The 57,671-nt window shown below is 71.1% G+C and carries 50 protein-coding genes (2 of these 50 running past the window's edge); 15 read left to right on the forward strand and 35 right to left on the reverse strand.

Features of this window, described 5'->3' with window-relative positions; genetic code table 11:
- The 5 genes in view from hisH to hisD are tightly spaced (each overlapping or abutting the next) and all read right to left on the reverse strand, a layout consistent with a single transcriptional unit that may run on beyond the window.
- On the reverse strand, window positions 1-331 hold the 5' portion of the coding sequence (gene hisH / locus AC068Z_RS30485; RefSeq protein ID WP_478562669.1) for an imidazole glycerol phosphate synthase subunit HisH. The gene continues 317 nt to the left of window position 1, outside the view; 331 of the gene's 648 nt are visible here — the first part of the coding sequence; the start codon lies at window positions 329-331; the stop codon falls past the left edge of the window.
- Window positions 328-492 (reverse strand): hypothetical protein, encoded by a 165-nt coding sequence (locus tag AC068Z_RS30490; RefSeq protein ID WP_478562670.1) that lies wholly within the window; start codon window positions 490-492, stop codon window positions 328-330. The genes hisH and AC068Z_RS30490 overlap by 4 nt, the downstream gene beginning before the upstream one ends.
- Window positions 489-1,082: an imidazoleglycerol-phosphate dehydratase HisB gene (gene hisB / locus AC068Z_RS30495; protein WP_037623339.1), complete on the reverse strand. Its 594-nt coding sequence runs from the start codon at window positions 1,080-1,082 to the stop codon at window positions 489-491. The genes AC068Z_RS30490 and hisB overlap by 4 nt, the downstream gene beginning before the upstream one ends.
- Window positions 1,079-2,185: a histidinol-phosphate transaminase gene (locus AC068Z_RS30500; protein ID WP_478562675.1), complete on the reverse strand. Its 1,107-nt coding sequence runs from the start codon at window positions 2,183-2,185 to the stop codon at window positions 1,079-1,081. The genes hisB and AC068Z_RS30500 overlap by 4 nt, the downstream gene beginning before the upstream one ends.
- The gene (hisD, locus tag AC068Z_RS30505) at window positions 2,182-3,507 is read right to left on the reverse strand and encodes a histidinol dehydrogenase (protein ID WP_478562678.1); all 1,326 of its coding nucleotides are present in this window, start codon (window positions 3,505-3,507) and stop codon (window positions 2,182-2,184) included. Before hisD ends, AC068Z_RS30500 begins: the two co-directional genes overlap by 4 nt.
- A gap of 171 nt (window positions 3,508-3,678) precedes the next feature.
- On the opposite strand from hisD, the gene AC068Z_RS30510 reads away from it, so the two are divergent.
- The 4 genes from AC068Z_RS30510 (at window position 3,679) to ybaK (ending at window position 7,637) form a co-directional block, all read left to right on the forward strand.
- Entirely contained in the window at window positions 3,679-5,256 is a 1,578-nt protein-coding gene (locus tag AC068Z_RS30510; protein WP_478562681.1) for an oxidoreductase, read from the forward strand.
- Window positions 5,257-5,364: 108 nt separating this feature from the next.
- The gene (locus AC068Z_RS30515) at window positions 5,365-6,378 is read left to right on the forward strand and encodes a hypothetical protein (RefSeq protein ID WP_478562684.1); all 1,014 of its coding nucleotides are present in this window, start codon (window positions 5,365-5,367) and stop codon (window positions 6,376-6,378) included.
- 11 nt (window positions 6,379-6,389) lie between these two features.
- The gene (locus tag AC068Z_RS30520) at window positions 6,390-7,130 is read left to right on the forward strand and encodes an LON peptidase substrate-binding domain-containing protein (protein ID WP_478562687.1); all 741 of its coding nucleotides are present in this window, start codon (window positions 6,390-6,392) and stop codon (window positions 7,128-7,130) included.
- A gap of 12 nt (window positions 7,131-7,142) precedes the next feature.
- The gene (gene ybaK / locus AC068Z_RS30525; protein WP_478562690.1) at window positions 7,143-7,637 is read left to right on the forward strand and encodes a Cys-tRNA(Pro) deacylase; all 495 of its coding nucleotides are present in this window, start codon (window positions 7,143-7,145) and stop codon (window positions 7,635-7,637) included.
- 255 nt (window positions 7,638-7,892) lie between these two features.
- Here ybaK and AC068Z_RS30530 read toward each other — a convergent pair whose 3' ends face one another.
- The 4 genes from AC068Z_RS30530 to AC068Z_RS30545 form a co-directional block, all read right to left on the reverse strand.
- A complete protein-coding gene (locus AC068Z_RS30530; RefSeq protein WP_478562693.1) occupies window positions 7,893-8,603 on the reverse strand; it encodes a hypothetical protein in 711 nt (236 codons plus the stop codon).
- Window positions 8,604-8,637: 34 nt separating this feature from the next.
- Entirely contained in the window at window positions 8,638-9,462 is an 825-nt protein-coding gene (locus AC068Z_RS30535) for an ABC transporter permease (RefSeq protein ID WP_478562697.1), read from the reverse strand.
- 127 nt (window positions 9,463-9,589) lie between these two features.
- Window positions 9,590-10,564: an ABC transporter ATP-binding protein gene (locus AC068Z_RS30540; RefSeq protein ID WP_478562700.1), complete on the reverse strand. Its 975-nt coding sequence runs from the start codon at window positions 10,562-10,564 to the stop codon at window positions 9,590-9,592.
- Window positions 10,565-10,670: 106 nt separating this feature from the next.
- Complete coding sequence (locus AC068Z_RS30545; RefSeq protein WP_478562703.1) at window positions 10,671-11,888, reverse strand: NYN domain-containing protein; 1,218 nt, start codon at window positions 11,886-11,888, stop codon at window positions 10,671-10,673.
- A 222-nt stretch (window positions 11,889-12,110) separates the two neighbouring features.
- On the opposite strand from AC068Z_RS30545, the gene AC068Z_RS30550 reads away from it, so the two are divergent.
- Window positions 12,111-12,275: a hypothetical protein gene (locus AC068Z_RS30550; RefSeq protein WP_478562706.1), complete on the forward strand. Its 165-nt coding sequence runs from the start codon at window positions 12,111-12,113 to the stop codon at window positions 12,273-12,275.
- 156 nt (window positions 12,276-12,431) lie between these two features.
- On the opposite strand, the gene dnaE is transcribed toward AC068Z_RS30550, so the two are convergent.
- Window positions 12,432-15,971: a DNA polymerase III subunit alpha gene (gene dnaE, locus AC068Z_RS30555; RefSeq protein ID WP_478562709.1), complete on the reverse strand. Its 3,540-nt coding sequence runs from the start codon at window positions 15,969-15,971 to the stop codon at window positions 12,432-12,434.
- Window positions 15,972-16,141: 170 nt separating this feature from the next.
- Between dnaE and AC068Z_RS30560 the strand changes: the two genes are divergently transcribed.
- The 4 genes from AC068Z_RS30560 (at window position 16,142) to AC068Z_RS30575 (ending at window position 20,923) form a co-directional block, all read left to right on the forward strand.
- A complete protein-coding gene (locus AC068Z_RS30560) occupies window positions 16,142-17,491 on the forward strand; it encodes a DUF2252 domain-containing protein (protein ID WP_478562712.1) in 1,350 nt (449 codons plus the stop codon).
- A gap of 68 nt (window positions 17,492-17,559) precedes the next feature.
- Window positions 17,560-18,255, forward strand: coding sequence for a hypothetical protein (locus AC068Z_RS30565; RefSeq protein ID WP_478562714.1), 696 nt, complete (start codon window positions 17,560-17,562; stop codon window positions 18,253-18,255).
- 67 nt (window positions 18,256-18,322) lie between these two features.
- Window positions 18,323-19,162 (forward strand): thioredoxin domain-containing protein, encoded by an 840-nt coding sequence (locus AC068Z_RS30570; protein WP_478562717.1) that lies wholly within the window; start codon window positions 18,323-18,325, stop codon window positions 19,160-19,162.
- Window positions 19,163-19,264: 102 nt separating this feature from the next.
- Window positions 19,265-20,923: an alkaline phosphatase D family protein gene (locus AC068Z_RS30575; protein WP_478562720.1), complete on the forward strand. Its 1,659-nt coding sequence runs from the start codon at window positions 19,265-19,267 to the stop codon at window positions 20,921-20,923.
- A 121-nt stretch (window positions 20,924-21,044) separates the two neighbouring features.
- Here AC068Z_RS30575 and AC068Z_RS30580 read toward each other — a convergent pair whose 3' ends face one another.
- Window positions 21,045-21,614, reverse strand: coding sequence for a dienelactone hydrolase family protein (locus AC068Z_RS30580; RefSeq protein ID WP_478562723.1), 570 nt, complete (start codon window positions 21,612-21,614; stop codon window positions 21,045-21,047).
- A 95-nt stretch (window positions 21,615-21,709) separates the two neighbouring features.
- Between AC068Z_RS30580 and AC068Z_RS30585 the strand changes: the two genes are divergently transcribed.
- Window positions 21,710-22,822, forward strand: coding sequence for a mechanosensitive ion channel family protein (locus AC068Z_RS30585; RefSeq protein ID WP_478562726.1), 1,113 nt, complete (start codon window positions 21,710-21,712; stop codon window positions 22,820-22,822).
- 5 nt (window positions 22,823-22,827) lie between these two features.
- Here AC068Z_RS30585 and AC068Z_RS30590 read toward each other — a convergent pair whose 3' ends face one another.
- The 5 genes from AC068Z_RS30590 to AC068Z_RS30610 all read right to left on the reverse strand — a co-directional run bounded on the left by AC068Z_RS30590 (window position 22,828) and on the right by AC068Z_RS30610 (window position 27,651).
- Entirely contained in the window at window positions 22,828-24,402 is a 1,575-nt protein-coding gene (locus AC068Z_RS30590) for a Na+/H+ antiporter (protein ID WP_478562995.1), read from the reverse strand.
- 86 nt (window positions 24,403-24,488) lie between these two features.
- On the reverse strand, window positions 24,489-24,959 hold the full coding sequence (locus AC068Z_RS30595; RefSeq protein WP_478562729.1) for a GNAT family N-acetyltransferase: 471 nt from the start codon (window positions 24,957-24,959) through the stop codon (window positions 24,489-24,491).
- On the reverse strand, window positions 24,956-25,900 hold the full coding sequence (locus AC068Z_RS30600; RefSeq protein ID WP_478562732.1) for an RluA family pseudouridine synthase: 945 nt from the start codon (window positions 25,898-25,900) through the stop codon (window positions 24,956-24,958). The genes AC068Z_RS30595 and AC068Z_RS30600 overlap by 4 nt, the downstream gene beginning before the upstream one ends.
- A 43-nt stretch (window positions 25,901-25,943) precedes the next feature.
- Window positions 25,944-26,543: a signal peptidase II gene (lspA, locus tag AC068Z_RS30605; protein WP_478562735.1), complete on the reverse strand. Its 600-nt coding sequence runs from the start codon at window positions 26,541-26,543 to the stop codon at window positions 25,944-25,946.
- Window positions 26,544-26,604: 61 nt separating this feature from the next.
- Window positions 26,605-27,651: a TraR/DksA family transcriptional regulator gene (locus tag AC068Z_RS30610; RefSeq protein ID WP_478562738.1), complete on the reverse strand. Its 1,047-nt coding sequence runs from the start codon at window positions 27,649-27,651 to the stop codon at window positions 26,605-26,607.
- A gap of 593 nt (window positions 27,652-28,244) precedes the next feature.
- Here AC068Z_RS30610 and ileS point away from each other — a divergent pair.
- Window positions 28,245-31,382, forward strand: a complete 3,138-nt coding sequence (ileS, locus tag AC068Z_RS30615; RefSeq protein WP_478562741.1) for an isoleucine--tRNA ligase — start codon at window positions 28,245-28,247, stop codon at window positions 31,380-31,382.
- A 153-nt stretch (window positions 31,383-31,535) separates the two neighbouring features.
- Here ileS and AC068Z_RS30620 read toward each other — a convergent pair whose 3' ends face one another.
- From AC068Z_RS30620 to rsmH, 16 genes are all read right to left on the reverse strand, one after another.
- On the reverse strand, window positions 31,536-32,702 hold the full coding sequence (locus AC068Z_RS30620; RefSeq protein ID WP_478562744.1) for a DivIVA domain-containing protein: 1,167 nt from the start codon (window positions 32,700-32,702) through the stop codon (window positions 31,536-31,538).
- Between the two features lie 56 nt (window positions 32,703-32,758).
- Window positions 32,759-33,043, reverse strand: a complete 285-nt coding sequence (locus AC068Z_RS30625; RefSeq protein ID WP_007448661.1) for a YggT family protein — start codon at window positions 33,041-33,043, stop codon at window positions 32,759-32,761.
- An 87-nt stretch (window positions 33,044-33,130) separates the two neighbouring features.
- Window positions 33,131-33,772 carry a cell division protein SepF gene (locus tag AC068Z_RS30630; RefSeq protein WP_451725500.1) on the reverse strand — a complete coding sequence of 214 codons (642 nt, stop codon included), beginning with the start codon at window positions 33,770-33,772 and terminating at the stop codon, window positions 33,131-33,133.
- A gap of 129 nt (window positions 33,773-33,901) precedes the next feature.
- A complete protein-coding gene (locus AC068Z_RS30635; RefSeq protein WP_478562747.1) occupies window positions 33,902-34,621 on the reverse strand; it encodes a YggS family pyridoxal phosphate-dependent enzyme in 720 nt (239 codons plus the stop codon).
- A gap of 6 nt (window positions 34,622-34,627) precedes the next feature.
- Window positions 34,628-35,356 carry a peptidoglycan editing factor PgeF gene (gene pgeF, locus AC068Z_RS30640; protein WP_478562750.1) on the reverse strand — a complete coding sequence of 243 codons (729 nt, stop codon included), beginning with the start codon at window positions 35,354-35,356 and terminating at the stop codon, window positions 34,628-34,630.
- A complete protein-coding gene (gene ftsZ / locus AC068Z_RS30645; RefSeq protein WP_451725496.1) occupies window positions 35,353-36,543 on the reverse strand; it encodes a cell division protein FtsZ in 1,191 nt (396 codons plus the stop codon). Before ftsZ ends, pgeF begins: the two co-directional genes overlap by 4 nt.
- Before the next feature lie 287 nt (window positions 36,544-36,830).
- The gene (locus tag AC068Z_RS30650) at window positions 36,831-37,625 is read right to left on the reverse strand and encodes a cell division protein FtsQ/DivIB (protein WP_478562753.1); all 795 of its coding nucleotides are present in this window, start codon (window positions 37,623-37,625) and stop codon (window positions 36,831-36,833) included.
- A 26-nt stretch (window positions 37,626-37,651) separates the two neighbouring features.
- Window positions 37,652-38,743 carry an undecaprenyldiphospho-muramoylpentapeptide beta-N-acetylglucosaminyltransferase gene (gene murG, locus AC068Z_RS30655; RefSeq protein WP_363158094.1) on the reverse strand — a complete coding sequence of 364 codons (1,092 nt, stop codon included), beginning with the start codon at window positions 38,741-38,743 and terminating at the stop codon, window positions 37,652-37,654.
- Window positions 38,744-38,749: 6 nt separating this feature from the next.
- Window positions 38,750-40,111: a putative lipid II flippase FtsW gene (ftsW, locus tag AC068Z_RS30660; RefSeq protein WP_478562756.1), complete on the reverse strand. Its 1,362-nt coding sequence runs from the start codon at window positions 40,109-40,111 to the stop codon at window positions 38,750-38,752.
- 203 nt (window positions 40,112-40,314) lie between these two features.
- Window positions 40,315-41,754 carry a UDP-N-acetylmuramoyl-L-alanine--D-glutamate ligase gene (murD, locus tag AC068Z_RS30665; protein WP_478562759.1) on the reverse strand — a complete coding sequence of 480 codons (1,440 nt, stop codon included), beginning with the start codon at window positions 41,752-41,754 and terminating at the stop codon, window positions 40,315-40,317.
- Entirely contained in the window at window positions 41,736-42,809 is a 1,074-nt protein-coding gene (gene mraY / locus AC068Z_RS30670; RefSeq protein WP_478562762.1) for a phospho-N-acetylmuramoyl-pentapeptide-transferase, read from the reverse strand. Before mraY ends, murD begins: the two co-directional genes overlap by 19 nt.
- Window positions 42,806-44,212, reverse strand: coding sequence for a UDP-N-acetylmuramoyl-tripeptide--D-alanyl-D-alanine ligase (locus AC068Z_RS30675; RefSeq protein WP_478562765.1), 1,407 nt, complete (start codon window positions 44,210-44,212; stop codon window positions 42,806-42,808). Before AC068Z_RS30675 ends, mraY begins: the two co-directional genes overlap by 4 nt.
- Before the next feature lie 4 nt (window positions 44,213-44,216).
- The gene (locus tag AC068Z_RS30680) at window positions 44,217-45,737 is read right to left on the reverse strand and encodes a UDP-N-acetylmuramoyl-L-alanyl-D-glutamate--2,6-diaminopimelate ligase (RefSeq protein WP_478562768.1); all 1,521 of its coding nucleotides are present in this window, start codon (window positions 45,735-45,737) and stop codon (window positions 44,217-44,219) included.
- A 163-nt stretch (window positions 45,738-45,900) separates the two neighbouring features.
- Window positions 45,901-47,856 (reverse strand): peptidoglycan D,D-transpeptidase FtsI family protein, encoded by a 1,956-nt coding sequence (locus AC068Z_RS30685; protein WP_478562771.1) that lies wholly within the window; start codon window positions 47,854-47,856, stop codon window positions 45,901-45,903.
- Between the two features lie 7 nt (window positions 47,857-47,863).
- The gene (gene ftsL, locus AC068Z_RS30690; RefSeq protein ID WP_478562774.1) at window positions 47,864-48,322 is read right to left on the reverse strand and encodes a cell division protein FtsL; all 459 of its coding nucleotides are present in this window, start codon (window positions 48,320-48,322) and stop codon (window positions 47,864-47,866) included.
- Between the two features lie 54 nt (window positions 48,323-48,376).
- The gene (rsmH, locus tag AC068Z_RS30695; protein ID WP_478562777.1) at window positions 48,377-49,333 is read right to left on the reverse strand and encodes a 16S rRNA (cytosine(1402)-N(4))-methyltransferase RsmH; all 957 of its coding nucleotides are present in this window, start codon (window positions 49,331-49,333) and stop codon (window positions 48,377-48,379) included.
- Window positions 49,334-49,751: 418 nt separating this feature from the next.
- Between rsmH and AC068Z_RS30700 the strand changes: the two genes are divergently transcribed.
- The 4 genes from AC068Z_RS30700 (at window position 49,752) to AC068Z_RS30715 (ending at window position 55,322) form a co-directional block, all read left to right on the forward strand.
- A complete protein-coding gene (locus tag AC068Z_RS30700) occupies window positions 49,752-50,300 on the forward strand; it encodes a beta-class carbonic anhydrase (RefSeq protein WP_478562780.1) in 549 nt (182 codons plus the stop codon).
- 236 nt (window positions 50,301-50,536) lie between these two features.
- A complete protein-coding gene (locus AC068Z_RS30705; RefSeq protein ID WP_478562783.1) occupies window positions 50,537-51,577 on the forward strand; it encodes an AAA family ATPase in 1,041 nt (346 codons plus the stop codon).
- Window positions 51,577-52,941 carry a DUF58 domain-containing protein gene (locus tag AC068Z_RS30710; protein WP_478562786.1) on the forward strand — a complete coding sequence of 455 codons (1,365 nt, stop codon included), beginning with the start codon at window positions 51,577-51,579 and terminating at the stop codon, window positions 52,939-52,941. Before AC068Z_RS30705 ends, AC068Z_RS30710 begins: the two co-directional genes overlap by 1 nt.
- Window positions 52,938-55,322: a transglutaminase TgpA family protein gene (locus AC068Z_RS30715; RefSeq protein ID WP_478562789.1), complete on the forward strand. Its 2,385-nt coding sequence runs from the start codon at window positions 52,938-52,940 to the stop codon at window positions 55,320-55,322. Before AC068Z_RS30710 ends, AC068Z_RS30715 begins: the two co-directional genes overlap by 4 nt.
- Before the next feature lie 169 nt (window positions 55,323-55,491).
- Here the strand turns inward: AC068Z_RS30715 and AC068Z_RS30720 are convergent, their stop codons facing one another.
- From AC068Z_RS30720 to AC068Z_RS30730, 3 genes are all read right to left on the reverse strand, one after another.
- Window positions 55,492-55,881, reverse strand: coding sequence for a DUF3040 domain-containing protein (locus tag AC068Z_RS30720; RefSeq protein ID WP_015661060.1), 390 nt, complete (start codon window positions 55,879-55,881; stop codon window positions 55,492-55,494).
- 276 nt (window positions 55,882-56,157) lie between these two features.
- The gene (locus AC068Z_RS30725; RefSeq protein ID WP_478562795.1) at window positions 56,158-56,982 is read right to left on the reverse strand and encodes a methyltransferase; all 825 of its coding nucleotides are present in this window, start codon (window positions 56,980-56,982) and stop codon (window positions 56,158-56,160) included.
- A 152-nt stretch (window positions 56,983-57,134) separates the two neighbouring features.
- Window positions 57,135-57,671, reverse strand: the 3' portion of a protein-coding gene (locus tag AC068Z_RS30730; RefSeq protein WP_478562798.1) for an SAV_6107 family HEPN domain-containing protein. It continues 27 nt past the right edge of the window; only the last 537 of its 564 coding nucleotides appear in the window; its start codon lies off the right edge, out of view; the stop codon is at window positions 57,135-57,137.

A 57,671-nucleotide genomic window follows, 5' to 3' on the forward strand; every position in this document is an offset into this window, starting at 1 on the left:
CGGGCCACTCGTCGAGGCCCTCGCTCTCCACGCCGTGCTCGATGCCCCGGGCGAAGAGGATCTGCATGCCGACGCAGATGCCCATCACCGGGCGCCCGCCGGACAGCCGGCGGTCGATGATCCAGTCGCCGCGCGCCTCGCGCAGACCGGTCATACAGGCGGCGAAGGCGCCGACGCCCGGCACCAGCAGCCCGTCGGCGTTCATGGCCTTGTCGAAGTCACGCGTTATCTCGACCTCGGCGCCGGTGCGGGCGAGGGCGCGCTCGGCGGACCGGACGTTTCCGAAGCCGTAGTCGAAGACGACGACCTTCTTGCTCGAAGCCGCGGTCAATTCCACACCTCCAGCCTCAGGACACCGGCGACCAGACACATCCCGGCGCCGATGGACAGCAGCACGATCAGGCTCTTCGGCATCTCCTGCTTGACGAAGGAGTAGACGCCGCCGAGCAGGAAGAGCCCGACGACGATCAGGATGGTGGAGAGGCCGTTCACAGCGCGCCCTTCGTGGAGGGGAGGATGCCGGCCGCGCGCGGGTCGCGCTCGGAGGCGTAGCGCAGGGCCCGGGCCAGTGCCTTGAACTGGCACTCCACGATGTGGTGCGCGTTGCGCCCGTAGGGCACGTGCACGTGCAGCGCGATCTGCGCCTGGGCCACGAAGGACTCCAGGATGTGCCGGGTCATCGTGGTGTCGTACTCGCCGATCATCGGCGCCATGTTCTCGGGCTCGGTGTGCACGAGGTAGGGGCGGCCGGACAGGTCGACGGTCACCTGGGCGAGGGACTCGTCCAGCGGGACCGTGCAGTTGCCGAAGCGGTAGATGCCCACCTTGTCGCCGAGCGCCTGCTTGAAGGCGGCGCCGAGGGCGAGGGCGGTGTCCTCGATGGTGTGGTGCGAGTCGATGTGCAGGTCGCCCTCGGTCTTGACGGTCAGGTCGAACAGACCGTGCCGGCCGAGCTGGTCGAGCATGTGGTCGTAGAAGCCGACCCCGGTCGCCACGTCGACCTTGCCGGACCCGTCGAGATCGATCTCGACGAGGACCGAGGTCTCCTTCGTCACGCGCTCCACACGTCCTACGCGGTTCATGCGTTCTGCTCCTTCTTGAGTTCACGGACCGCGTCGAGGAACGCGTCGTTCTCTTCGGGGGTCCCGGCGGAGACCCGCAGCCAGCCGGGGATGCCGTTGTCCCGGACCAGCACACCGCGGTCGAGGATCCGCTGCCAGGCGGTGTGGGAGTCCTCGAACAGGCCGAACTGCACGAAGTTCGCGTCGGACTCCACGACCTCGAACCCCAGGGCCCGCAGTTCGGCGACCAGCCGGTCGCGCTCGGTCTTGAGCTGCTCGACATAGCCGAGCAGGGTGCCGGTGTGCTCCAGGGCGGCCAGGGCGGTCGCCTGGGTGACGGCCGACAGGTGGTAGGGCAGCCGTACGAGCTGGACGGCGTCGACCACGGCGGGGTCCGCGGCGAGATAGCCGAGGCGCAGGCCCGCCGCGCCGAAGGCCTTCGACATCGTGCGGGAGACGACGAGGTTCGGCCGCCCCTTCAGCAGCGGCAGCAGCGAGTCGCCGTGGCTGAACTCGATGTACGCCTCGTCCACCACCACCATCGACGGCTTCGCCGCCTGCGCGGCCTCGTACAGCGCGAGGACCGTCTCGCGCGGGACCGCGTTGCCCGTGGGGTTGTTGGGGGTGGTGATGAAGACGACGTCGGGCCGGTGTTCGGCGATGGCCTGCCGGGCGGCATCCACGTCGAGGGTGAAGTCGTCGTTGCGGGGACCGGAGATCCAGCCCGTGCCCGTGCCGCGCGAGATGAGCCCGTGCATCGAGTACGACGGCTCGAAGCCGATCGCGGTACGGCCGGGGCCGCCGAAGGTCTGGAGCAGCTGCTGGATGACCTCGTTGGAGCCGTTGGCCGCCCAGACGTTGGCCAGGCCCACCTCGTAACCGGACGTGTCCGTCAGGTACTTGGCGAGCTGCGTGCGCAGTTCTACGGCGTCCCGGTCCGGGTAGCGGTTGAGGTTCCGGGCCGCGTCGCGCACCCGCTCGGCGATCCGTTCGACCAGCGGCTCGGGCAGGGGGTAGGGGTTCTCGTTGGTGTTCAGCCGTACCGGCACGTCCAACTGGGGCGCGCCGTAAGGGGACTTGCCGCGCAGCTCGTCCCGTACGGGGAGATCGTCGATGCCAGTCACTTGCTCTCGGGTACCTTCCAGCCGAACCGTGCCTTGATCGCCGCGCCGTGCGCCGGGAGGTCCTCCGCCTCCGCCAGCGTCACCACGTGATGCGCGACCTCGGCCAGCGCGTCCTTCGTGTAGTCGACGATGTGGATGCCGCGCAGGAAGGACTGGACGGACAGGCCCGAGGAGTGGCAGGCGCAGCCGCCGGTGGGCAGGACGTGGTTGGACCCGGCGGCGTAGTCGCCGAGCGAGACGGGCGCCCAGGGGCCGATGAAGATCGCGCCGGCGTTGCGCACGCGCTCGGCCACCGCCGCCGCGTCGGCCGTCTGGATCTCCAGGTGCTCGGCGCCGTACGCGTCGACGACCCGGAGCCCCTCTTCGACGCCGTCCACGAGCACGATCGCGGACTGCTTGCCCTTGAGCGCCGGGACGATCCGGTCCTCGATGTGCCTGGTGGCCGCGACCTGCGGCTCCAGCTCCTTCTCCACCGCGTCCGCGAGCTCCACGGAGTCGGTGACCAGGACGGCGGCGGCCAGCGGGTCGTGCTCGGCCTGGCTGATCAGGTCCGAGGCGACGTGCACCGGGTCGGCGCTCGCGTCGGCCAGGATCGCGATCTCGGTCGGGCCCGCCTCGGCGTCGATGCCGATCTTGCCGGTGAAGTAGCGCTTGGCGGCGGCGACCCAGATGTTGCCGGGCCCGGTGACCATGGGCGCGGGCGGGCAGGACTCGGTGCCGTAGGCGAACATCGCGACGGCGGTCGCGCCGCCCGCGGCGTACACCTCGTCCACGCCGAGCAGCGCGCAGGCGGCCAGGATCGTCGGGTGCGGCAGGCCGCCGAACTCGGCCTGCGCCGGGGAGGCGAGGGCGAGCGACTCGACGCCGGCCTCCTGGGCCGGGACCACGTTCATGATCACGGAGGACGGGTAGACGGCCCGCCCGCCGGGTGCGTACAGCCCGACCCGCTCGACCGGCACCCACTTCTCGGTGACCGAGCCGCCGGGCACGACCTGGGTCGTGTGGGTCGTCCGGCGCTGGGCGCGGTGGACGAGACGGGTGCGCCGGATGGACTCCTCCAGGGCGGCGCGGACGGCCGGGTCGAGCTCCTGAAGAGCCTTCTGGAGCGCTTCCGCCGGGACCCGGACCTGCTCGAGCCTGACCCCGTCGAACTTCTCGGCGAAGTCGATCAGCGCCGCGTCGCCACGATGATGCACGGCCTCGCAGATCGGACGCACCTTCTCCAGGGCGGCCTGAACGTCGAAGTCGGCTCGGGGCAGCAGGTCGCGCAGGGCGGGGCCCTCGGGGAGGGCGTCGCCGCGCAGATCGATTCGGGAGATCACGCGGTCAATTCTCTCAGACCGGGATCGAGCGCCGTTCGCGCGTATCAATGGCTGATACAGAACGCACCGAGCAGCCGGAAGATCCCCTTCACCGTTAGCTTTCCGGTCGTCACCGAGAGGGCATGAACGGTTGTACGAAACCCATGAGCAGCCGGGGAGGAAGGGAACACCGTGACCGAGGGGGCCGGCATCCGGGACGGAGACCTGCCGGACGATCTGACCGCCGCCGAGGCCGGCATGTGGCAGGCCTTCCGCAACGGCACCGTGTACGACTTGAGCAGCGGCGACACCGTCGTCGACGACCCGCACGGAGGGCACCCGTGGGGGCCCGAGCGGACCGTGCGCGCCCGCATCGTGTGCTGGCTGCTGCTGGACGGACCGCCCGCCCTGGCCGGCCGGGTGTCGTCGCTGAAGCTCGTCGGCGTCCGGATCAGCGGCAGCCTGGACCTGGCGGGCGGCACCGTGGATCCGTACGTCGAGATGCGCGGCTGCCGTTTCGACCGGGACGTGCTGCTGCCGGAGGCGCGGTTCACGACCATGCGACTGGTGGACTGCGCGGTGCCGCGGCTGGAGGCGGCCCGGGTGCACACCGAGGGCGATCTGCATCTGCCGCGCTGCCGGTTCCACAACGGCATCCGGCTCACCGACGCCCAGATCGGCACCGATCTGCTGCTCAACCAGGCGATCGTGTACCGCGACCGCAGCGGCCGTTCGATCGCCGGGGACGGCATGACGGTCGGGCAGGATCTCCAGGCCGAGCTGCTGGAGTCGCACGGCGAGCTGAGCCTGCGCAGCGCGAAGATCGGCGTCTCGCTCAGCCTGCGCGGGGCACGGCTGGCCAACCCGTACACCCGGCTGGCGCTCAACGCGCCCCAGCTGACGGTCGAGCGCTCGCTGTACCTGACCCCGGCCGGCGTCGGGAACCCGCTGCTCAGCGGCACGACCCCGGCCCGCGGCACCCGGATCCAGCGCTTCGAGTGCCAGGGCGGGGTGCGGCTGGACGACGGGCGGTTCGGGGACGCGGTCGACATGGAGCGGGCCCGGTTCACCCTCACCGACGAGCAGGAGGTGTCCCTGCGCCGGGTCCAGACACCGGAGCTGCGCTTCCTCGGGGAGCGGCCGGCGCGCGGCACGGTGGTGCTGTCGGGGGCACGGGTGGTCAACCTCATGGACCGGGCGGACGCCTGGCCGGGCCCCGGGCGGCTGCACATGGGCGGTTTCTCGTACGAGAACCTGGTCCCGCGCGGGCCCTTCCCGCTGGCCGAGCGGCTGGAGTGGGTGGCCGCGGCGACCGCCGAGTACAACCCGGAGCCGTACGAACGGCTCGCCACGGTGCTGCGGACGGGCGGTGAGGACGAGGACGCCCGCGAGGTGCTCCTCGCCAAGCAGCGCCGGCGCCGGGAGAGCCTGCCGATCGCCGCGAAGCTGTGGGGGTACGTCCAGGACTGGACGGTCGCCTACGGGTACCGGCCGGGACGGGCCGCGGTGTGGATGGCGGTGCTGTGGGCGGCGGGTTCGGTGGCGTTCGCGCGCGCCGGGCATCCGCCGCTCAAGCGGGGCGAGCATCCGGAGTGGAACCCGACGCTGTTCGCCCTGGACCTGCTGCTTCCGGTCATCGATCTGGGGCAGGTCGGCTTCTGGCAGCTCAAGGGCGGCTGGCAGTGGCTGGCGACGGCGATGATCCTGCTGGGCTGGATCCTGGCGACGACGGTGGCGGCGGGCGCGACACGGCTGCTGCGCAGGAACTGACGCCTGAGCTGGACCGGTCGCCCTTTTTACCTGTCCTTGACCCAAGGCCGTACAACTTTCCACGTTTTCCCCCAAGCCTCTGGCGCCGTCTCGACCAGCGGCTTTTCAATGGTCGACACCATGGCCCTGCTGCTGCCGTTCATCCGCGGTCCGCGGATGACAAGGACCGCGCCCCCCGTCCCCGGCCCACGCGCCGACGACGAGGTGCTGCTCGACGCGCCCGACACCCGGCTGGGCCCCGCGCTGGTCGCGGCCGCCCAGGGTGACCACGGCCCGGCCTCGGCGCTGCTCGCGGCCACCCGCGCGGCCCGCGAGTGGGAGCACCGCGACCGCTACACGGCCCGCCTCGCCGCCTTCGCCCATGCCCGGCCCGAGTGGTTCGAGTCCTGGCGCGCCGCCGCCCCGCACGACCCGGACTGCCTCGTGGTGGACGCCCAGCTGCGGGTGGACCGCGCCTGGCAGTCCCCGGCCCGGGCCGAGCTGCTGCGCGAGGTGAGCCCGCTGGTCACGGCCGCGGCGCACGGCGACGACCGGGACCCGGTGCCCTGGCGGATCGCCCTGGACCACGCGCGCGGCGCCCAGGCCGGACCGCGCTACGTGGAGGAGCTGTGGGAGGCGGCGATGCGCCGGGCCCCGCACCACTACGGCTGCCATGTGGCGGCCCTGCGCTATCTGGCCTCCTCCTGGCACGGCTCGCACGTCGAGTGCCTGGACTTCGCCGACCGCGCCGCACAGGACGCCCCGGCCGGCTCCCTGGTCCAGGCGCTGCCGCTGCGCGCGGCGTTCGCCTACCTGACGGACGGCTGCGGCCCCGAGGTGCCGAGGGCGCAGCTGGACGAGGCGGCGGACCGGGCGATCGCGCTCTCCGCGGCCCTGCCCCCGGCCGACCCGTGGTCGGCGGAGCTGCGCAACCTCCTGACGTACGTCCTGGTACGGCTGAACCGCCGCCCGGACGCCCTGGAGCAACTGCGCCTGACCGGCCCGTACGCCACCACGTTCCCCTGGGACCGCTTCTCGGACGACCCGCTGGGCCACTGTCTGCGGGTGCGGGACGAGATCCGCAGCGCGTCCGGCGGTCCGATCAACGGGCACCCCGGACGCGCACCCTCCCTGGACCATTAGGCTCTTGCGTCGTGACCACCGTCCGTCTCCCGCTCTTCCCCCTGAACTCGGTGCTCTTCCCGGGTCTGGTGCTCCCGCTGAACATCTTCGAGGAGCGCTATCGCGCCATGATGCGCGACCTGTTGAAGACCCCCGACGAGGAACCGCGCCGCTTCGCCGTCGTGGCGATCCGCGACGGCCACGAGGTGGCACCGAGCGCGCCCGGCATGCCTGATCCGACGGCGCTGCCGCAGCGCGGGCCCACGGCCGGCTTCGGGCCGGAGCCGCTGAAGTCCTTCCACTCGACGGGCTGCGTGGCCGACGCGGCGACGATCCGGGAGCGGGCGGACGGCACGTTCGAGGTGCTGGCGACGGGCACGACGCGGGTACGGCTGCTGTCGGTGGACGCGACGGGCCCGTTCCTGACGGCGGAGCTGGAGGAGCTGCCGGAGGACCAGGGCGACGAGGCGGGCGCGCTGGCGGAGGGCGTGCTGCGGGCGTTCCGCCAGTACCAGAAGCGACTGGCGGGGGCGCGGGAACGCTCCCTGTCCACCGGTGCCGAACTGCCGGACGAACCATCGGTGGTGTCGTACCTCGTGGCGGCGGCGATGATGCTGGACACCCCGACCAAGCAACGCCTGCTGCAGGCCCCCGACACGGCCTCCCGGCTGCGGGACGAGCTGAAACTGCTGCGCGCGGAGACGTCGATCATCCGTAACCTGCCGTCACTGCCGGCGGCGGAACTGACGCGCACGCCGACGAGTCTGAACTGAGGGAAGACCGGCATGGCGAAGAAGCAGAAGCAGTCGGCGGGGACTCCGGCGACGGTGGCCCTGACGGCGGCGGGCGCCGACTTCACGACCCACGCCTACGAGCACGACCCGTCGCACCCCTCCTACGGCGAGGAGGCGGCGCAGGCCATGGGCGTCTCCCCGGACCGGGTCTTCAAGACGCTGGTGGCGGAGGTCGACGGCAGGCTGACGGTGGCCGTGGTCCCGGTGGCGGGCCAGCTGGACCTGAAGGCCCTGGCGGCGGCGCGGGGCGGCAAGAAGGCGGCGATGGCCGACCCGACCCTGGCGGAGCGCACGACGGGCTACGTCCGGGGCGGCATCTCCCCCCTCGGCCAGCGCAAGAAACTCCCCACGGTCCTGGACGCCTCGGCGACGGCCCACGAGACCATCTGCGTCTCGGCGGGCCGCAGAGGCCTGGAGATCGAACTCTCCCCCACGACCCTGGCCACCCTCACGGAAGCGACCCTCGCCCCCATCGCCCGCGCCTGACCCCTCGACGACACGCGCTTCCTCGGTTAAGCAGAGAAGGCATGTCGAAGAAAACGCGGAAACGCAAATGGCGCATCAAAAAGGGCCGCTCCAACCACGGCAGGCGCCCGGCGTAGGGAACTCAGCACGGGCCCGCCGTCTTCAGCCCGTCCGGCGTTTGAGGACGAGGCCCGTTCAGGGCCGACAGCGGGGGTCTGGGGGCGCGGCCCCCAGGGATGGGACGGGTAGGGGCGGCGGGGGCGAGGAAAAAGCGGGCTACGCCTTCGGCGCCCCGTACCCGTCCAACGGCCGCTCCCGCTGGTCGTACGGATCCGGATCCCGAGGCCCGAACAGCGCCGTCAACCCGAGGTGCACCACCAGCGCGGCAATGGACCACACCAGCCACGCCCCCTTCGCGTCGAGCTCCAGCGGCGCCGAGAACGTCACCCCCTTGCCCACATCCTTCGCATGGGCGATCACATCCTGCGACGGCCCCAGCCACACCCCGACCCGCCAGGCCAGCAAGGACGCCAGGAACCCCCCGAGCGCCAGAGCGACCACCAGCGGCACACCCCCACGCCGCCGCCAGAGAAACACCCCCACCGCGCTCACCGCACCGAAGGCCAGCGCCAGCAGCGTGAACGTCCCGTCCACCCCGACCGCCTGCTCCCCCTCGGTGTCCTTGAAGTAGACGGCCCAGCCCCCGTCGACCACGTCCCCCACCAGCGGAACGCGCGGCGCCAGCCACCACCACAGCACCCCGAGCAGCACCCCGGCCACCGCCACGACCACCGTCACCGCGGCGCCCTCCCGCAGCTCGGCCCTCATCCCGGGCCCGTCCTGCCCGTACGACACAGGCGGCAGCCCGTACCCGTACTCCCCCTGCCCGTACGGAGAGGGGGACGAGGACGACGCGTGCGGCTGCTGCCACGCGGTGTTCGCGGGCTGGTCACGCGGCGGCGGAGGAGGAGTCAACGGTGCGGTCACCCTGACATCGTGCCAGGCCCGCCCGTGCGCCGCGTCACCGGACGGCCGCCCGACGGTACGCCCAGGTGGCCGCGGCCAGCGACACGACGCCCACCACCCCGCACACGGCGAGGTCACCGAGGACGAAGGCCCAGTCGGGCCGCTCCCCGAAGGTCCGCGCGAAGGCCTCCACGCCGTACGTCGACGGCAGCAGATCCCGCGCGAACCGCACCGCCTCGGGCATCCGCTCGGCGGGCAGAACCCCCAGCAGCAGCGCCGCGGACATCCCCAGCTGCCCCAGCACGGTGGCCAGTTCAGGCCGGGGCGCGAGCAGTCCCAGCGCCGCCCCCAGCCCCGCGAGGGCCGCCCCGGCGAGCGGGATCACCGCGACCAGCACCCACAGATGCGCCAGCGGCAACCCGAACAGCACACATCCGAACACCGCCGTCACCACGGTCCCGGGCACGGTGAAGGAGGCGTACGCCCCCGCCGCCCCGAGGACCACGGCCGCGGGCGGCACCGGCAGGGTGGCGTAGTGGTCGAGCCCTCCGCTGGCCCGCAGCTGCCCGAAGTACTGGGCGAGCAGGTTCAGCGCCACGAAGGCGACCACGAGCACCGAGGACCCGGCCACCACGGCCCGCGCCTCGTCCCCGCCGTCCACGACCCCCCGCATCAGGATCATGATCCCGATGGACTGGAAGGTCGCCACGAACAGCAGCGGAATCCGCGCGACCCGCGCACGCGAGAGCTGCGCCCGGTACACGGCGCACAGCGACGGCCACAGCCGGGCCCGCGGCCCGAGCTCGGCCGCGTCGGTGACGGGCGTCTCGTCCACGGCCGGCGCGCCGGCACGCAGAACCTCGGCGGGTACGACACTCACGTGGCGCTGCTCCTCTTCGCTCCGGCGGTGGTTCCGTTCCGTACGGATGCGACGCACTGCGTACTCAAGCCCGCACCGACAACACTCGAGCCGAACCCCACGACACCCCAGCCTGCCTCAGTCCCGCTCAAGCCTTCACCAGCCCCTGCTGCGCGGCCCCGCCCAGCGCCAGGTACACGTCCTCCAGGCTGGGCGTGGCGAGGGTGAAGTCGTCGAGGGCGGAGAACGCGGCCCCGCCGGTGACGGTGGCGACGACCGCGCGGGCCTCCTCTGGCGCGAGCCGCAGCGTCCAGCGGCGCCCCGACTCCACGACCCGGTCCTGGAGGGCGGCCACCTCGGGCACGTGCAGCGGCGCGGCGTCGCGCCACACCAGGTCGACCCGGACCTCCCCGGCGACCTGCTCCTTCAGCCCGGCCGGGGTGTCGCAGGCGATCACCCGCCCCCGGTCGAGCACGGCGACCCGGTCCAGCACGGTCTCGGCCTCGATGACGTTGTGGGTGACGAGCAGCACGGTCGTGCCGTGCTCGGCCCGCCGCCGGTCGACGGCGGACCAGACCGCCCGCCGCGCGACGGGGTCCATCCCGGTGGTCGGCTCGTCGAGCACGAGCAACGGCCGCTGCCCCACCAGCGCGGCGGCGAAGCAGGCGAGCCGCCGCTGCCCGCCGGAGAGCTTCTTCAGGGGCCGCGCGGCCAGCTCGGTCAGGCCCAGCTCCGCCAGCACGGCGTCCCGCTCGGCCCGGGCCGCGCGCACGTCCAGGCCGCGCAGCCGTCCGGTGGTCTCGGCGGCGAGGGAGACGGTCAGTTCGTCGAGCGCGGTCGACTCCTGGCCGAGGTAGGCGAGGATCCGCGCGGCCCGCTCCGGGTGCCGCACGATGTCGTGCCCGAGGATCTCCACGCTGCCGCGATCGGGCCGCATCAGCCCGGTGAGCTGACGTACCAGCGTGGTCTTGCCGGCGCCGTTCGGCCCGAGCAGCCCGAAGATCTCACCACGCCGGATGTCCAGCCGTACGTCGTCGGTGGCCCGCACCTCGGGAGTGCCCGGCGTGCCGCGCCGCGCCCGCACCGCCGGATAGGTCTTGGTCAGCCCGCGCACGGCACACACGACATCCCCTTTGGGCCGAAGTGCCTGTCCCGCGCGCGTACTCACAAGGGATGAGCCTACGGGGTCGGGCGGCCCCGCTCGCCCCTGGGGCGGCGTATGTGCCGTTTCACTCCCCCGCGGGCGCGTGCTCCGCGGCGGTCCGGACATCGATCTCCCGCCAGAACCCGGCCCGGATCGCGTACCGGTCGTGCTCGTCGATCTGGTCGTCCTTGTGGGCGAGCAGCCCGAACCGGGCCGCGTACCTGAGCAGTTCCCCGTCGATCCGGTGCGGGATGCGCGGGTACATCCCCGACAGCTTCTGCAGGTGGCTCTGGTCCCCGAGCCGTCCCATCCACCGCCGTGCGAACACCTGCCCGACCTCGTACGGGTCCCCGCCGACGGTCGTGATGTCCTCCTCCCGGTCGGCCCACCGCTGCTCCGCCGTGGTCACCTGGGCCAGCGTCGGCATGGACGCGATCTCGGGCGGCTCGGCGGCGGTGCCGGGCCGGTCCACCCAGCCCTTGTCGGAGGACCATCGCAGCGTCGCCCCGGCCGGGTGGGTGGCGGGCGGCACTCCGGGGCCGCGCAGGGCGGCCAGGTCCTTCGGCGTGGGCACGCCCTTGGGCGCGGGCACCCGCTCCTGCGTGCCGTTCTCCTGGGCGGCGGCCGGCTGCCGGTGCTCCCGCTCCTCGGTGGGCCGCTCGGCCCCGGCGAGCGCGGAGTCGGGCAGCGGCGCGGAGAGGATCGCGGCGATCTCGGGCCGCGGCGCGGGCGGCGGCGCGCAGATCCCGCCGAGGTCCTTGGCGCGTACGGCCTTGGTGATCCACGTACGGTCCAGCACGCGCCGCTCGTCGGCCTCGGCGACCAGGTCCTCGGACTGGTTGTAGTCGCCGTCCGCGGCCTGCACGGCCCACAGGTGTACGGCGACGCCGTGCTCCTTCGCGGCCATCATGCCCGGCAGCAGATCACCGTCCCCGGTCACCAGCACCACGTCCGAACAGGCCCGGTTGCGGGCCAGTTCGGTCAGCTCGGCGTGCATGGCGGCGTCCACGCCCTTCTGGGCCCAGCGTCCGTCGCTGCGGGTCAGCGCGCCGAGCCGGACGGTCACCCGGGGCATCACGCGCAGCCTGCGGTGCTCGGGCTGCGGGACGCGGTCGGGGGCGCCGTCGAACCAGTAGATGCGCAGCAGCGGACGTTCGGTGTCCGACTCGGCGCGCTCGCGCAGGCCCTGGATGAGGGCCGTGTGATCGACGGTGATCCGGGAGCGGGAGGGCTCTCCGGCGAGAAGAGAGGCGGCGGCCCCCAGCAGATACCCGGCGTCCACCAGGACGATGCAGCGGTCCACGCGATCCACCCTCTTTCCGGGAGGTTTGCTTCGGGCTTCCTTCGAGTCTGCCCGACCGCGCGAAGGTTAACGGCCGGAACTCGATCTTCGGCGTGGCGTTTCGGGGCGACCGGCTCGAGTGAGCGCCGTCACCGACGGTAATTATCCGAAATGCGCTCTTTGTCGGCCTATGTGAGTCTGGTCGCGGCCCTGGCCCCTAGATCCCCACAGGAGGCAGACACCATGGCCAAGAACAAGAAGCAGGACCGGAAGCAGCCGCAGTCCGAGCGTGGACAGCAGCAGGCCCAGCAGTCCTCCATGGAGCAGCAGGCCGAGCAGCGCATGTCCCAGGTGACGCCGGGCGACATGGCGCGCAAGGGCCGGCAGAAGCGCTTCGGTCACAACTGACATCTTCATAACGGGCTGTTGCAGCCCAGGCACATGGCGAGGGGCGCACCCGATGGATGGGGTGCGCCCCTCTCAAGCGTCCTGACTCACGCCTCCTGGCTCAAGCGTCCTGACTCACGCCTCCTGGCTCAGGCGTCCTGACTCACGCGTCGTCGCTCAGCCGGCCAGGCAGGACGGGCCGAGCAGCACCTTCAGATCGCCGAAGAGAGCCGGGTCCGGCTTCACCCGGTGCCGGTCCAGACGCAGGACCGTCGTCCTGGTCGGCCCCTGGAGCTTGATGCGGACCTCGCTGTCGCCCTTGTGATGGCTGAGGATCTCGCCGAGCCGGCTCACCATCGGCGGGGTGACCCGGGTCGCCGGGATGGTGAGGACCACTGGCGCGTTCGTGCCCGCGTTGGACAGGTCCGGGACCATCAGCTCCATCGCGACCAGCCGCGGCACGTCCTCGCGCTTGTCCAGGCGGCCCTTGACGAAGACGACCGCGTCCTCGACGAGCTGCGTGGAGACGAGCTGGTAGGTCGCCGGGAAGAACATGCACTCGATGGAGCCGGCGAGATCCTCGACGGTGGCGATGGCCCAGGCGTTGCCCTGCTTGGTCATCTTGCGCTGCAGGCCCGAGATGATGCCGCCGATGGTGACGACCGCGCCGTCCGCGTGCTCACCGCCGGTGAGCTGGGCGATGCCCGCGTCCGCCTTGTCCGAGAGCACGTGCTCCAGACCGAAGAGCGGGTGGTCGGAGACGTACAGACCGAGCATCTCCCGCTCCTGGGCGAGCAGGTACGTCTTGTCCCACTCGTCGGTGGAGAACTCCACGTCCAGCCCGAAGCCGGGCTCGCTGCTCTCCTCCTCGCCCATGCCGCCGAAGAGGTCGAACTGGCCCTCGGCCTCCTTGCGCTTGACCGCGACCACGTTGTCGATCATCGGCTCGTAGTGAGCGGTGAGGCCCTTGCGGGTGTGGCCGAGGGTGTCGAAGGCGCCCGCCTTGATCAGCGACTCGGTGGTGCGCTTGTTGCAGGCGGCCGCGTCGATCTTGTCGAGGTAGTCGGGGAAGGAGGCGTACTTCCCCTTGGCCTTGCGGCTCTTGATGATCGACTCGACGACGTTCGTGCCGACGTTCCGCACGGCCTCCAGGCCGAAGAGGATCACGTCGTCGCCCTGGGCGGCGAAGTTGTGCACGGACTCGTTGACGTTCGGCGGGAGCACCCGGATGCCCATGCGACGGCATTCGTTGAGGTAGATCGCCGACTTGTCCTTGTCGTCCTTGACGGAGGTCAGCAGCGCGGCCATGTACTCGGCGGGGTGGTTCGCCTTGAGGTAGGCGGTCCAGTACGAGACCAGGCCGTACGCGGCCGAATGCGCCTTGTTGAAGGCGTAGCCGGCGAAGGGGACCAGGACGTCCCACAGGGCCTGGATGGCCTCGTCGCTGTAGCCGTTCTTGCGGGCGCCGGCCTGGAAGATGGTGAAGTTCTTGGCCAGCTCATCGGGCTTCTTCTTGCCCATCACGCGGCGCAGGATGTCGGCCTCGCCGAGCGAGTACCCGGCGATGATCTGGGCGGCCTTCTGGACCTGCTCCTGGTAGACGATCAGGCCGTAGGTGACGGCCAGGACCTCTTCCAGGGGCTCCTCCAGCTCTTTGTGGATCGGGGTGATCTCCTGGAGCTTGTTCTTGCGCAGCGCGTAGTTCGTGTGCGAGTCCATGCCCATCGGGCCGGGACGGTAGAGCGCCGAGACGGCGGAGATGTCTTCGAAGTTGTCGGGCTTCATCAGGCGCAGCAGTGAGCGCATGGGGCCGCCGTCGAACTGGAAGACGCCGAGCGTCTCACCGCGCTGGAGCAGCTCGAAGGTCGTCGGATCGTCGAGCGGAAGCGCCAGCAGGTCGAGCTCGACGCCCTTGTTGGACTTCACCATCTTGACGGCGTCGTCCATGATCGTCAGGTTGCGCAGGCCGAGGAAGTCCATCTTCAGCAGGCCGAGCGACTCGCACTGCGGGTAGTCCCACTGCGTGATGGTCACGCCGTCGGTGTGCCGCACCCAGATCGGGGCGTGGTCCACGATCGGCTCGCTGGACATGATGACGCCGGCGGCGTGCACGCCCATCTGCCGGACCAGGCCCTCGACGCCCTTGGCGGTGTCGATGACCTTCTTGACGTCCGGCTCGTTCTCGTACATCGCCCGGATCTCGCCGGCCTCGCTGTAGCGCGGGTGCGAGGGGTTGGTGATGCCGTCGAGGTCGATGCCCTTGCCGAGGACGTCGGCGGGCATCGCCTTGGTGAGGCGGTCGCCCATGGCGTACGGATAGCCCAGCACGCGCGCGGAGTCCTTGATGGCGTTCTTCGCCTTGATCTTGCCGTAAGTGCCGATCATGGCGACCTTGTCGGCGCCGTACTTCTCGGTCACGTACCTGATCACCTCGACGCGCCTGCGCTCGTCGAAGTCGATGTCGACGTCGGGCATGGAGACGCGCTCGGGGTTCAGGAACCGCTCGAAGATCAGTCCGTGCGGGATCGGGTCGAGGTCGGTGATGCCCATGGCGTACGCGACGATCGAACCGGCCGCCGAGCCGCGGCCCGGACCGACCGCGATGCCCTGGCTCTTGGCCCACATGATGAAGTCGGCGACGACGAGGAAGTACCCCGGGAACCCCATCTGGATGATGACGTCCATCTCGTAGTCGACCTGCTTCTGGCGGTCCTCGGGGATGCCGCCGGGGAAGCGGCGCTCCATGCCGCGGCGGACCTCCTCCTTGAACCAGGTGACCTCCGTGTAGCCCTCGGGGATGTCGAACTTGGGCATGAGGTCGCGCTTCTCGAACATGCCCGTGGTGTCGATCTGCTCGGCCACCAGGAGGGTGTTGCGGCAGCCCTCCTGCCAGGCGTCCGAGGAGTCGATGGCGTACATCTCGTCCGTGGACTTCAGGTAGTAGCCGGTGCCGTCGAACCTGAAGCGGTCGGGGTCGGAGAGGTTCTTGCCGGTCTGGATGCACAGCAGGGCGTCGTGCGCGCCCGCCTCGTGCGCGTAGGTGTAGTGCGAGTCGTTGGTGACCAGCGGCGGGATGCCGAGCTTCTTGCCGATCTCCAGCAGTCCGTCGCGGACCCGGCGCTCGATCTCGATGCCGTGGTCCATCAGCTCCAGGAAGTAGCGGTCCTTGCCGAAGATGTCCTGGTACTCGGCGGCCGCCTTCAGGGCCTCGTCGTACTGGCCGAGGCGCAGCCGGGTCTGGAGTTCGCCGGAGGGGCAGCCGGTGGAGGCGATGAGCCCCTCGGACCACTGGGAGATGGTCTCCTTGTCCATCCGGGGCCACTTCTGCAGCCAGCCCTCGGCGTAGGCGTCCGAGGAGAGCCGGAAGAGGTTGTGCAGACCGGTGGCGTTCGCCGCCCAGATCGTCTTGTGGGTGTAACCACCCGAACCGGAGACGTCGTCCCGCTTCTGGTGCGGCTGGCCCCACTGGATCTTGCGCTTGTTGCGCCGGGACTCGGGGGCGACGTACGCCTCGATCCCGATGATCGGGGTGACCCCGGCCTTCTTCGCGGAGTGGAAGAAGTCGTACGCGCCGTGCAGGTTGCCGTGGTCGGACATCGCGATGTGCGTCATGCCCATCTCATTGCACGCGTTGAACATGTCCTTCAGCCGCGCGGCACCGTCCAGCAGCGAGTACTGGGTGTGGACGTGCAGGTGCGTGAACGGCGGCTTTGACACGGTGGGCCCTCCAGGGGAAACACTCGGCGACGGGCTGGCGGACAGTTCTGGGGTCAGCGTCGAAGTCTATGCCTCGGGTCTGACACTCCGCGGGCACTCCGACGTACGGTCGTGCGTTGGAGACGGCAGAGACGCTGTCGTCCATGCACTGCACCAGGAGGCACCCAGCGATGTCGGTTCCGAAGCTCAGCGACGAGCAGCGCGGCGAGGAGATCCTCTCCGTCTTCGACACCGCGTTCGGCGAGCTCCTGGCCGCCGACCCGGCCGCGTTCCGCGTGAAGTTCCGCAAGATGGCGGCCTCCGCGTTCGCGTTCTACCGCGGTACGGCGTGCCTCTTCTACCACGACCTGGACGCGGAGAACGCCGGGCGGGGTGGCGGGCGGATATTCAGCGGGCCGTTCCTGGACGAGCGCACCTCGCGCGTGTGGATCCACGGCGATCTGCACGCGGAGAACTTCGGCACGTACATGGACTCCACCGGTCGGCTGATCTTCAACGTCAACGACTTCGACGAGGCCTACGTCGGCCCCTTCACGTGGGACCTCCAGCGCTTCGCCGCCTCCGTGGCGCTGGTGGGGTACGCGAAGGCGCTCAGCGACGAGCAGATCACCGAGCTGGTGCGGGTGTACGCGAGCGCCTACCACGAGCGGATCCACGCGCTGGCGACCGGCGCCAAGAGCGACGAGGTGCCGCCCTTCACCCTGGACACCGCCCAGGGCCCGCTGCTGGACGCCCTGCGGGACGCCCGCGCGCTGACCCGGTTCGGGCTGCTTGACTCGATGACCGAGATCCGGGAGTTCGAGCGCCGCTTCGCCCCGGGCGGCGGCTCCATCGAGCTGGACGCGGCCACCCGCTACAAGGTGCTCGCCGCCTTCGACGGCTATCTCGAGACGCTCCCGGAGTCCTCCCTGACCCGCCCGGACTCCTACCGCGTGAAGGACGTCGTCGGCCGCCGGGGGATCGGCATCGGCTCGGCCGGGCTGCCGTCGTACAACATCCTGCTGGAGGGCAACAGCGACGCCCTGGAGAACGACGTCGTGATCTACATCAAGCAGGCCCAGACCCCGGCCGTCTCCCGGCACATCACCGACCCGGCGATCCGGGACTACTTCCAGCACGAGGGGCACCGCACGGTGATCTCCCAGCGCGCGCTCCAGGCGCACGCCGACCCGTGGCTGGGCTGGACCGAGCTGGACGGCTCGGGCCAGCTGGTCGCGGAGGTCTCGCCGTACGCCGTGGACCTGGACTGGGGCGACATCGACGACCCGGAGGAGATCGCGGCGGTCGTCGCGGACCTCGGCCGGGCCACCGCTTCGATGCACTCGGCGGCCGACGACACCTCCGGCGAGTCCCTGGTGCCGTTCTCCACCGAGCGCGCCATCGACGCGGCCATCGCCGCCGACGAGGACGGCTTCGCCGAGCTCCTGGTGGGCTTCGCCCACGAGTACGGCGCACGCGCGCGTGCCGACCACCAGATCTTCGTGGACCTGTTCCGCAACGGCCGGATCCCCGGCCTGTGACCCAAGGGGCGTTCACAGGGAGCCTTTAGGGCTCCCTTACAGCCCTCCGTGACACACTCTCCAGCGCTATGGACATATCCGGGACCCGACTGCGAGCGCTTCGCGCGGCGCTGTTCACGGCACTCGTCGTGACGCTCAGCACCGCGTCGCACGTGCTGCTGTCCCGGGTCCCGCTGCCCCTGAACACGGTGGCGCTGGTCGCCGCCGGCGTGTTCGTCGTGGCCTACGCGCTGGCCGGGCGCGAGCGCGGATTCGGGCGGATCGCCGCCCTGCTGATCCCGCTGGAGCTGGCCGCCGACACCGTCTTCACCACCGGCCAGCACGTCTGTTACGGCGCCGCGGGCGGCCCGGTCGCGGGCCCGCTGCGCTCGGTCGGGCTGGACGTGCTGTGCGGCGACGGCACCCGGGTCGGCACCGCGCTGACCGCGGTCACCGAGAGGACCGGCACCGACCGGCTCGCCGCTCTCCTCGCGCACGCCGACCCGGAGACCGCCTGGCTGCTGCTCGCCGCGCACGTCACGGTGGGCCTGGTCGCCGCCGCCTGGCTGCGCCGCGGTGAGCGCGCGCTGGGCCAGCTGCTGCGGGCGGTCGCGGCCACCACCTTCCGGCCGCTGCTGCTGGCGGTCGCCGCCGTGACGGTCCGGCCCGCCCGGTCGGTCCGCCGGCTGCCGCGCCCGCGCCGCCGTACCACCGCCGCCCGTGAGCGGCTCCTCACCCACTCCTTGGGACGGCGTGGACCGCCGTGCTCAGTCGCCTTCGCCTGAGCACGACCAGTCCACCCATACGTCATGCGCACACATGAGGTGTGCCGTCCCCATGGAGTAAACCCATATGAGCAAGCGGAACAGCCAGGCGGCGAAGTCGGCGGCACGCGAGCGGCTGCGCGTCGAGCGTGAGCGCGAGGCCAAGCGGGCCAAGGTCAAGCGGCAGATCGTCGTGGCCTGTTCGGTCGTCGGTGTGCTGGCGGCGGCCGGCGGTATCGGCTACGCCGTCGTCCAGTCCAACAAGCCCGGCCACTGGGAGGCGGTGCGGGACGAGAAGGTCGTCGCCCCGGCCAACACCACGGGCACGAACGGCACGACGGTCGTCATCGGCAAGGACAGCGCCAAGAAGACCCTCAAGGTCTACGAGGACCCGCGCTGCCCGGTCTGCGCCTCCTTCGAGCAGTCGGTCGGCTCGACCGTCGAGAAGGACGTCGAGGACGGCAAGTACAAGATCCAGTTCGTCGGCGGCACCTTCCTCGACGGCGACTCCCTCGGCGAGAACAGGATCGGCAGCAACGGCGAGGGCTCCAAGAACGCGATGAGCGCCCTCGGCGCCGCGCTGAACGTCAGCGACGAGGCCTTCCTCCAGTACAAGGCGGCGCTGTACTCGGCGAAGTGGCACCCGGAGGAGTCGGACGACAAGCTCAAGAACGACGACTACCTCATCGAGATCGCCGACACGGTCGACGCCCTGAAGGACAACACCAAGTTCCGGAACGCGGTGAAGAACGGCACCTACGACGCCTGGGCGCTGGCCATGTCCAAGACGTTCGACACCAACAAGGACGACGTCACCGGCACCCCGAGCTTCGTGATGGACGGCAAGACGCTCACCACGGACCAGGGCAACCCCCCGATGACGGTGGACGAGTTCAACACCCTGGTGGACGCGGCACTGAAGGCCTGAGCCTCCGGAATCCCCGGCTCCGGCCGACCGCCAGACGAAGAGCGGGCGAATTTTTACGAGTTCGCCCGCTCTCGTTCATACTGGTCAGTAACCTGATCGCTCGTGACCAGTCGATACAGATCATCCGAGTCGCTCAACACCCTTACCCCACGCCGCCGTACGGTCGTCAAGGCCGCGGCGGCCACTGCTGTCCTGGCCGGACCGCTCGCCGCGGCGATACCCGCCCAGGCCGCCACCGCTCCCGCCTTCCTGCACGGCGTGGCCTCCGGCGACCCGCTGCCCGACGGCGTCCTGCTGTGGACCCGCGTGACCCCGGCCCCCGAGGCGGTTCCCGGCTCCGGGCTCGGCCCGGACACCGAGGTCAGCTGGACCGTCGCCACGGACAAGGCGTTCACGCACATCGTCGCCAAGGGCTCCACGAAGGCCACCGCCGCCACCGACCACACCGTCAAGGCGGACATCCGGGGCCTCGCGCCCGCCACCGACTACTGGTTCCGCTTCTCCGCCGGCGGCACCGACTCCCCGGCGGCGCGCACCCGCACCGCGCCGGCGACGGACGCGGCCGTGGCGAACCTCCGCTTCGGCGTGGTCTCCTGCGCCAACTGGGAGGCCGGCTACTTCTCCGCGTACCGCCACCTCGCGGCCCGCGGCGACCTGGACGCCTGGCTGCACCTCGGTGACTACATCTACGAGTACGGCACAGGCGAGTACGGCACCCGCGGCACGGTCGTACGGCCGCACGCGCCGGCGCACGAGATCCTGAGCCTCGCCGACTACCGGGTCCGGCACGGCCGTTACAAGACCGACCCCGACCTCCAGGCGCTGCACGCGACCGCGCCCTGCGTGGCGATCTGGGACGACCACGAGATCGCCAACGACGCCTGGTCCGGCGGCGCCGAGAACCACACCGAGGGCACCGAGGGCGCGTACGCCGCCCGTCAGGCCGCCGCCAAGCAGGCCTACTTCGAGTGGATGCCGGTGCGTCCGGCCGTGGCCGGCACGACCTACCGCAAGCTCCGCTTCGGCAAGCTCGCCGACCTCTCCCTGCTGGACCTGCGCTCCTTCCGCTCCCAGCAGGCGTCCGTCGGCAACGGCGACGTGGACGATCCGGACCGCACGCTCACCGGGCGCGCCCAGCTCGACTGGCTGAAGACGGGGCTGAAGTCCTCCGACACCACCTGGCGCCTGGTCGGCAACTCGGTGATGATCTCGCCCTTCGCCATCGGCTCGCTCACCGCCGATCTGCTGGGGCCGCTGGCCGAGCTGCTCGGGCTGCCGAAGGAGGGCCTCGCCCTCAACACCGACCAGTGGGACGGCTACACGGACGACCGCCGTGAACTCCTCGCCCACCTGCGCTCCAACGCCATCCGCAACACCGTGTTCCTCACCGGTGACATCCACATGGCGTGGGCCAACGACGTCCCGGTGAACGCCGGTACGTACCCGCTGTCCGCCTCGGCCGCCACGGAGTTCGTGGTCACCTCGGTGACCTCCGACAACCTCGACGACATCGTGAAGGTCCCCCAGGGCACGGTCTCCGCGGTCGCCTCACCGCTCATCAAGGCCGCCAACCGGCATGTCCACTGGGTCGACACCGACCGCCACGGCTTCGGCGTCCTGGACATCACGGGCGAGCGCGCGCAGATGGACTACTACGTGCTGTCCGACCGTACGAAGGCCGACGCGACGGCGTCCTGGGCCCGTTCGTACCGCACGCGCAGCGGCACGCAGAAGGTCGAGCGGACGTACGACCCCGTGTAGAACCCGGGTTGCGAAGACGACTTGCGGCCACGGCGGGTGGAACGGACCGGGAGGCAATCGGCCAGGCCGGTACCTGGTCAGCCTCGCGGCGGTCAAGCCCTGACCGCTGCTCGAAGGGTCGTCAGAGCGAGTCCAGGAAGCCGAGAGCCACCCGCCAGGTGGCCTCGGCCGCCTCGGCGTCGTAGTCCGGCAGCTCGGGGTCGGTGTAGAGGTGTCCGGCCCCGGCGTACCGGTAGACCTCCACGTCGGCGCCGGCTCTGCCCATCTGGAGATACCAGGCGCTCAGCCAGTCGTCGGTCTCGAACGGGTCCGGCTCGGCCACGTGCAGCTGCACCGGCAGCTCGTCCACCGACGCGTTCGGCGCGATGTCGGACGTGCCGTGCAGGAGCAGCAGCCCGCGCGCCTTGTCGTCGCCGAGGGCGAGGGTCTGCGCGACGGACGCGCCGAGCGAGAACCCGGCGTACACCAGGCCCCGTTCGGAATAGGGCGCGGCGGCCAGTACGGCCCGCTTGAGCAGTTCGTCCTTGCCGAGCTCCTCCTTGAAGGCCATGCCCTCCTCGACGGTGTCGAACGTACGGCCCTCGAAGAGATCCGGCGTCCACACCTCGTGTCCGGCCTCGCGCAGCCGGTCCGCGGCCTGGCGCACCGCGGGGCGCGAACCGTAGGTCGAGTGAAAGAGCATGATGTTCATGAGGCCATGGTGCCAGCCGGGTACGACAGGGGCGTGCGCTGTGTCTCACCGGTCCGCATGTTCAGCACCCCCCGGATCCGGTTACGTTCGGAGGCATGGAGAACGTACTCCGACCGCTGATCGTCATAGGCGGCTCGGTCGTGTTCACCCTGCTCATCGGGTGGGCCACCGACCTGCTGCTGCGCAAGGCCGACCAACGGCACTCCGAGACGCCCCTGTGGGGCCTGCTGCGCCGGGCCCGCATCCCCTACCAGCTGGTGCTCTGCACCGCCGCGCTCAGAGGCTCGTACGACTCGGCGAAAGTGCTGGAGGAGCACCGGGTCGGGATCGGCCAGACCCTGACGCTGGTGCTGATCGGCTCGGCGGCCTGGCTGGTGATCCGCATCGCGGCGGCTGTCGTCGAGACGACGTACACCCGCTACGCCCGGGTGCACCGCGACCCGGCCCGGGTCCGGCGCGTGCGCACCCAGGTGACGCTCATCACACGCGTGGTGGCGGCCGTGGTGGGCGTGGTCGCCGTGGCCGCGATGCTGCTGACCTTCCCCGCGATGCGCGCCGCCGGCGCCTCCCTGCTGGCCTCGGCCGGCATCCTGGGCATCGTCGCGGGCGTGGCCGCCCAGTCGACGCTGAGCAACATGTTCGCCGGGCTGCAGATCGCCTTCGGTGACATGGTGCGCATCGGGGACACGGTGGTGGTCGACGGGGAGTGGGGCACCGTCGAGGAGATCACCCTGACGTTCCTGACCGTCCGGACCTGGGACGAGCGCCGCATCACCATGCCGGTGTCGTACTTCACCTCGAAGCCCTTCGAGAACTGGTCCCGGGGCGGCGCCCAGATGACGGGCATCGTCTACTGGCACCTGGACCACTCGGCTCCGGTGGAGCTGATGCGCGAGAAGCTCCGCGACATCCTGCGGGAGTGCCCCGCCTGGGACGGCCGCGCCTGCGACCTCTCGGTGACCGACTCCACCCCGACCACCATGCAGGTCAGGGCCCTGGTGACGGCGAAGGACGCGGACGACATCTGGACGGTGCGGGTGACGGTCCGCGAGCACATGCTGAACTGGCTCACCACGCACCACAACTACGCCCTCCCCCGGGTCAACACGGCGGACGCGGCCCTGCCACCCGGTGTCCCGCCCCACCCCCGCTCGTCGGACGGCCACCGCCCCCGCCGAGCCCACGAACCACCGCGAACCGGACGCTGAAGGGGTCACCGGAGGCTGCGCACATCCAGATGGCGCAGCACCCGGTCGACCACCTCCGGGTCCGCCCCGGGTTCGCTGCGCGCCGCCAGGACCTCGTGCCGGGCGGCGCTCAGCATCTCCCGCTGGATCCGCCGTACGCGCTTGACCTTCCGGTGCATCTCCCGGCGCTCCTCGTCCCCCATCTCGGGCGAGATCCGCACCCCGATGTCGAAGGCCCGCCGCAGCATCTGCTCGCTCAGCTCCTCCGGCAGTTCCTCGACGGCCTCGATCTCGTGCAGCCGCCGCTTCGCCGCCTTGGCCGCCCGCACGGCGAGGGCCTTCTCGAACTCCTTCTCGCGTGCCGCGTCCGCCCGCACGCCGAGCCGCTTCACCAGCCACGGCAGGGTCAGTCCCTGGAGCACCAGCGTGGCCATGATCACCCCGAAGGCGACGAACACGATCTCGTCGCGGTCGGGGAAGGCGGACCCGTCGTCCACCTTCAGCGGGATCGCCAGCGCCAGCGCCACCGACGCCACCCCGCGCATCCCGGACCACCACATGACGACGGTCTCCCGCCAGCTCATCGGGATGTCCTCGTCGTGGTCCCGCCGGGCGTGCAGCCGTTTGGTCAGCCAGGTCGCCGGCAGCAGCCACAGCAGCCGGACGAACACGACCACGCCCACGATCGCCGCCGCCCACCCCAGCAGCTCGCCCCACCGCCCGGACGCCGTCCGCAGGGCGTTGTGGAGTTCGAGTCCGATCAGCCCGAAGGCCACCCCGGTGACGAGCGTGTCGACGACGTCCCAGAAGGTGTGCCCGGCGAGCCGGGTCAGCACGTCGTCCGCGTCGGTGGCGTACTCGGCGAGGAAGAGCGCGGTGGTCAGCACGGCCAGCACCCCGGAGCCGTGCAGCTCCTCGGCCAGCACGTAGGCGGCGTACGGCACCAGCAGCGTCAGCCCGATCTGCAGCGTGGCGTCCCCGAGGAGCCCCATCAGCCGGTTCGCGCCCCAGCCCAGGGCGAGCCCGACGACCAGCGCCACCACCGCGGAGAGCACCAGGTCCAGCCCGGCCCGCCAGGGCGAGAACGTCCCGCTGACGACCGCCGCGATGGCCACGTGGTAGAGCACGATCGCGGTGACGTCGTTGAAGAGCCCCTCGCCCTCCAGGATGGACACCAGCCGGCGGGGCAGCCCGAGCTGTCCGGCCACGGCGGTGGCGGCGACGGGGTCCGGGGGCGCGACCAGCGCGCCGAGCGCGACGGCGGCGGCGACGGGCAGCCCCGGGATGATCGAGTGCGCGACGACGGCCACGCACACGGTCGTCACGAACACCAGGGCCACGGCCAGCAGGAGGATCGGCCGCACATTCGCCGCGAACTGCCGCCAGGAGGTCCGCCGTACGGCCGCGTACAGCAACGGCGGCAACAGCAACGGCAGGATCAGCTCGGGCGGCACCTCGACATTGGGCACGAACTCCAGCAGCGCCAGCACGATCCCAAGGAGGGTCATCAGCACCGGCGCCGGCAGCCCCAGCCGCTCCCCCACCGGGACACTCACCACGGCCCCGAGCAACAGCACGAACAACAGGGCCAACTGATCCACGGTCAGCACTCCGGCGAGATCGGCGTCCACAGGGCAGGCCTCAAGCCTGCCACGGCACCGTCCTCACCAGCGCTTCCGGCACCTCGCTAGACAGCGCGCCGCATCGCCCGGTGCGGTATGCCCGCGTCGGGGAACTCCGGTCCGTACGCCTCGTAGCCCAGCCGTTCGTAGAACCCCAGCGCCTGTGTCTGCGCGTGCAGATCCACCGCCGTGAGCCCACGCGCGCGTGCCGCGTCCTCGACGGCCCGCACCAGGGCGACGCCGATGCCGAGTCCGCGGGCCGCCTTGGACACCGCGAGCCGGCCGAGGGAGCCCACCGAGAGGTCGGCGCCCACCTTCGCCGCGGCGGCCTCGCCGTACAGCAGCCGGCCCGCCCCGAGCGGCAGCCCGTCCTCCCGCACGGCCAGCACATGCACGGCTACGGCGTCGTAGGCGTCGTACTCGAGCTCCTCGGGCACGCCCTGCTCGACGACGAAGACCTCCCGGCGCACGGCGAAGCAGGCCTCACGGTCGGCCTCGGCCGAGGCGACCCGCACGACGAACGACGGGGAGGTCATCCGTAGGTCTCCTCGCGCACCTTGTCCAGGGCCTCCTGGAGGTCCTCCGGGTAGCCGCAGGAGAACTCCACCCACTGCCCGTCCCCGGGGTGCTCGAAGCCGAGCCGGACGGCGTGCAGCCACTGCCGGGTCAGGCGCAGCCGCTTGGCGAGGGTGGGGTCGGCGCCGTAGGTCAGATCGCCGACGCAGGGGTGCCGGTGCGCGGCCATGTGGACGCGGATCTGGTGGGTGCGGCCGGTCTCCAGCTTCACGTCGAGCAGGGAGGCCGCGCGGAACGCCTCGATGAGGTCGTAGTGCGTGACGGACGGCTTGCCGTCGGCCGTGACCGCCCACTTGTAGTCGTGGTTGGGGTGGCGGCCGATGGGCGCGTCGATGGTGCCGCTGGTCGGGTCGGGGTGGCCCTGGACGAGCGTGTGGTAGCGCTTGTCGACCGTGCGCTCCTTGAACTGCCGCTTGAGCGAGGTGTACGCCCGCTCCGACTTGGCGACGACCATCAGACCCGAGGTCCCGACGTCGAGCCGGTGCACGATGCCCTGCCGCTCGGCCGCGCCGGACGTCGAGATGCGGTACCCGGCGGCGGCGAGGCCGCCGATCACGGTCGGTCCGGTCCAGCCCGGCGACGGATGCGCGGCGACGCCGACCGGCTTGACGATCACCACCACGTCATCGTCGTCGTGCACGATCTCCATGCCCTCGACCGGCTCGGCGACGATCTGCACCGGCGCGGGCGCGCCCGGCATCTCGACCTCGAGCCAGGCGCCACCGCGCACCCGCTCGGACTTGCCGACCACCGTGCCGTCGACCAGCACCTTGCCCGCCGCGGCGAGCTCCGCGGCCTTGGTACGGGAGAAGCCGAACATGCGGGAGATGGCGGCGTCGACGCGCTCGCCCTCCAGGCCGTCCGGCACGGGCAGGGTACGGATCTCGGGAATCGTGCTCACCCGTCGAGTATGCCGGACGGGTGAGACACTCCCGACCGCGCGCTCAGTCCTTGTGGACGGTGCCGTCCGGGTCGAGCCCCTTGAACGACAGCAGCACGATCAGGATGCCGCCGCACACGATCGCCGAGTCCGCGAGGTTGAACACGGCGAAGTGCTTCGGCGCGATGAAGTCCACGACCGCGCCCTCGAAGACGCCCGGCGAGCGGAAGATCCGGTCGGTGAGGTTGCCCAGCGCACCGCCCAGCAGCAGGCCCAGCGCGATGGCCCAGGGCAGGCTGTAGAGCTTGCGGGCGAGCCGGGCGATCACCACGATCACGGCCGCCGCGATCACCGTGAAGATCACGGTGAAGGCCTCGCCGAAGCCGAAGGCCGCGCCGGCGTTCCGGATCGCCTCGAACTTCAGCCAGTCCCCGATGATCTCGATGGGCTCGTGGTGCTCCAGCTTGGCCACCACGATCATCTTGCTGATCAGGTCGAGGAGGTAGGCGAAGGTGGCGACCGCGAACAGCACGGCGATCCGGCGCTTCCCCCTGGGCCGCTCCTGGGCGCCCTCCTGTCCCTGCGGACTGGATGACTGGTCCGGTTCGGCCGCAGCCCCGTCCGGGGAATCCGGCGTACCGATGATGCGCTCCGCCTCTGCCACGTGAGTCCCTCAACCTAGGTACCTGACTGAGGACGAGGGTACGGCACGCCCGCCCGGGCCCTCAGTACCGGCGTTCCTGCTTCTGCTTGCACTCCACGCACAGCGTCGCGCGCGGGAAGGCCTGCATACGGGCCTTGCCGATGGGGTTGCCGCAGTTCTCGCACAGACCGTAGGTGCCCGCGTCCAGCCGCTCCAGGGCGCGCTCGGTCTGGGTGAGCATCTCCCGCGCGTTGGCGGCCAGCGCCAGTTCGTGCTCCCGCGTGATGTTCTTCGTGCCGGTGTCGGCCTGGTCGTCGCCGGCGCCGTCCCCCGAGTCCCGCATGAGACCCGCGAGCGCCTGCTCGGAGGAGGTGATCTCGTTCCGCAGCCGCAGTGCCTCGGCCATCAGCTCGGAGCGGGCCTCCTCGACCTCCTCGGGGGTCCAGGGGTCCTCACCGGGGCGTACGGCGAGCTCGCCGGGCTCCACCGCCGCGGCGACGCGTGCCTTGGGAACGGCGGTCTTCGCGGCCGCCGTGGCCGTGCCAGGAGTCTTCTTCGCAACCACCGTCGTGGCTCCCGTCTGCTCCGCGGCCTCGGCCGCGCCCGCCTTCTTGGCCGTGCTCTTCTTGGCCGCGCTCTTCTCGGCGGCGCCGGCCTTGGTGGCGGCACGCGCGTGAGCAGCGGTCTTCTTGCCGGCGGCCTCCTTGGCGGCAGCCGGTGCGCCCTCCTTCTTCGCCGCGTTCTTCCTCGCGGCGCTCTTCTTGGCCGGGCCCTTCTCCGCCACGGCCTTCTTCACGGCGCCCTTCTTGGACGCGGTCTTCCCGGCTGCCGACTTCTCGGCCGCCGCGCCCTTCGCCACGGCCTGCCCGGCAGCCGCTTTCTTGGCAGTGGCTGTCTTGGCAGTGGCTGTCTTGGCAGTGCCTTTCCTGGCGGCCGCCTTCTTGGTCGCCCCCTTCTTGGCGGCCCCACCCCCACGCACCGTCTTCACCGCGTTCGCGGCGTCCCCCGGCTGTCTCCCGGAGCCCCCCTGGGTGCTCTTCTTCCCGCTCACGTCCTTGGCCGCACCACCGGAGGCCTTCGCGGACCCGCCGGACGCCGACTGCTGTACGGCGGTCTTCTTCGCCACCATGGCCGCGGCCCCTTCACATATTGTGATCTTGCTCGCGAATCGTGCTGGGACGATAAATCGACTCGAGCCCCGCGGCAATGGGGCACACCGCCCGATTCGCCCGCTCGCGGAAGCCCCACGGCCGGCCTGCATCCGTTGTGCCCAGCTCCCCGCGGGGTAATCCGCGAAGCCGGGCGTCCCAAAATCCGAACACGCGTACCGCGCCGTTCGGGTCACCGCAGGCCGCACCGGGCCCCCGCCGCCGGGGGCCGGAAAACCGGTCGGCCGCTGTCCGCGCGGCGCCGTACACTGGGCGGAGCGAAAAGCGTGGATGGGGACGAGTAGCGGCGTACGCAGCCCAGAGCGACCCGGGGACGGTGGAAGCCCGGGGGCGAGCGCGACGCGAAGATCACCCCGGAGCCGCCGGAAGAAAGCCCCCTGAGGGCCGTAGAACCGGCATCGCGACCCCAATGAGGGGGCTCACCGAGGCACACGGAGCGTCGGCGGGCCAAGGAGGGTGGTACCGCGGGAGCGCGCCGAAGACGGCGCAACGACAGACGTAGCTCTCGTCCCTCCGGACGGAAGGCAGCAAGTCCGCCGGAGGAAGCTCGCTGATGACACAGCCGACGTACCGCCAGGTGCCCGCCCAGGTCGACCTGCCCGCGCTCGAACACGCGGTGCTCGACTTCTGGCGCGAGCAGAAGATCTTCGCCAAGAGCCTGGAGCAGTCCGAGGGCCGCCCCGAGTGGGTGTTCTACGAGGGCCCGCCCACCGCCAACGGCATGCCTGGCGCCCACCACATCGAGGCCCGCGTCTTCAAGGACGTCTTCCCCCGCTTCCGCACCATGCGCGGCTACCACGTGGCCCGCAAGGCGGGCTGGGACTGCCACGGCCTCCCGGTGGAGCTGGCGGTCGAGAAGGAGCTCGGCTTCAGCGGCAAGAAGGACATCGAGGCGTACGGCATCGCCGAGTTCAACGCCAAGTGCCGCGACTCCGTGCTGCGCCACACCGACGCCTTCGCCGACCTGACGACCCGCATGGGCTACTGGGTCGACCTCGATGACGCCTACGTCACAATGGAGCCCGAGTACATCGAGTCCGTGTGGTGGTCGCTCAAGGAGATCTTCAACAAGGGTCTGCTGGTCCAGGACCACCGCGTCGCCCCCTGGTGCCCCCGCTGCGGCACCGGCCTGTCGGACCACGAGCTGGCCCAGGGCTACGAGACGGTCGTCGACCCGTCCGTGTACGTCCGTTTCCCGCTCACCTCCGGTCCGCTGGCCGACGAGGCCGCGCTCCTGGTCTGGACGACGACCCCCTGGACGCTGGTCTCCAACACCGCGGTCGCCGCGCACCCCGACGTCACCTACGTGGTCGCGACGAACGGTGAGGAGAAGCTGGTCGTCGCCGAGCCGCTGGTCGCCAAGGCGCTCGGCGAGGGCTGGGAGACCACCGGCCAGTCCTTCACCGGCGCCGACATGGAGCGCTGGACCTACCAGCGTCCCTTCGAGCTGGTCGAGTTCCCCGAGCCCGCGCACTACGTCGTCAACGCCGAGTACGTCACCACCGAGGACGGTACGGGCCTGGTCCACCAGTCCCCCGCCTTCGGTGAGGACGACCTGAAGGTCTGCCGCGCCTACGGTCTGCCGGTCGTGAACCCCGTCCGCCCGGACGGCACCTTCGAGGAGGACGTCCCCCTGGTCGGCGGCGTCTTCTTCAAGAAGGCGGACGAAAAGCTCACCGAGGACCTCCAGCAGCGCGGCCTGCTCTTCAGGCACATCCCGTACGAGCACAGCTACCCCCACTGCTGGCGCTGCCACACCGCGCTCCTCTACTACGCGCAGCCGTCCTGGTACATCCGCACCACCGCCGTCAAGGACCGCCTCCTTCAGGAGAACGAGAACACCAACTGGTTCCCGGGCTCGGTCAAGCACGGCCGCTTCGGCGACTGGCTGCAGAACAACATCGACTGGGCGCTGTCCCGCAACCGCTACTGGGGCACCCCGCTGCCGATCTGGCGCTGCGAGGACGACCACCTCACCTGCGTCGGCTCGCGCGCGGAGCTCTCCGAGCTGAGCGGCACCGACCAGTCGGCGCTGGACCCGCACCGCCCGTTCATCGACGACGTCACCTTCCCGTGCCCCCAGTGCAAGAAGACGGCCACGCGCGTGCCGGAGGTCATCGACGCCTGGTACGACTCGGGTTCGATGCCGTTCGCGCAGTGGGGCTACCCGTACAAGAACAAGGAACTGTTCGAGTCCCGCTACCCGGCGCAGTTCATCAGCGAGGCCATCGACCAGACGCGTGGGTGGTTCTACACGCTGATGGCGGTCGGCACCCTGGTCTTCGACAAGTCCTCGTACGAGAACGTGGTCTGCCTCGGCCACATCCTCGCCGAGGACGGCCGCAAGATGTCCAAGCACCTGGGCAACATCCTGCAGCCGATCCCGCTCATGGACCAGCACGGCGCCGACGCGGTGCGCTGGTTCATGGCGGCCGGCGGCTCACCGTGGGCGGCCCGCCGGGTGGGCCACGGCACGATCCAGGAGGTCGTGCGCAAGACCCTGCTGACGTACTGGAACACGGTCGCCTTCCAGGCCCTGTACGCCCGTACGTCGGACTGGGCGCCCTCAGAGGCGGACCCGGCCCCGGCCGAGCGGCCGCTGCTGGACCGCTGGCTGCTGTCCGAACTCCACGCGCTCACCGACCAGGTGACCCAGGCGCTGGAGGCGTACGACACCCAGCGCGCCGGCAAGCTGCTCTCGGCGTTCGTCGACGACCTGTCGAACTGGTACGTCCGCCGCTCGCGGCGCCGGTTCTGGCAGGGCGACAAGGCCGCGCTGCGCACGCTGCACGAGGCCGTGGAGACGGTCACGAAGCTGATGGCCCCGCTGACCCCGTTCATCACCGAGCGGGTCTGGCAGGACCTGATCGTCCCCGTCACCCCGGGCGCCCCGGAGTCGGTGCACCTGTCTTCCTGGCCGGAGGCGGACCTCACCGCCATCGACCCGGAGCTGTCGAAGCAGATGGTCCTGGTCCGCCGCCTGGTGGAGCTGGGCCGTGCCACGCGCGCGGAGTCGGGCGTGAAGACGCGCCAGCCGCTGTCCCGCGCGCTGGTGGCGGCGACGGGCTTCGACGCGCTCTCCCCCGAGCTGCACACGCAGATCACGGAGGAGCTGAACGTCGAGTCGCTGGCGTCGCTGTCCGAGGTCGGCGGCAGCCTGGTCGACACCACCGCGAAGGCCAACTTCCGCGCGCTGGGCAAGCGGTTCGGCAAGCGCGTCCAGGACGTGGCGAAGGCGGTCGCGAACGCGGACGCGGCGGCCCTGTCGCTGGCGCTGCGCGAGGGCACGGCATCGGTCGAGGTCGACGGTGAGACGGTCACCCTGGCCCCGGACGAGGTGATCATCACCGAGACCCCGCGCGAGGGCTGGTCGGTGGCCTCCGACTCGGGCGCCACCGTGGCGCTGGACCTGGAGATCACGGAGGAGCTCCGCCGGGCCGGGCTCGCGCGTGACGCGATCCGTCTGATCCAGGAGGCGCGCAAGAACAGCGGGCTGGACGTGGCCGACCGCATCGCCCTGCGCTGGACGGCGACGGACCCGGCGGTCGTGGCGGCCCTGTCCGGGCACGCGTCTCTGATCGCCGACGAGGTCCTCGCCACGGACTTCGCCCGGGGCGAGGCGGACGACAGCTACGGCTCGCCGTTCAGCGACGAGGGGCTGTCCCTGACGTTCCGCCTGCGCAAGGCGTAACCCGGCGCACAAGGGCCCGGTCTCCGCATAGGAGGCCGGGCCCTTCTTCTGCTCGACGTTCTGCTCAACGCGTGTAAAAGGGGCGAGCCCCGGACCGAAGTCCAGGGCTCGCCCCTTTGAACGCCGCCGACGCCTAAGGCGTACTACCGGCTGTCAGTTGTCGTCCTCGTCGATCAGGAACCCGCGCATCGGCGAGGGAGCCTGACCCATCGGGGACGGGCCCTGCGGACGGACCGGCGCCATCGGCTGGGTCATCGCGGGGGACATCTGCTGCTGACCGCCGTAGGAGGGGGCGGCCGGAGCCGGACCGCCGCCCATGCCCTGGTTGCCACCGTAGGACGGGGCACTGGCACCGGCCGGAGCCATCGACGGCGCCGGGGACGGCGGCAGCGAGGCGGCGGCCGGGGTGCGCGGCGGGGCCAGCGAGTCGTCGGCCTGGGTCTCCAGCTGACGCAGCTGCGACTCCAGGTAGGACTTCAGACGCGTACGGTACTCGCGCTCGAAGCCGCGCAGATCCTCGACCTTGCGCTCCAGCGTGGCGCGGGCGGACTCCAGGGAGCCCATCGCGACGCGGTGCTTCTCCTGCGCGTCCCGCTCCAGGGCGTCGGCCTTGGCACGAGCGTCCCGCTCGAGGCCCTCGGCACGCGAACGCGCCTCGCCGACGATCTTGTTGGCCTCGGAACGGGCCTCGGCGATCGCCTGGTCGGCGGTCTGCTGGGCCAGCGAGAGGACACGGGCGGCGCTGTCGCCACCGGGGCCCTGACCGGGGCCGCCCATCGGACCGCCCATGGGGCCGCCCATCGGACCGCCCATCTGCTGCTGCATCGGGGGCTGACCCATCGGGCCGGGACCCTGGCCCATCGGACCGGGACCCTGCGGGCCACCCTGACCGCCGGGACCGGCGGGCAGCTGCGGGGCACCGCTCGGCAGCTGGGGCGGGCCACCCATGGGGCCACCCATCTGCTGCTGCGGCGGGCCCGATATGCCGGCCGGCACCGGGGCGCCCGGGCCCCGCATGCCCTGCTGCGGCATGCCGCCCTGCTGGGGCATACCACCCTGCTGGGGCATGCCTCCCTGCGGCGGCATACCCTGCTGGTCCTGCGGCTGCTCCGGAGGCTTGCGCATGTTCTGCTGGTTCTGGGCAGCAGCGCGCGTGGCCGCGGCCAGCTTGGCGCGCAGGTCCTCGTTCTCGCGGAGCAGGCGGGTCAGTTCGGCTTCGACCTCATCGAGGAAGGCATCGACCTCGTCCTCGTCATAGCCTTCTCGGAGGCGGACGGTCGTGAACTGCTTGTTCCGCACGTCCTCGGGGGTCAACGGCATCTCTTCACCTCAACGTAGTCGTCGGCATTCGGCAAGACGGTAGGTCACATCGCTCATCACAGCCGGCTCACGATCGAGATCAGGATGTAGACGATGATCATCAGTACGAAGAAGGACAGGTCGAGCGCCACGCCCCCGAGACGCAGCGGCGGAATGAACCGCCGCAGAAGCTTGAGCGGTGGATCAGTGACAGTGTAGGTGGCCTCCAGAACGACCACCATCGCCTTGCCGGGTTGCCACGAGCGGGCGAACTGGAAGACATAGTCCATGACCAACCGGAAGATCAGCACGATGAGGAAGCACATCAGCGCGATGTAGACGACATCCAGGACCACGCTCATGACCCTTGCTTCCCTCTCCCCAAAATCCGTGCTGCTGCGGTACTGCGGTGTGTTGCTCTTGTGTACTGCTTTTTCCGGTGATGCGTCTCAGCTCTGGTTGAAGAACCCGCCCTCTGCGATGCGGGCCTTGTCCTCCGCCGTGACATCGACGTTAGCAGGCGACAACAGGAACACCTTCTGCGTCACCCGCTCGATGCTGCCGTGAAGACCAAACACCAAACCGGCCGCAAAGTCGACAAGTCGCTTGGCGTCTGTGTCATCCATCTCAGTCAGATTCATGATCACCGGGGTGCCCTCACGGAAGTGTTCCCCGATGGTACGGGCTTCGTTGTAGGTCCGCGGGTGAAGCGTGGTGATCCGGTACGGCTCTCGTTCCGACACGACCTTGGGCATGATCACCGGCGCGTTCTTCTCCAGGCTTTGACGTTCTTGTGTGATGGACGCCACGGGCGCGATCCGCGCCGGGCGCCCGGATTCCGCGGCTAGCGAAGCGGAATGCGGCACCGGCTCGCGCGGCACCGAAGGCTGCACCACTCGTACCGATTCGTCCCTTTGGGACTGATGTGCACTGTGGGACTGGTGCGACCGCTCGTGCGGCCGGTGGTCCCGCTCGGGCTCGGGGTCGAGTTCGGGTTCGAAGTCGTCGTCGGGATCGAAACCGCGGCCGTCGTACCCATCGTCCTCCACGAGGCCGAGGTAGACCGCCATCTTGCGCATCGCGCCGGCCATGCTCTGAGTCCTCCGCTCTGTGGTGGATCGGCTGACGACTGCCAAGTGCCCGCCATCCACGAGGTCGTTACGCCCGCTCTTCAGCGGTAATGACCATATTTTCTGCTGTGGTCCGACTTCCTGGCGACGTTACCCGAGCCTCGCACGGACTCCGAGTACCGCGCTGCCGACGCGTACATGTGTCGCTCCGGCTGCCACGGCCTGTTCGAGGTCCGCACTCATTCCTGCCGAGACCATGTTCGCAGCCGGATGGGCTCTGCGCAGGTCGGTCGACAAATCCATCAACCGCTCGAACGCCGCCAGTTCACGTCCCGCGTACTCTCCGGTCAAGGGTGCGACGGTCATCAATCCGTCGAGCCGCAGCCCCGGAGCCTCGGCGACCAGGCCGGCCAACTCCTCGACCCCGCCCGGCGCCACGCCACCGCGCTCGCCCCGCTCCCGCTCACCCGCGTCGAGGGCGACCTGGAGAAGACAACCCACCTCGCGCCCGGCCCGTACGGCCTCCTTCGAGAGGGCCGTCACCAGCTTGGAGCGATCGACGGACTGCACGAGATGCGCGTAACCGACCACGGATCGCACCTTGTTGGTCTGAAGCTGGCCGACAAAGTGCCACTGAAGGGGCAGATCCGAGCATTCCGCGGCCTTCGGCGCCGCGTCCTGGTCCTTGTTCTCGGCGACGTGTCGCACACCGAGCTCCGACAGGATCCGCACATCGCTCGCGGGGTAGGTCTTGGTGACCACGATCAGGGTCACCTCCTCGCGCTTGCGCCCGGCGGACGCGCACGCGGCGGCGATGCGCTCCTCCACTTTCGCCAGATTTCCGGCGAGTTCGTCCTTACGTTCCGTCATGCCCCATCAGTCCAGCCAGACATAGCCGGCGAGCCGGCCGGTGGTCCGGTCGCGGCGGTAGGAGAAGTGGTCGCCCGACTCACGCGTGCACACCGGCGACCGCTCCCGGTCGTGCACCCCGAGCCGGTCGAGCTGCGCCTGCACTCCGGCGGTCACATCCACCGAAGGCGTGCCCCAGCTCGTCTCGGCGTACGCCGCCGGCTCGACGGCGGACACCTCGGCGCGCATCTCCTCCGGCACCTCGTAGCACCGGCCGCACACGGCGGGTCCGGTGCGGGCGACGATCCGGGACGGTTCGGCACCCAGTTCCATCATCGCGCGTAGCGCGGCGGGGACGACCCCGGCGACCATGCCGGGACGGCCCGCGTGAGCGGCGGCGACGACTCCCGCGACGGGGTCGGCGAGCAGGACCGGTGTGCAGTCGGCGGTCAGGACGGCGAGGGCGAGACCGCGCTCGGCGGTGACGATCGCGTCGACCTGCGGCACCGGGCTGTCTCCCCAGGGCCGGTCGACCACCGCGACGTCCTTGCCGTGCACCTGGTTCATCCAGACCACCCGGCCGGGGTCGATCCCCAGCGACTTGGCCGCCAGCTCCCGGTTGGCGCGTACGGCGCCCAAGTCGTCGCCGACCGCGCCGCCGAGGTTGAGCTCCTCGTACGGAACGGCGCTCACCCCGCCCCACCTGTCGGTGAAGGCGAAGTGCGCGCCGCTCACGGTGTCGCGCTGTCCTATCACTTCAGGAAGTCCGGCACGTCCAGCTCCTCGGCCGCGCTGTCCGAGTAGGACCGGGACGGCGGGACCGGCGGGGCGACCGGGAGGTCGGCGGCCGGTTCGGGAGCGGGCGCCGGCTCCTCCTTCGGCGTGACGCTGCCGAGCGAGCCGAAGGACGGCCGGCTCTCGGTCTGCCGTACCGGAGTCGGCTCCTCGCGCTTGGCCGAGGACGAGCCGAGGATGTTGTCCCGCTTGGCGGGCGGCTGGCCCCCGTCGAAGCCGGCCGCGATCACGGTGACCCGGACCTCGTCGCCGAGGGCGTCGTCGATGACCGCGCCGAAGATGATGTTGGCCTCGGGGTGGGCGGCCTCGCTGACCAGCTGGGCGGCCTCGTTGATCTCGAACAGGCCGAGGTCGGAGCCGCCGGAGATGGAGAGCAGCACACCGCGGGCGCCGTCGATGGACGCCTCCAGCAGCGGCGAGGAGATCGCCATCTCGGCCGCGGCCACCGCGCGGTCGTCGCCGCGGGCCGAGCCGATGCCCATGAGGGCCGAACCGGCCTCGGACATGACCGACTTCACGTCGGCGAAGTCGAGGTTGATCAGACCGGGCGTGGTGATGAGGTCGGTGATGCCCTGGACACCGGAGAGCAGGACCTGGTCGGCCGACTTGAAGGCGTCGAGCACCGAGACCTGGCGGTCCGAGATGGACAGCAGCCGGTCGTTCGGGATGACGATGAGGGTGTCGACCTCTTCGCGGAGTTCGGCGATGCCGTCCTCCGCCTGGTTGGCGCGGCGCCGTCCCTCGAAGGTGAAGGGGCGGGTGACCACGCCGATGGTGAGGGCACCCAGGGAGCGGGCGATGTTGGCCACGACGGGAGCGCCGCCGGTGCCGGTGCCGCCGCCTTCACCGGCCGTCACGAAGACCATGTCGGCCCCCTTGAGGACCTCCTCGATCTCCTCGCGGTGGTCCTCGGCGGCCTTGCGGCCGACGGCCGGGTTGGCTCCGGCGCCGAGTCCGCGGGTGAGTTCCCGGCCGACGTCGAGCTTGACGTCGGCGTCGCTCATCAACAGGGCTTGCGCGTCGGTGTTGATGGCGATGAACTCGACGCCCTTGAGACCGACCTCGATCATCCGGTTGATGGCATTGACACCACCGCCGCCGACACCGATGACTTTGATGACTGCGAGGTAGTTCTGCGGTGCTGCCACGTCGAAGGCCTCTCGCCTCGAGTTACGTGTCGCCGGACCTGGGAAGCGGTCGCGCTTCTCGATCCGACGACGGATGCCGAATGGGACGGTCCGTTTCGCCGACCCGAACCCTAACCCTGAAGTTTAGGGTTACCAGTGTGTCTGTTCCTTGGAGTCTTCTGAACAGGACACTAAGTCGACAAGTGGCGCCCGTTCAACGAACACGCCGAACCTCCCGTTTTTCTTTTCACCCTATGTGATCAGCCGTAGCAGTGCCCAACCAGGGTGCTGGCCTGCGCTGATGTGCGTCAACTCCCTGATGACGCAGGGGCGGTGGGAACACTCACGTCGAAGTGCCGGGCGTCCGGCGAGGCTTTCATCAGAGCGGCGAGTGTGCGAGCCTTCGCCGCGCCCTTCTCCGCGCTGCCCCAGTCGACGCTCCGGCCGTCGGCCAACTCCAGCGAGATGGCGTCGTAGGAACGGACCTTGACGGTGCGGGTGTCCCGCGCGACGGCGGCCGGAATCGCCCCCGCGACCCGGACCGCCTCACGCACCAGACGGTCCTCGTCGAAGCGGCGCAGGCTCGCGGCGGCGGAACCGGACCGGGAGAGCGTCAATTCCAGTGCGGGAACGCCTTTCGGCGCCTCGGAAACCGTGGCGAAACGGACACCTTCCTCGTCCACTTCGACGAAGTTCTTACCCTTTCGCACAATCAGAACCGGGGTTCGCTCGGCCACTTTCAGCCTGATTCCGTGCGGCCAGGAACGGCTGACCTCCACCACGTCGATTCGGGGCAGTTCGCGCGCCAGACGCGCCTCGATGGCGTCGGTGTCGACGGAGACCAACGGCGATCCGACCGGTACGTCGGCGGCCTCGCGCACCTGCGCGGGCGTCAGCACCTGGGTCCCCGCCACCGTCACGCGTTCCACGCGCAGCCAGTTGGAGCCGTACAGCACGTAAGCGCCGCCCGCCCCGAGGAGCACGAGCGCGACGGCGAGGATGATGATCGTACGAAGGCGTGGGGGCCGCAGCCTCCGGGCGGGAGGCGGGCCGGACGACTCCTGCTGGCGTGCACCGCGTTCAGCGGTCGTCGATCCGGCCACGCTCTCTGCCCTTTCGTCATACAGCCCTAGCGTCGGTGCGAGGCGATCGCCTCGTACACCATGCCGACGAGCAGGTCGTCGGCGTCCCGGCGGCCGAACTCGGCGGCGGCGCGGGACATCTGGTACAGCCGGTGCGGGTCGGCGAGCACGGGCAGGACGTTGTGCTGCACCCACTCGGGGGTGAGTTCCGCGTCGTCGACCAGCAGTCCGCCGCCCGCCTTGACCACCGGCTGGGCGTTCAGCCGCTGTTCACCGTTGCCGATGGGCAGCGGGACGTAGGCGGCCGGCAGTCCGACGGCGGAGAGTTCGGCGACGGTCATCGCGCCCGCGCGGCAGAGCATCATGTCGGCCGCGGCGTACGCGAGGTCCATCCGGTCCAGGTAACTTACCGGGATGTACGGGGGCATTCCCGGCATCTGGTGCACCTGTGGCAGTTCGTTCTTCGGGCCGACCGCGTGCAGGATCTGGATCCCGGCCTGCTGCAGCCAGGGCGCGACCTGCTGGACGACCTCGTTCAGGCGCCGGGCGCCCTGGGAGCCGCCGGAGACGAGCAGGGTCGGCAGGTTCGGGTCGAGCCCGAACATCGCGCGGGCCTCGGGGCGCACGGCGGCCCGGTCGAGGGTGGCGATGGAGCGGCGCAGCGGAATGCCGATGTAGCGGGCGTCCCGCAGCTTGCTGTCGGGGGTGGAGACGGCGACCCGGGCCGCGTACCGCGAGCCGATCTTGTTGGCCAGCCCGGGGCGGGCGTTGGCCTCGTGGATCACGATCGGCACGCCCAGGCGCTTGGCGGCGAGATAGCCGGGCAGCGCCACGTAGCCGCCGAAGCCGACGACGGCGTCCGCCTTGGTGCGCTCCAGGATCTGCTCGGCGGCCTTGATCGTGCCGCGCAGCCGGCCCGGGACGGTGATCAGCTCGGGGGTCGGCTTACGGGGCAGCGGAACGGCCGGGATCAGCGCCAGCTCGTAGCCGCGCTGCGGAACGAGCTGGGTCTCCAGACCGCGCTCCGTGCCCAGGGCCGTGATCCCCACGGTCGGGTCCTGCCTGCGCAGGGCGTCCGCGAGGGCGAGCGCGGGCTCGATGTGGCCCGCGGTTCCTCCGCCGGCGAGTACGACATGCACCGAAATTCACCGCTCTCCGGACGTACGCGCCGAGGCGCGCCGTCGCATCGTGTTCCATCTCCGGGGCTCCCTGACGGAAGCGGAACCCCCAGCACCCCGCTTTCTACCAAAGCGGGGTTGCCGCATCGAAAGCGCCGCCCGCGCAGCGGGCTCGTCGCGCGCGAAGGCGATCAGCAGCCCGATGGCGAACATGGTCGGCAGCAGGGCGGACCCTCCGTAGGAGAACAGCGGGAGCGGGACGCCGGCGATCGGCAGCAGACCGAGCACCGCACCGATGTTGATCACCGCCTGCGCGGTGATCCAGGTGGTCACGCCTCCCGCGGCATACCTCACGAAGGGGTCCTCCGTGCGTCCGGCCACGCGGATACCCGCATAGCCTAGAGCCGCGAAGAGGGCGAGCACCGACAGCGTCCCCGCCAGGCCCAGTTCCTCACCGGTGACGGCGAAGATGAAGTCGGTGTGGGCTTCGGGGAGTTGTCCCCATTTCTCCACACTCGCCCCGAGCCCGGATCCGAAGATCCCGCCGGACGCGAGCGCGTAGATCCCGTGCACCGCCTGCCAGCAGTCGACCGGTCCGGACTGGGGCTCGGTGGCGCCGAGGCACTGCAGGCGGGCCATCCGGTTCGGGCTGGTCTTGATCAGGATCAGCCCGATCAGGGTGGCGATCGAGAGCACCCCGACGAACAGCCGGGTCGGCGCCCCCGCCAGCCACAGCAGCCCGAACAGGATCGCGGTGAGGATGATCGCGGTGCCCATGTCGCCGCCGAGCATGATCAGCCCGAGCAGCATGAAGGCGACCGGGACCAGGGGCACCAGCATGTGCTTCCACTGGGTCAGCAGCTTCTTGTCCTGCTTGCGGGCGAGCAGGTCGGCGCCCCACAGCACCAGCGCGAGCTTGCCGAACTCGCTGGGCTGGAGCAGGAACGGGCCGCCGACGGAGATCCAGTTCTGGTTGCCGTTGACCGAGACTCCTATCCCGGGCACCTGCACCAGCGCCATCAGGAAGACGGCGCCGGCGAGGATCGGGTAGGCGAGCGCCCGGTGCAGCTTGGCCGGCATCCGGGAGGCGGCGAACAGCAGTCCGGCGCCGATGAGCGCGGCCAGCAGCTGCTTGCGGAAGAAGTAGGAGCCGGGCAGCGACATCTGCAGCGCGGTGATCTGGGAGGCCGAGTAGACCATCACCAGCCCCAGCACGGTGATCAGCAGACTGCCGCCGAGGATCAGGTAGTACGCGGTCAGCGGCCGGTCCCAGGCCTTCTTGGCGCGGGTGTAGAGCCGTAGGAAGGGGTTCTCGCGGCCCGGCCGGGGAGCGGCGGGCCGCCGGACGGATCGCTGGACCGGGGGACGGCCCGTACGGCTACTGGACATCACCGGCTCCTCGCACGCACCCACCGAACCCGAGCCACATCCGAGTCACCCCGTCCCTCCATGGGGTCCCGAAGCACCCTGGGCCCTGCCGTTCGGATCAGACCGGCGTCGCGGGCCCTGGCACGCGCGACTCTGGTCGGCCTGCGCAGTTTCCTGCGGCCGGCCTGATCCGAACGGCAGGCCCTGGTGGCCGAGACCCGCCGTCAGGCGTCGGTGGTGAGTTCGCGGACCGCCTCCGCGAACGCGTCACCGCGCTTGTTGTAGTTGGCGAACATGTCCATCGAGGCGCAGGCCGGGGCCAGCAGCACCGTGTCGCCCGTGGTGGCGAGCCGCCGGGCCTCCTGGACAGCCGCGAGCATCGCCCCAGTGTCGGTCCGGTCGAGCTCGACGACGGGCACTTCCGGGGCGTGTCGCGTGAGCGCTTCCCGGATCAGCGCCCGGTCGGCGCCGATGAGGACGACCCCGCGAAGTCGCTTTGCCGACTTGGTGACCAGCTCGTCGAAGGTGGCGCCCTTCGCCAGGCCGCCCGCGATCCACACGATGGACTCGTAGGCCGCCAACGAGGCTTCCGCCGCGTGGGTGTTGGTGGCCTTGGAGTCGTCGACGTAGGCGACCCCGTCCACGTCCGCCACATGCGCGATGCGGTGGGCGTCCGGGGTGAAGGCCCGCAGCCCGTCGCGTACGGCCCGGGCGGGCACCCCGAAGGCGCGCGCGAGGGCCGCCGCGGCAAGGGCGTTGGCGATGTTGTGCGGGGCCGGGGGGTTGACGTCGGAGACCTCGGCGAGCTCCTGGGCGTTCTTCTGCCGGTTCTCGACGAAGGCGCGGTCGACCAGGATGCCCTCGACGACGCCGAGTTGGGACGGGCCCGGGGTGCCGAGGGTGAAGCCGACGGCCCGGCAGCCCTCCTCGACGTCCGCCTCGCGCACCAGGTCCTCGGTGGCCTTGTCGGCGACGTTGTAGACACAGGCGACGCGATTGCCCTCGTAGACGCGGCCCTTGTCGGCGGCGTACGCCTCCATGGAGCCGTGCCAGTCGAGGTGGTCGGGGGCGAGGTTCAGCACCGCCGCCGAGTGGGCGCGCAGGGAGGGCGCCCAGTGGAGCTGGTAGCTGGACAACTCCACGGCGAGGACGTCGTACCGCTCCTCGCCGAGCACCGCGTCCAGCAGCGAGACGCCGATGTTGCCGACGGCCGCGGTCCTGAGCCCCGCCGCCTTCAGGATCGACGCCAGCATCTGCACGGTCGTGGTCTTGCCGTTGGTGCCGGTGACCGCGAGCCAGGGCGCCGCGTCCGGGCCGCGCAGGCGCCAGGCCAGTTCGACGTCGCCCCAGATCTCCAGGCCGGCCGCGCGGGCGGCCTGGAACAAGGGCTTGTCGGGCTTCCAGCCGGGCGCGGTGACGACCAGCTCGGTGCCCTCGGGCAGGGTGGCGCCGTCACCGAGGCGCACGGTGACGCCCAGCGCCTCCAGTTCCGCGGCCTGCTCACGCGCGCGTGCGTCGTCGCCGTCGTTGACGACCGTGACGATCGCCCCGCGCGCGTGCAGCACCTTGGCCGCCGGAACACCGGAGACGCCGAGTCCGGCGACGGTGACGTGCTTGCCCTGCCAGTCGACAGGCCCCGAGGAGGTCACTTTTCCGCTGCCCATCCCGCGTAGAAGAGCCCGAGTCCGACAATCACACAGATGCCCTGGATGATCCAGAAGCGGACCACCACGAGGACTTCGGACCAGCCCTTGAGTTCGAAGTGGTGCTGGAGCGGGGCCATCCGGAAGACGCGCTTCCCGGTGAGCCGGAAGGAGCCGACCTGGATGACCACCGACAGGGTGATCAGCACGAACAGACCGCCCATGACGGCCACCAGCAGCTCCGTGCGGGAGCAGATGGCCAGACCCGTCAGGACACCGCCGAGGGCGAGCGAACCGGTGTCGCCCATGAAGATCTTGGCCGGCGACGTGTTCCACCACAGGAAGCCGAGGCAGGCGCCCATCAGCGCCGCGGAGATGACGGCGAGGTCGAGCGGATCACGCACTTCGTAGCAGGCGTTGGGGCTGGGCAGGATCTGCGCGTTCGCGCAGGACTCCTGGAACTGCCAGACGCCGATGAAGGTGTAGGCGCCGAAGACGAGGACGGAGGCGCCGGTGGCCAGACCGTCCAGACCGTCGGTCAGGTTCACGCCGTTCGACATCGCGAGGATCATGAACAGCGCCCAGATGACGAACAGCACCGGTCCGATCGTCCAGCCGAAGTCGGTGATGAACGACAGCTTCGTGGAGGCCGGGGTGTTGCCGCGGGCGTCCTCGAACTGCAGCGCGAGGACGGCGAAGGAGACACCGACGAGCAGCTGTCCCGCCATCTTCGCCTTGGCCCGCAGACCCAGCGAACGACGCTTGACGATCTTGATGTAGTCGTCGAGGAAGCCGACCAGGCCCATGCCGACCATCAGGCCGAGCACCAGCACACCGGAGTAGGTCGGCGGCTTGCCCGTGATGAGCTTCGACAGGAAGTACGCGGCAACTGTCGCCAGGATGAAGGCGATACCGCCCATGGTGGGCGTACCGCGCTTGCTGGCGTGCTCGCGCGGGCCGTCGTCCCGGATGTACTGGCCGTAGCCCTTGCGGGCGAGGAGCTTGATCAGCAGCGGGGTGCCGATCAGGGTCAGGAAGAGGCCAATGACTCCTGCGAACAGGATCTGCTTCATCATCGGGCGGAAACCTCACCCTCGGCACCGGACTCGACGAGCGCCTGCGCCACGCTCTCGAGGCCGACCGACCGGGACGCCTTCACGAGTACGACGTCCCCCGGGCGCAACTCGCTGCGCAACAGGTCGACCGCCGCCTGTGCGTCGGACACGTGCACCGACTCCTCACCCCACGAACCCTCGTTATATGCGCCCAGTTGCAGCCAGGACGCTTCCCTGCCCCCGACCGCGACGAGCTTGCTGACGTTGAGCCGGACGGCGAGCCGTCCGACCGCGTCGTGCTCGGCGAGCGCCTCGTCCCCGAGCTCGGCCATCTTGCCGAGCACCGCCCAGGTCCGCCGCCCCTTGCCCATCGCCGCGAGCGCGCGCAGGGCCGCTCGCATGGACTCGGGGTTCGCGTTGTAGGCGTCGTTGACGATCGTCACGCCGTCCGGGCGCTCGGTGACCTCCATCCGCCAGCGGGAGAGGGAGCCCGCCTCGGAGAGCGCGGTGGCGATCTCTTCCGCGGACATGCCCAGCTCGTGGGCGACGGCGGCCGCTGCGAGCGCGTTCGACACGTGGTGCTCACCGTACAGGCGCATGGTCACTTCGCTTGCACCGGAGGGTGTGTGAAGCATGAAGGAAGGCTGTCCGCTGTCCGTGAGTCGCACGTTCTCGGCGCGAACGTCCGCTTCGTCGGACTCTCCGAAAAGGAGCACCTTCGCCTTCGTACGGGAGGCCATGGCCCGTACCAATGGGTCGTCGGCGTTGAGGATCGCGGCGCCGTCCTCCGGAAGCGCCTCCACGAGTTCGCCCTTGGCCTGGGCGATCTGCTCCCGCCCGCCGAACTCGCCGATGTGGGCGCTGCCGACGTTGAGCACCAGGCCGACCCTCGGCGGGGTCAGCTCGGCGAGGTAGCGGATGTGCCCGATGCCCCGGGCGCCCATCTCCAGCACGAGGAACCTGGTCTCCTCGGTGGCACTGAGCGCGGTGAGCGGCAGCCCGATCTCGTTGTTGAGCGAGCCGGGCGTGAACACGGTCGGCGCCTTGCGCTGGAGCACCTGGGCGATCAGGTCCTTGGTGCTGGTCTTGCCCGCGGAGCCGGTGAGGGCCACGAGGGTGGCGCCGAGCTTCGTCACGACGTGCCGGGCGAGGGCGCCGAGCGCCGTCTGGACGTCGTCCACGACGATCGCGGGCACGCCGACGGGCCGCGAGGCCAGCACGGCCGCCGCGCCCGCCTCGACGACCGCGGCCGCGAAGTCGTGGCCGTCGACGCGCTCGCCGACGAAGGCGACGAAGAGGCTGCCGGCCGTCACCTCACGGGAGTCCCGGACGACCGGTCCGGTGATCCGCACCGACGGATCCGGTATGTCGTACGTCTGCCCGCCGACGACTTCTGCGATCTCGGCGAGAGAGAGGGCGATCACAAGTTCATCCCTGGGTCTTCTGGATAGCTTCGCGCAGCACCTGGCGGTCGTCGAAGGGACGGACCACCCCGGCGATGTCCTGGCCCTGCTCATGGCCCTTGCCCGCGACCAGCACGGTGTCCCCGGGCAGCGCCCGGGCGACGGCGGCGGCGATGGCGGCGGCCCGGTCCTCGAAGACCTGGACCTCACCGCGTTCGTGCGCCGGCACGGAGGCCGCGCCCTCGAGCATCGCCGCGAGGATCGCGAGCGGGTCCTCGGAGCGGGGGTTGTCGGAGGTCAGTACGGCGGTGTCGGCGAGGCGGGCCGCGGCGGCGCCCATCGGCGCGCGCTTGGTCCGGTCCCGGTCGCCGCCGCAGCCGAGCACGATGTGCAGCCTGCCCTCGGTGACCTTGCGGAGCGCCTTGAGCACCGACTCGACGGCGTCGGTCTTGTGGGCGTAGTCCACGACCGCGAGATACGGCTGCCCCTCGTCCACCCGCTCCAGCCGGCCGGGCACCCCGGGGACGGCGGCGATGCCGTCGGCCGCGGACTGCGGGTCGAGGCCCGCGACCGACAGGGCGACGATCGAGGCGAGGGTGTTGGCCACGTTGAAGGGTCCGGCCAGCGGCGAGCGGGCGCTGATCCGCTCGCCCTTGGGGCCGATCACCGTGAACGTCGAGTCCATGGGCCCGACCTGGACGTCCTCGGCGCGCCAGTCGGCGTCCGGGTGGCCCTCGGCGGAGAAGGTGACGACGGGGACCGTGGCTTCCTTGGTGAGCCGGCGGCCGTACTCGTCATCGAGGTTGACGACGCCGAGCCTGCTGCGTTTCGGCGTGAACAGCCGCGCCTTGGCCTGGAAGTAGTCCTCCATGTCGGAGTGGAACTCCATGTGCTCCGGGCTGAGGTTGTTGAAGACGGCGATGTCGAAGACACAGCCGTCGACCCGGCCGAGGACCAGCGCGTGGCTGGAGACCTCCATGGCGACCGCCTCCACCCCGCGTTCGCGCATGACCGCGAACAGGGCCTGGAGATCGGTGGCTTCGGGGGTGGTGCGCTCGGACTTGATCCGCTCGTCGCCGATCCGCATCTCCACGGTGCCGATCAGGCCGGTGGAGCGGACGGTCTTCAGACCGCCCTCGACCAGATAGGCGGTGGTGGTCTTGCCGGAGGTGCCGGTGATACCGATCTGGAGCAGATCGCGGCCGGGGTGGCCGTAGATCGTGGCCGCCAGTTCGCCCATCTGCCCGCGCGGATCGGCCACGACCAGCACGGGCAGGCCCGAGGCGGCGGCGCGCTCGGCGCCGGTCGGGTCGGTGAGCACGGCGACCGCGCCGAGGCCCGCGGCCTGGGTGACGAAGTCGGCGCCGTGCAGGCGGGCACCGGGCAGGGCGGCGTACAGGTCGCCGGGGCGGACGGCACGCGAGTCATGGGTGATGCCCGTGACCTCCGCGTCCTGGCCCGGCCTTGCGGCACCCAGCTGGTCGGCGAGCTCCGCGAGGGGTGTGGCGGAGACCTGGACCGGCCGAGGCGGCCCGGGATATGTCACGGGTGCGCCCTTCTGGGTGGTTTGGGACTGATCAGCGTGTGGCACGGCGGTGAGCGTACCGGGCCCACCCGCTTCGGAGCGAAGCGAGGCGGCGGACGGTCCGTGGTTCCCGGGATCGGGGGTGATCGTTGTCACGAGGTGGTTCCTGGCTGCTCGGTACGGGTCAGGGCGAGAAGGTGACCGGGAGTCTGGCAGGGGCGGCACCGGTCGGCGGGACCTGGAGGGTCTTCAGGGCGAACTCCATGACCTGCTTGTAGACGGGTCCGCAGATCTGGCCGCCGAAGTAGCTGCCCTCGGTGGCATTCTGGATGGCGCAGTAGACGGTGATCCGCGGCTTGTCGGCGGGGGCGAACCCGGCGAACGACGAGGTGTAGCCCTGGTACTTGCCGGTGGCCGGATCCACGCGGTTCGCCGTACCCGTCTTGCCCGCGACCCGGTAGCCGGGGATACGGGCCTTGGTGCCGGTGCCTTCCCGGTCGTCCACGACCGACTCCAGCATCCGGGCGAGGGTCTTCGCCGTCCTCGCGCTCACGACCCGTGTCTTCTCGGGCTTCTGGGCGGGGGTGAAGCGCCCGTCGGGGCCCTTCGTGCCGCGCACCAGGGTGGGTTCGACGCGGACGCCGCCGTTGGCGACAGTCGAGTAGACGGAGGCCGCCTGCATCGCGTTGAGGGAGACACCCTGGCCGAAAGGGATCGTGTACTGCTGCGAGGTCGACCACTGGTCCGGTGGCGCGAGGATGCCGTTGGTCTCGCCGGGGAAGCCGAGCCCGGTGGGCTGGCCCAGGCCGAACTTGCGCAGGTAGGAGTAGAGGACCTGATTGGACTCCGCCTGCGTCTTGCCGAGCTGCCCGGTGGCGAGGATGGTGCCGATGTTGCTCGACTTGGCGAGCACGCCGTTCAGCGTGAGGTACCAGGTGGGGTGGTCGATGTCGTCGCGGAACAGCCGGTCGCCGCGGTGCAGCCGGTTGGGCACCACGACATGGGTGTCCGGGGTGGCCGCGCCCTCTTCCAGTACGGCGGCCATGGACATCACCTTGGCCGTCGAGCCGGGCTCGTAGGCGTCCTCCACGCTCCAGTTGTGCAGGGAGTTCCCGTCGGCCTTGGACAGGTCGTTGGGGTCGAAGCCGGGTGAGTTGGCCATGGCGAGGATCTCGCCGGTCTTCGTGTCCTGCACGATCACATAGCCGCGGTCGGCCTTGGACTTCTCGACCTGTTCGCTGATCGCGTTCTGCGCGGCCCACTGGATGTCGCGGTCGATGGTGAGCTCGACGTCGCTGCCCGGCACGGCGGGCGTCTCGGTGGAGCCGGCGGTGGGCACCTGGCGGCCGCCGGACTGGGCGTAGCGGATCTTGCCGTCCTTGCCGGCCAGCTCCTTCTCCAGCTGCTGCTCGACGCCGCCGCCGCCCTTGCCGTCGTAGTTGACCCAGCCCAGTATCCCGGCGGCGAGGTCGCCGTTGGGGTACACCCGCTTGCTGCTGGCCACCGAGAAGACGCCCGCGAGGGCGTTGACGGTGCTCGGGTCGGTCTCCTGCTTCGTGGCGAGGGCGCTCTTGAGGTCCTTGATCTGCTTCCAGACCTGCGGGGTCTGCCGCTTGGCGAGCAGCACGTACTGGCCCTCGGCCCTGAGCTTCTTGGTGAGCGCCGCCTGGTCCTGGCCGAGGATCGGGGCCAGCAGGGCGGCGGCCTGCTCCGGGCCGTCGGCGACCTTCAGCGCCTTGCGCGTGAACATCGTGGGGTCGGCCGTGATGTCGTACGCGTCCACGCTGGCCGCGAGGGCCACGCCGTTGCGGTCGGTGATGCCGCCGCGCTCGGCGGCCAGGGTGTAGCCGACGTACCGGTTCTTCTCGGCCTTGGCCGCGTAGGTGCTCGCGTCGACGGCCTGGACCTGGAGGAGCCGTACGACGAAGGCGATCAGGACGAGGGTGAGCGCCAGGCCGACCATGCGCAGCCGGGGGCGGGGGCTGCCCAGCCGGAGGGCCTGGGGGGCCGCGGGGCGGGGCGGGGCCGGGCGCCGGGCCGGGCGGGCGCCGGGGCCGGGGGTGCGCCGGGCGGCGGGACGGTCGGGCCGGGCGGGGCCGGGGACCCGGCGGCGCGGCGGTTGCTTGCCTGACTCGGCCACTCTTCCGTCACCTGCCGGGGGTCGTGGTGGGGGTCGCGGGCGTGGTCGTGAACGCTTCGGGGGCCAGGACCAGGGGATGTACGTCCGTCTCGAGGGCGGCGGCGGGGGCCGGGGACGGGACGCCCTTGACCGTGCCGTCGGGGTCGAGGAAGGCGGGGTCGCCGCCCGGCACCATGCCCAGTTCACGGGCCCGGCGCAGCAGGGCGTCGGGGGCGGAGTAGGCGTCGACGTCCCGCTGGAGCGCCTGTTCCTCGTCGGTGAGGCTCTTGGTCTCCCGCTGGAGGTCGTCGAGCCGGAAGGCGCCCTCGCTCAGCGCGGAGTTCAGCACCAGCAGTCCGATGAGCCCACCGCCGAGGAGCAGCACGACGAGGAGGACGAAGGGGGTGCGGGCGGCCTGTGCGCGCCCGGCGGGGAAGAGCCGAGCGAGCCGGGCCGCCCTTCCCCTGAGTTCGGGTTTCCTACTCACGAGCCCTGCCTCGGTTGGAGTTTCCTACTCACTCACGCCCTCCGCGGGTGCGGCTCACTCGGCGTCCTCCCTGATGCGCTCCGCCCCGCGCAGTCTCGCCGGTGCCGCCCGCCGGTTCTCGGCGACCTCTTCCTCGGTGGGAAGTTCGGCGCCGCGCGTGAGCAGCTTGAGCCGGGGCTGGTACTGCTCGGGGACGACCGGCAGACCGGGCGGCGCGGTGGTGGCGGCACCGGCCGCGAACACCTGCTTGACCAGCCGGTCCTCCAGCGAGTGGTACGACAGCACAGCGATCCGGCCGCCCACGGCGAGGGCCTTCACGGCGGCCGGGATCGCCCGCTCCAGGACGGACAGCTCGCCGTTGACCTCGATGCGCAGCGCCTGGAAGGTGCGCTTGGCCGGGTTGCCGCCGGTGCGCTTGGCGGCCTGCGGCAGCGCGTCCCGGATCAGCTCCACCAGGCGCGCGCTGTTGCTGAAGGGCTCCTTCTCGCGCTCGCGCACGACGGCGGCCACGATCCGCTTGGCCTGCTTCTCCTCGCCGTAGGCGCGCAGGATCCGCACCAGCTCCCCGGCCGGGTAGGTGTTGAGGACCTCGGCGGCGCTGACGCCGGTCGTCTGGTCCATGCGCATGTCCAGGGGGGCGTCCTGGGCGTAGGCGAAGCCTCGGTCGGCCTCGTCGAGCTGCATGGAGGAGACCCCGAGGTCGAACAGCACGCCCTGCACGCGCGCGATGCCGAGCCGGTCCAGAACGCCCGGCAGCTCGTCGTAGACGGCGTGCACCAGGGTGGCCCGGTCGCCGAAGGGGGCGAGCCGCTCGCCGGACAGGCGCAGCGCCTCCTTGTCCCGGTCCAGGGCGACGAGCCGGGCCTCGGGGAACTGCTGGAGGAGGGCCTCGCTGTGGCCGCCGAGGCCGAGCGTGCAGTCGACGACGACCGCTCCGGGGGCCTGGAGGGCGGGGGCCAACATGTCCAGGCACCGCTGGAGCATCACCGGGACATGTCGACTGTTGCTCAAGGGGCCCTCTCAGGTCCGGCGGGCGGTACGCACCGCCGGGTCCCCGCCCGCTCGTGAAGGGGAGGCCTGCCGGCGCCAGGAGCGTCAGCCGGCCGGGAGCGGGAGGAGGCCGAGCCGTACGTACGCGCCGCGCACGTGGGGAGATCTCCGGCGGGCGCGCCGGGTCCTACGGGAAGTTCAGTCCAGCAGGAAGGCCTCGCCTCCCGCTTCGCGTCACTTTAGTCCACCCTGTCTCGCGGTCAATCAACCGGCCTGCGCGTGGCGGCCCGGGGCGGCGCGAAGCCGGGGACGGAGGGAATTCACCCCTACAGGCGCACTCGCGCCACCCTTGTGGGTTAGCTCACAGCAACGCTCAAAGACGCTCTTTGTCCGCTCTCACAACGGGACGCGCCCGCGGGTGGCCAGTAACGTCATGGGTATGACGACTTCTGCATCTGTTCCCGCAGGTCCCCAAGGCGCCATAGCCGATGGCGGCACGGTCACCGACCGTCTCGTCGAGGCGAACCAGCGGTACGCCGCCGCGTTCACCGACCCGGGCATGGACGCCCGGCCGGTTCTGAACGTCGCCGTGGTGGCCTGCATGGACGCCCGTATCGACCTGCACGCCTCGCTCGGCCTCTCGCTCGGCGACTGCCACACCATCCGCAACGCGGGCGGTGTCGTCACCGACGACGTGATCCGCTCGCTCACCATCAGCCAGCGCAAGCTCGGCACGCGCAGTGTCGTGCTCATCCACCACACCGGCTGCGGCCTGGAAGCGATCACCGAGGACTTCCGCAACGAGCTGGAGCAGGAGATCGGCCAGCGCCCGTCCTGGGCGGTGGAGTCGTTCCGGGACGTCGACCAGGACGTACGCCAGTCCATGCAGCGTGTGCGGACCTCGCCGTTCCTGCTGCACACCGAGGACGTGCGGGGCTTCGTCTTCGACGTGACGACGGGCCTGCTGCGCGAGATCGACCCCGCGTAACCCTCCGCCGAAGCTGTCGTTTCGCTGTTGATTTCTGACTGTAGGGTGCCCAAAAGGCAGTAAAACCGACATATCGCGGGCAGTTGTCCACAGGCGAGTGACACGAAACGGTAACGGCAGCAAGAATGCGGGTGTGACGTCGCACGGAACCTTTCGCGTGTGGCGTCCGTGATTCGGGGTGGGCCGGTCCGCAACGCAGAGCGTCGGCCCGGAAAGAACGGGCCGAGGAGGGCCGGGTGACGACCTATGACGATCGAGCGAGCCTCACTGATCTGACCGCCACCGTGGAGCGTGTCCGCAGTTCGGTGGAGGGAGTGATCGAGGGCAAGCCCGAGGTCGTACGGCTTTCGCTGACCGTGCTGCTCGCCGAGGGGCATCTTCTGATCGAGGATGTCCCCGGCGTCGGCAAGACGATGCTGGCCAAGGCGCTGGCGCGGTCGATCGACTGTTCGGTGCGGCGTATCCAGTTCACCCCCGACCTGCTGCCCTCGGACATCACGGGTGTGTCCATCTGGGACCAGCAGCGCCGGGACTTCGAGTTCAAGCCGGGAGCGATCTTCGCGCAGATCGTGATCGGCGACGAGATCAACCGCGCCTCGCCCAAGACCCAGTCGGCGCTGCTGGAGTCCATGGAGGAGCGGCAGGTCACCATCGACGGGCAGACCTACGAGCTGCCCAGCCCCTTCATGGTGGTGGCCACCCAGAACCCGGTCGAGATGGAGGGCACCTACCCGCTGCCCGAGGCCCAGCGCGACCGCTTCATGGCCCGCGTCTCCATCGGCTACCCGAGCGCGGAGGCCGAGCTGCAGATGCTGGACATCCACGGCGGGGTGAACCCGCTGGACGACCTGCAGCCGGTGGCCCACGCGCACGACATCGTGAAGCTGGTCGACGCCGTCCGCGGCGTCCATGTCGCCGAACCGGTCCGCCGTTACGCGGTGGACCTGGTCGCCGCCACCCGTACCCACCCCGACCTCAGACTCGGCGCCTCCCCGCGCGCGACGCTGCACCTGCTGCGCGCGGCGAAGGCGTCCGCCGCGCTGAGCGGCCGGGAGTACGCGCTGCCGGACGACATCCAGGCCCTCGCCGTGGCCGTGCTGGCCCACCGGCTGCTGCCCACCGCCCAGGCCCAGCTCAACCGCCGTACGTCGGAGCAGGTCGTGCAGGAGATCCTGCAGGCCACCCCGGTGCCCGCCGCGCCCCAGCAGCAGAGCGGCTTCGGCGGGCTCGGCCGGGGCGCCCCGGCCTATCCCCAGCAGCCGCCGCGGAGGCTGTGATGAGCACCGGCGGGACGGGGCACGCGGAGGCCGACCGGGGCGAGCAGGGCGGTGTGCGCACCGCACTGTCCGGTCTGACCACCCGTGGCCGCTCCTTCCTGGCCGCCGGGGTGGCGGCCGCGATCTGCGCGTACGTCCTCGGGCAGAGCGACCTGCTGCGCGTGGGCCTGTTGCTCGCGGTGCTGCCGCTGGTCTGCGCGGCCGTCCTCTACCGCACCCGCTACCGGGTCGCCGGCAGCCGCCGGCTCTCCCCCGCGCGGGTGCCCGCGGGCAGCGAGGCCCGGGTCCATCTGCGGATGGACAACGTCTCGCGGCTGCCCACCGGCCTGCTGATGCTCCAGGACCGGGTGCCCTACGTCCTCGGCCCGCGCCCCCGCTTCGTCCTGGACCGGGTGGAGGCGGGCGGCCGCCGTGAGGTGTCCTACCGCGTCCGCTCCGACCTGCGCGGCCGCTATCCGCTGGGCCCGCTCCAGCTGCGGCTGAGCGACCCGTTCGGCATGTGCGAGCTGACCCGCTCCTTCTCCACGTACGACACCCTCACGGTGATCCCGCGCGTGGAGCCGCTGCCGCCGGTGCGCCTCAGCGGCGAGGCCAAGGGGTACGGCGACGGACGGCAGCGCTCGCTGGCCCTGGCCGGCGAGGACGACGTCATCCCGCGCGGATACCGCTACGGCGACGATCTGCGCCGCGTGCACTGGCGGTCCACGGCCCGCTACGGCGAGCTGATGGTGCGCCGCGAGGAGCAGCCGCAGCGCGCCCGCTGCACGGTGCTGCTGGACACCCGGGGCCTGGCCTTCCAGGGCGCGGGTCCGGACTCCGCCTTCGAGTGGGCCGTGTCGGGCGCGGCCTCCGTCCTCGTGCACATGCTGGAGCGGGGCTTCTCGGTACGGCTGCTGACGGACACCGGCAGCTCGGTGCCCGGCGAGGGCGCCGACGGGTTCGCGGGCGCCAGCCAGGAGTCGGCGGACGCGGCCGGGCTGATGATGGACACCCTCGCCGTGATCGACCACTCCGACGGCACCGGCCTGTCGCGGGCCTACGACGTGCTGCGCGGCGGGAACGAGGGGCTGCTGGTGGCGTTCTTCGGCGACCTCGACGAGGAGCAGGCCGCGGTGGTCGGCCGGATGCGCCAGCGCAGCGGGGGCGCCCTCGCCTTCGTGCTGGACAGCGAGACCTGGGTGCGGGAACCGGCGGACGTGGCCGGGCCGTTGGACAGGAACGAGGAACGGCTGCGGATGCTGCGGGAGTCGGGCTGGACGGCGCTGAGCGTGCCGCGGGGAGCCCCGCTGAACGAGCTGTGGCGCCAGGCGGACCGTGAGCGCTCGGGCGTCGTCGCCGCGAGCGGTGGGGAGGGACCGGCATGAGCGGGCGGGCACGACTGGCGCTGTGCGCCGCCGTGGCCACACTGGCCGCGGCCTGCGCCCTGCTGCCCCTCGTCGACGAACCCACCTGGCTGTTCCAGGCGGCCTTCCTGCTGGCCGTGCAGACCGGTGTCGGCATGGCGGCCCGCAGGGTGCCGCTGGCGCGCTCGCTGACCGTCGCCGCGCAGGCCCTGGTCACGCTGATGCTGCTGACCCTGACCTTCGCCCGGGAGCAGGCGCTCCTCGGGCTGATCCCGGGACCGCAGGCCTTCACACAGTTCGCCGACCTGCTCCAGACGGGCACCGACGACGTCAGCAGGTACGCCATCCCGGCACCCCTGTCCGACGGCATCCGGCTGATGCTGGTCGGCGGTGTCCTGGTGATCGGGCTCGCGGTGGACACCCTCGCGGTGACCTTCCGCAGCGCGGCCCCGGCCGGCCTGCCGCTGCTCGCGCTGTACTCGGTCGCCGCGGGCCTGTCCGACGGCGGCGCCGACTGGCTGTGGTTCCTGGTCGCGTCGGCCGGCTATCTGATGCTGCTGCTGGCGGAGGGCCGCGACCGGCTCTCGCAATGGGGCCGCGTCTTCGGCGGCGCCCCGCGCACCCCGGGCGGCGAGACCACCGGGGCGCTGGCTCCGGTGCGCACCGGGCGGCGGATCGGTGTGGTCGCGCTGGGCATCGCCCTGGTCGTGCCGCTCGGGCTGCCCGCGATGAACGGCGGTCTGCTGGACGGCGCCGGCACCGGCGTGGGTTCCGGCTCCGGCAGCGGCGGCACGATCTCCGCGGTGAACCCGCTGGTGTCGCTGCGCGACAGCCTGAACGTGGACGAGGACCGCCAGGTCCTCTCCCTGCGCACCACCACGAAGGACCTGTCCAACCTGTACCTGCGGATCGTGTCCCTGGACGACTTCGACGGCACCACCTGGAAGCCGTCCAAGCGGAACATCACCTCGGTGCCGGACGACCAGTTCCCCACCCCCATCGGCCTCGGCGCGGACATCAAGCGCACGGAGATCGCGACCCGGATCTCGGCCGCCAACTGGTACGCCCAGGACTGGCTGCCGATGCCGTACCCGCCGAGCGGCGTGGACATCGAGGGCAACTGGCGCTACGAACCGCTGGGCATGACCCTGGTCGGCGACCACGGCCAGAACACCCGCGGCATGACGTACACGGTCCGCAGCCTGGACGTGCAGCCCACGGCGGAGCAGCTCGCCTCGGCGCCGGAGCCGTCGGCGGCCATCAAGCGGGAGTTCACCGAGCTGCCGTCGTCGCTGCCGGAGGAGGTCGCCCGGACCGCGCGCGAGGTCACCGAGGGCGCGAGCGGCCACTACGAGCAGGCGGTCAAGCTCCAGGAGTACTTCGCCGTCACCGGCGGCTTCCAGTACGACACGGAGGTGCAGGTCGGCAGCGGCTCGTCGGCGATCGTCCGGTTCCTCAGGGACAAGCAGGGCTTCTGCGTCCACTTCTCCTTCTCGATGGCGGCGATGGCCCGCTCGCTGGGCATACCGGCCCGGGTGGCGGTGGGCTTCGCGCCCGGCACCCCGCAGGGCGACGAATCGGTGTCGGTGGGCCTGAAGGACGCCCACGCCTGGCCCGAGCTGTACTTCGAGGGCGTCGGCTGGACCCGCTTCGAGCCGACCCCGACCCGGGGCTCGGTGCCGTCGTACACCCAGACGGACACCCCCGGCAGCACCCTGCCGGACGTGGCACGGCCGACCCAGTCGGCGAGCTCGGTGCCGAGCGCCGCCCCCTCGGAGAGCGAGAGCTGCGCCGCGGGCGGCAACCCGGAGCTGTGCGCGAGCGAGTCCCCGCAGGCCGCGCTGGCCAAGGACGACGACGGCCCGAAGTGGTACACGGTCCTCGGCTGGTCCCTCGCCGGACTCGCCGCCCTGCTGATCCCGCTGGCGCCCATGCTGTGGCGGCTGCGGACCAGAGCGGTACGGCTCGGCGCGCACGGCCGCGGTGAGGCGGACGTGGCGCCGCACATCCTGGCGGTCTGGCAGGAGCTCACCGACACGGCGTGGGACTTCGGCATCGCGCCGGACGAGTCGCAGACGCCGCGCAAGGCGGCCGCCCGGATTGTGCGGCTGGGGCATCTCGACGGTGAGGCCGCGGCCTCCGTGCACCGGGTGGCGGACGCCGTGGAGCAGGTGCTGTACGCCCCCCGGCCGCGCCCGACGGCGGGGCTCGCGGAGGACGTCCGCCGGGTGGTCACCGCTCTGCGGGGCACGCTCAGCCGGGGCACGCGCCTTCGAGCGATGTTCCTGCCGCGTTCGACCGTGCGTGTGGTGTGGGCGACGGTGGCGTGGTGGACCGGGTTCAAGAAGCGGGTGGCCGCGACCCGGCCGACGGTGGGCAGGCCCTCGGGGCAGCGGGGCTGACCGAGCGGTTCAGCGGCGAGGAGTTCGGCAGCAGAAGGCCCGGGCGGGTTCACCCGCCCGGGCCTTGCTCGTCGTCTCACCGACAGCCTGTGTGAACGCGTGCGTGAGGGGGCGACCACCCCGCGGTGGTCGCCCCCTCACGCATGTCCAGGAGCTGCGGCTCGTTGCGTCAGTGGCCCTGTTCGTCGCGGCGCCGCTGCCAGCGCTGCTCGATCCGGTCCATCATGGAGCGCTTGGTCCGACCCTGACGGCTGGCCTGCTGACCGCCTGCGGGCTGTTCACCCGGCTTGGGGGCCTTGCGCCAGCCGGTTACGGCGAGTACCGCACAGCCCAGCATGACGAGGAATCCCACCACGCTGAGCCAGACCTGCTTGGCGACCATTCCAGCCATGAGGAGCGCGATACCCACGAGGAAGCCGGCCACCGCCTGGTACACCCGACGCCGGGTGTACGTGCGCAGCCCGCTTCCCTCAAGCGCTGTCGCGAACTTGGGATCTTCGGCGTACAGCGCTCGCTCCATCTGCTCGAGCATGCGCTGCTCGTGCTCCGAGAGCGGCACGGAGTCCTCCTCATCGTGCAGTCGCCGGGGCGACCCGGGGGGTCCCTTCAGGATAGGCAGGGAATCGCCCCCGTGAAACCCGCCCCTCTACGCCAATTGGCCAACCGGGATCCGCCATGGACGACTCGGCTCGCTGAGATCTGCATTCCCCAGCGACCGACCCGTCATGCCGGGCGGTCTCCCTCGATCATACGGCGCTGGGCGCCCGATCGGGGGGCCTGTGGCGTACTCCATGTGCGGCCAAGTCCCTGATCAGCGGCGCGCCTCAGGAGCCGCTCAGGCCCCGGCGCTCCCCCGCGGCTCACCGAGCACGTGGAGCTGTGTGGCCACCGAGTGGAAGGCGGGCAGCTCGGCCGCCGCCTCCTCCAGCTTGAGCAGCGCTTCCAGGGCGCCGGGCTCGGTGTCCACCAGGACGCCGGGCACCAGGTCGGCGAAGACCCGTACGCCGTGCACGGCGCCGACGCGCAGGCCCGCGCCCTCGACCAGCGCGGTGAGCTGTTCGGCGGTGAAGCGGTGCGGCACGGGGTCCCCGGCGCCCCAGCGGCCGTTCGGGTCCTCCAGGGCCTGCTTGGCCTCCTTGAAGTGGCCGGCGAGGGCCCGGGCGAGCACGGCACCGCCGAGTCCGGCGGCGAGCAGGCTGAGGACGCCCTCGGGCCGCAGGGCGGCCACGGCGTTGCGGACGCCCTCGGCCGGGTCGTCCACGTACTCCAGGACGCCGTGGCACAGCACCGCGTCGTAGCCGCCGCGCTCGACCACGTCGAAGAGACCGTGGGCGTCGCCCTGGACGCCCTGGACGCGGTCGGCGACGCCGGCCTCGGCGGCGCGGCGCTCCAGCGCGAACAGGGCGTTCGGGCTGGGGTCGACCACGGTGACCCGGTGGCCGAGGCTCGCCACCTGCACGGCGAACTTGCCGCTGCCGCCGCCGGCGTCGAGGACGTCCAGTGCCTCCCGGCCGGTGGCCTTGACCTGGCGGTCGAGAGCCTCCTGGAGGACTTCCCACACCACCGCGGTACGGAGGGAGGCGCGGGAACGGGGGTCGGAGCGCAGCGACGTCGGTTGAGGGTGGTGGTGGGCGACGGGCGGGCGCATCGGGTCCGACACGGCTGTTGACTCCTCGGCGCGGCACCGCCTCTGGTTACGGCGGAGCGAACGGGGTGCCGTCCGGCCCGGAGTACCGGAGCGGGACGGCTTCAGGCGTGTCCCACCCTATTGCCTCCGGCCCCGGACCTGTCACCGCGTGCCGCCGCGGGCCCTCAGCCCGCGTCCGGGAAGTCCTGGCCCGGGGGTTCCCCCTCTCCCTGGTCGGTGTCCTGGCGGGGCTGCGGCAGCACGGGCTGGAGGACCAGCATCCGCTCGACGAGCCGCAGGAACATCGCCACGTCCCGGATCAGGTCGTCGGCGTCCCGGCGGCTGGCCGCGCCCTGGATCCCCGCTTCGGCCCGGGCGCGGCGCCGGGCCCCGGAGGCGAACAGCGCGCTCCACTCGGTCAGCTCGGGCGCTATCTCGGGGAGCACTTCCCAGGCGCTCCTGATGCGGGCCCGGCGTCGGGGTGACGGTTCGGGACGTCCTCGCGCGGCGAGGACGGCGGCCGCGGTGCGCAGGGCGGCCAGGTGGGCTGTCGCATAGCGCTCGTTCGGGGTCTCCAGGACGGCGGCCTCGTCGAGTCCGGCGCGGGCCTGGGCGAGCAGGTCGAGGGCGGCGGGCGGGGCCGTGGCCCGGCGCAGCACGGGGTGCACATCGCTCGCCGGGCCGGTCAGTGAGGGGGCAGGGCCGGTGGCGCGGCGCCGGCG

The sequence above is a fragment of the Streptomyces sp. NPDC043726 genome, from assembly GCF_056436565.1.

Excerpts from the sequence above, each read along its gene's own strand:
- ybaK (WP_478562690.1), top strand. The coding sequence starts at position 7,143 with ATGGCGAAGAAGCAGAAGCAGTCGGCGGGGACTCCGGCGACGGTGGCC.
- hisB (WP_037623339.1), bottom strand. The coding sequence starts at position 1,082 with ATGAACCGCGTAGGACGTGTGGAGCGCGTGACGAAGGAGACCTCGGTC.
- AC068Z_RS30710 (WP_478562786.1), top strand. The coding sequence starts at position 51,577 with ATGAGCACCGGCGGGACGGGGCACGCGGAGGCCGACCGGGGCGAGCAG.
- AC068Z_RS30580 (WP_478562723.1), bottom strand. The coding sequence starts at position 21,614 with ATGAACATCATGCTCTTTCACTCGACCTACGGTTCGCGCCCCGCGGTG.
- AC068Z_RS30715 (WP_478562789.1), top strand. The coding sequence starts at position 52,938 with ATGAGCGGGCGGGCACGACTGGCGCTGTGCGCCGCCGTGGCCACACTG.
- ftsW (WP_478562756.1), bottom strand. The coding sequence starts at position 40,111 with ATGTCCAGTAGCCGTACGGGCCGTCCCCCGGTCCAGCGATCCGTCCGG.
- AC068Z_RS30635 (WP_478562747.1), bottom strand. The coding sequence starts at position 34,621 with ATGACGGAACGTAAGGACGAACTCGCCGGAAATCTGGCGAAAGTGGAG.
- mraY (WP_478562762.1), bottom strand. The coding sequence starts at position 42,809 with ATGATGAAGCAGATCCTGTTCGCAGGAGTCATTGGCCTCTTCCTGACC.
- AC068Z_RS30595 (WP_478562729.1), bottom strand. The coding sequence starts at position 24,959 with ATGACCTCCCCGTCGTTCGTCGTGCGGGTCGCCTCGGCCGAGGCCGAC.
- AC068Z_RS30570 (WP_478562717.1), top strand. The coding sequence starts at position 18,323 with ATGAGCAAGCGGAACAGCCAGGCGGCGAAGTCGGCGGCACGCGAGCGG.
- AC068Z_RS30515 (WP_478562684.1), top strand. The coding sequence starts at position 5,365 with ATGGTCGACACCATGGCCCTGCTGCTGCCGTTCATCCGCGGTCCGCGG.
- murD (WP_478562759.1), bottom strand. The coding sequence starts at position 41,754 with ATGGGCAGCGGAAAAGTGACCTCCTCGGGGCCTGTCGACTGGCAGGGC.
- AC068Z_RS30565 (WP_478562714.1), top strand. The coding sequence starts at position 17,560 with ATGGACATATCCGGGACCCGACTGCGAGCGCTTCGCGCGGCGCTGTTC.
- AC068Z_RS30620 (WP_478562744.1), bottom strand. The coding sequence starts at position 32,702 with ATGCCGTTGACCCCCGAGGACGTGCGGAACAAGCAGTTCACGACCGTC.
- AC068Z_RS30625 (WP_007448661.1), bottom strand. The coding sequence starts at position 33,043 with ATGAGCGTGGTCCTGGATGTCGTCTACATCGCGCTGATGTGCTTCCTC.
- AC068Z_RS30630 (WP_451725500.1), bottom strand. The coding sequence starts at position 33,772 with ATGGCCGGCGCGATGCGCAAGATGGCGGTCTACCTCGGCCTCGTGGAG.
- AC068Z_RS30550 (WP_478562706.1), top strand. The coding sequence starts at position 12,111 with ATGGCCAAGAACAAGAAGCAGGACCGGAAGCAGCCGCAGTCCGAGCGT.
- AC068Z_RS30700 (WP_478562780.1), top strand. The coding sequence starts at position 49,752 with ATGACGACTTCTGCATCTGTTCCCGCAGGTCCCCAAGGCGCCATAGCC.
- AC068Z_RS30585 (WP_478562726.1), top strand. The coding sequence starts at position 21,710 with ATGGAGAACGTACTCCGACCGCTGATCGTCATAGGCGGCTCGGTCGTG.
- AC068Z_RS30610 (WP_478562738.1), bottom strand. The coding sequence starts at position 27,651 with ATGGTGGCGAAGAAGACCGCCGTACAGCAGTCGGCGTCCGGCGGGTCC.
- ileS (WP_478562741.1), top strand. The coding sequence starts at position 28,245 with ATGACACAGCCGACGTACCGCCAGGTGCCCGCCCAGGTCGACCTGCCC.
- AC068Z_RS30560 (WP_478562712.1), top strand. The coding sequence starts at position 16,142 with ATGTCGGTTCCGAAGCTCAGCGACGAGCAGCGCGGCGAGGAGATCCTC.